General features: G+C 64.1%; 50 protein-coding genes, 1 tRNA gene and 1 pseudogene (1 of these 52 only partly in view). 28 read left to right on the top strand and 24 right to left on the bottom strand.

The features are described 5' to 3' along the window. Positions 1-312: 312 nt before the first annotated feature. Positions 313-558, bottom strand: coding sequence for a SymE family type I addiction module toxin (locus J8I33_RS17340; RefSeq protein ID WP_209938330.1), 246 nt, complete (start codon positions 556-558; stop codon positions 313-315). A 165-nt stretch (positions 559-723) separates the two neighbouring features. Next, the gene (locus J8I33_RS17345) at positions 724-1743 is read right to left on the bottom strand and encodes an IS30 family transposase (protein WP_209938332.1); all 1020 of its coding nucleotides are present in this window, start codon (positions 1741-1743) and stop codon (positions 724-726) included. Between the two features lie 413 nt (positions 1744-2156). Between J8I33_RS17345 and J8I33_RS34510 the strand changes: the two genes are divergently transcribed. From J8I33_RS34510 to J8I33_RS17370, 5 genes are all read left to right on the top strand, one after another. After that, a complete protein-coding gene (locus tag J8I33_RS34510) occupies positions 2157-3056 on the top strand; it encodes a GIY-YIG nuclease family protein (protein ID WP_245172151.1) in 900 nt (299 codons plus the stop codon). A 496-nt stretch (positions 3057-3552) separates the two neighbouring features. Beyond that, positions 3553-4425, top strand: a complete 873-nt coding sequence (locus J8I33_RS17355) for a hypothetical protein (RefSeq protein WP_209938334.1) — start codon at positions 3553-3555, stop codon at positions 4423-4425. A 316-nt stretch (positions 4426-4741) separates the two neighbouring features. Further along, positions 4742-5035 carry a ribbon-helix-helix domain-containing protein gene (locus tag J8I33_RS17360; protein ID WP_245172153.1) on the top strand — a complete coding sequence of 98 codons (294 nt, stop codon included), beginning with the start codon at positions 4742-4744 and terminating at the stop codon, positions 5033-5035. Positions 5036-5042: 7 nt separating this feature from the next. Further along, on the top strand, positions 5043-6797 hold the full coding sequence (locus J8I33_RS17365) for an N-6 DNA methylase (protein WP_209938336.1): 1755 nt from the start codon (positions 5043-5045) through the stop codon (positions 6795-6797). Then, positions 6695-9880 carry an N-6 DNA methylase gene (locus J8I33_RS17370; RefSeq protein WP_209938338.1) on the top strand — a complete coding sequence of 1062 codons (3186 nt, stop codon included), beginning with the start codon at positions 6695-6697 and terminating at the stop codon, positions 9878-9880. The genes J8I33_RS17365 and J8I33_RS17370 overlap by 103 nt, the downstream gene beginning before the upstream one ends. Before the next feature lie 228 nt (positions 9881-10108). Here J8I33_RS17370 and gyrB read toward each other — a convergent pair whose 3' ends face one another. From gyrB to dnaA, 3 genes are all read right to left on the bottom strand, one after another. Then, positions 10109-12583: a DNA topoisomerase (ATP-hydrolyzing) subunit B gene (gene gyrB, locus J8I33_RS17375; RefSeq protein ID WP_175809898.1), complete on the bottom strand. Its 2475-nt coding sequence runs from the start codon at positions 12581-12583 to the stop codon at positions 10109-10111. A 207-nt stretch (positions 12584-12790) separates the two neighbouring features. Further along, positions 12791-13897 carry a DNA polymerase III subunit beta gene (gene dnaN, locus J8I33_RS17380; protein ID WP_006756934.1) on the bottom strand — a complete coding sequence of 369 codons (1107 nt, stop codon included), beginning with the start codon at positions 13895-13897 and terminating at the stop codon, positions 12791-12793. Between the two features lie 170 nt (positions 13898-14067). Then, the gene (gene dnaA, locus J8I33_RS17385) at positions 14068-15645 is read right to left on the bottom strand and encodes a chromosomal replication initiator protein DnaA (protein ID WP_245172165.1); all 1578 of its coding nucleotides are present in this window, start codon (positions 15643-15645) and stop codon (positions 14068-14070) included. A 421-nt stretch (positions 15646-16066) separates the two neighbouring features. Between dnaA and rpmH the strand changes: the two genes are divergently transcribed. The 4 genes from rpmH (at position 16067) to yidC (ending at position 18690) form a co-directional block, all read left to right on the top strand. Then, positions 16067-16201, top strand: coding sequence for a 50S ribosomal protein L34 (gene rpmH / locus J8I33_RS17390; RefSeq protein ID WP_004198824.1), 135 nt, complete (start codon positions 16067-16069; stop codon positions 16199-16201). A 15-nt stretch (positions 16202-16216) separates the two neighbouring features. Then, entirely contained in the window at positions 16217-16678 is a 462-nt protein-coding gene (gene rnpA / locus J8I33_RS17395; protein WP_006489941.1) for a ribonuclease P protein component, read from the top strand. Positions 16679-16753: 75 nt separating this feature from the next. After that, positions 16754-17020, top strand: a complete 267-nt coding sequence (gene yidD, locus J8I33_RS17400) for a membrane protein insertion efficiency factor YidD (RefSeq protein WP_006750110.1) — start codon at positions 16754-16756, stop codon at positions 17018-17020. 8 nt (positions 17021-17028) lie between these two features. Further along, positions 17029-18690: a membrane protein insertase YidC gene (gene yidC, locus J8I33_RS17405; RefSeq protein WP_050018235.1), complete on the top strand. Its 1662-nt coding sequence runs from the start codon at positions 17029-17031 to the stop codon at positions 18688-18690. A gap of 118 nt (positions 18691-18808) precedes the next feature. Here the strand turns inward: yidC and J8I33_RS17410 are convergent, their stop codons facing one another. Then, positions 18809-19243 (bottom strand): transcriptional regulator, encoded by a 435-nt coding sequence (locus tag J8I33_RS17410; protein ID WP_050018236.1) that lies wholly within the window; start codon positions 19241-19243, stop codon positions 18809-18811. Between the two features lie 338 nt (positions 19244-19581). On the opposite strand from J8I33_RS17410, the gene mnmE reads away from it, so the two are divergent. After that, the gene (mnmE, locus tag J8I33_RS17415; protein ID WP_209938342.1) at positions 19582-20976 is read left to right on the top strand and encodes a tRNA uridine-5-carboxymethylaminomethyl(34) synthesis GTPase MnmE; all 1395 of its coding nucleotides are present in this window, start codon (positions 19582-19584) and stop codon (positions 20974-20976) included. Positions 20977-21077: 101 nt separating this feature from the next. Here the strand turns inward: mnmE and J8I33_RS17420 are convergent, their stop codons facing one another. The 6 genes from J8I33_RS17420 to J8I33_RS17440 all read right to left on the bottom strand — a co-directional run bounded on the left by J8I33_RS17420 (position 21078) and on the right by J8I33_RS17440 (position 25466). Then, complete coding sequence (locus tag J8I33_RS17420; protein ID WP_124556200.1) at positions 21078-21452, bottom strand: hypothetical protein; 375 nt, start codon at positions 21450-21452, stop codon at positions 21078-21080. 19 nt (positions 21453-21471) lie between these two features. Next, positions 21472-22689 (bottom strand): DUF6402 family protein, encoded by a 1218-nt coding sequence (locus J8I33_RS17425; RefSeq protein ID WP_209938345.1) that lies wholly within the window; start codon positions 22687-22689, stop codon positions 21472-21474. A 496-nt stretch (positions 22690-23185) separates the two neighbouring features. After that, positions 23186-23311, bottom strand: a complete 126-nt coding sequence (locus J8I33_RS34755) for a hypothetical protein (protein ID WP_280920977.1) — start codon at positions 23309-23311, stop codon at positions 23186-23188. 149 nt (positions 23312-23460) lie between these two features. After that, positions 23461-24819, bottom strand: coding sequence for a sensor domain-containing diguanylate cyclase (locus tag J8I33_RS17430; protein WP_209938348.1), 1359 nt, complete (start codon positions 24817-24819; stop codon positions 23461-23463). A 109-nt stretch (positions 24820-24928) separates the two neighbouring features. After that, the gene (locus J8I33_RS17435; RefSeq protein WP_050011093.1) at positions 24929-25177 is read right to left on the bottom strand and encodes a DUF2795 domain-containing protein; all 249 of its coding nucleotides are present in this window, start codon (positions 25175-25177) and stop codon (positions 24929-24931) included. A gap of 118 nt (positions 25178-25295) precedes the next feature. After that, positions 25296-25466: a hypothetical protein gene (locus J8I33_RS17440; RefSeq protein ID WP_006489933.1), complete on the bottom strand. Its 171-nt coding sequence runs from the start codon at positions 25464-25466 to the stop codon at positions 25296-25298. Positions 25467-25617: 151 nt separating this feature from the next. Here J8I33_RS17440 and speG point away from each other — a divergent pair, with 151 nt between their 5' ends. The 3 genes from speG to J8I33_RS17455 all read left to right on the top strand — a co-directional run bounded on the left by speG (position 25618) and on the right by J8I33_RS17455 (position 27755). After that, positions 25618-26175 carry a spermidine N1-acetyltransferase gene (speG, locus tag J8I33_RS17445; protein WP_050011094.1) on the top strand — a complete coding sequence of 186 codons (558 nt, stop codon included), beginning with the start codon at positions 25618-25620 and terminating at the stop codon, positions 26173-26175. Positions 26176-26663: 488 nt separating this feature from the next. Beyond that, positions 26664-27011, top strand: coding sequence for a hypothetical protein (locus J8I33_RS17450; protein WP_124556203.1), 348 nt, complete (start codon positions 26664-26666; stop codon positions 27009-27011). Positions 27012-27200: 189 nt separating this feature from the next. After that, positions 27201-27755, top strand: coding sequence for a YaeQ family protein (locus tag J8I33_RS17455; protein WP_050011096.1), 555 nt, complete (start codon positions 27201-27203; stop codon positions 27753-27755). A 31-nt stretch (positions 27756-27786) separates the two neighbouring features. Here the strand turns inward: J8I33_RS17455 and J8I33_RS17460 are convergent, their stop codons facing one another. Further along, complete coding sequence (locus J8I33_RS17460) at positions 27787-28200, bottom strand: VOC family protein (RefSeq protein ID WP_209938349.1); 414 nt, start codon at positions 28198-28200, stop codon at positions 27787-27789. 429 nt (positions 28201-28629) lie between these two features. Between J8I33_RS17460 and ada the strand changes: the two genes are divergently transcribed. From ada to gshA, 3 genes are all read left to right on the top strand, one after another. Beyond that, complete coding sequence (ada, locus tag J8I33_RS17465) at positions 28630-29721, top strand: bifunctional DNA-binding transcriptional regulator/O6-methylguanine-DNA methyltransferase Ada (protein WP_209927603.1); 1092 nt, start codon at positions 28630-28632, stop codon at positions 29719-29721. Beyond that, positions 29718-30677: an AlkA N-terminal domain-containing protein gene (locus J8I33_RS17470; RefSeq protein ID WP_209938356.1), complete on the top strand. Its 960-nt coding sequence runs from the start codon at positions 29718-29720 to the stop codon at positions 30675-30677. Before ada ends, J8I33_RS17470 begins: the two co-directional genes overlap by 4 nt. A gap of 464 nt (positions 30678-31141) precedes the next feature. Further along, positions 31142-32755, top strand: a complete 1614-nt coding sequence (gene gshA, locus J8I33_RS17475) for a glutamate--cysteine ligase (RefSeq protein WP_209938360.1) — start codon at positions 31142-31144, stop codon at positions 32753-32755. Between the two features lie 75 nt (positions 32756-32830). Here gshA and J8I33_RS17480 read toward each other — a convergent pair whose 3' ends face one another. Then, positions 32831-33148, bottom strand: coding sequence for a DUF4148 domain-containing protein (locus J8I33_RS17480; protein WP_124556208.1), 318 nt, complete (start codon positions 33146-33148; stop codon positions 32831-32833). A 471-nt stretch (positions 33149-33619) separates the two neighbouring features. Here J8I33_RS17480 and J8I33_RS17485 point away from each other — a divergent pair, with 471 nt between their 5' ends. After that, on the top strand, positions 33620-35260 hold the full coding sequence (locus J8I33_RS17485) for an L-lactate permease (RefSeq protein WP_124556209.1): 1641 nt from the start codon (positions 33620-33622) through the stop codon (positions 35258-35260). A 99-nt stretch (positions 35261-35359) separates the two neighbouring features. Here the strand turns inward: J8I33_RS17485 and J8I33_RS17490 are convergent, their stop codons facing one another. After that, positions 35360-36277, bottom strand: coding sequence for a LysR family transcriptional regulator (locus J8I33_RS17490; protein WP_050011102.1), 918 nt, complete (start codon positions 36275-36277; stop codon positions 35360-35362). 229 nt (positions 36278-36506) lie between these two features. On the opposite strand from J8I33_RS17490, the gene J8I33_RS17495 reads away from it, so the two are divergent. After that, entirely contained in the window at positions 36507-38678 is a 2172-nt protein-coding gene (locus J8I33_RS17495) for a phospholipase C, phosphocholine-specific (protein ID WP_209927596.1), read from the top strand. A 217-nt stretch (positions 38679-38895) separates the two neighbouring features. Continuing rightward, the gene (locus J8I33_RS17500) at positions 38896-39621 is read left to right on the top strand and encodes a phosphonate utilization associated transcriptional regulator (RefSeq protein ID WP_209938362.1); all 726 of its coding nucleotides are present in this window, start codon (positions 38896-38898) and stop codon (positions 39619-39621) included. Positions 39622-39884: 263 nt separating this feature from the next. Here J8I33_RS17500 and J8I33_RS17505 read toward each other — a convergent pair whose 3' ends face one another. After that, complete coding sequence (locus J8I33_RS17505; RefSeq protein WP_209938364.1) at positions 39885-41273, bottom strand: FAD-dependent oxidoreductase; 1389 nt, start codon at positions 41271-41273, stop codon at positions 39885-39887. Positions 41274-41420: 147 nt separating this feature from the next. Next, positions 41421-41603: pseudogene (locus tag J8I33_RS17510) on the bottom strand (2-aminoethylphosphonate--pyruvate aminotransferase); the annotation flags it as partial. A gap of 199 nt (positions 41604-41802) precedes the next feature. Between J8I33_RS17510 and phnA the strand changes: the two are divergent. The 5 genes from phnA (at position 41803) to J8I33_RS17535 (ending at position 46935) form a co-directional block, all read left to right on the top strand. Next, positions 41803-43041: a phosphonoacetate hydrolase gene (gene phnA, locus J8I33_RS17515; protein WP_209938368.1), complete on the top strand. Its 1239-nt coding sequence runs from the start codon at positions 41803-41805 to the stop codon at positions 43039-43041. A gap of 26 nt (positions 43042-43067) precedes the next feature. Next, entirely contained in the window at positions 43068-44522 is a 1455-nt protein-coding gene (gene phnY, locus J8I33_RS17520; RefSeq protein WP_209938382.1) for a phosphonoacetaldehyde dehydrogenase, read from the top strand. Between the two features lie 180 nt (positions 44523-44702). Next, a complete protein-coding gene (locus J8I33_RS17525) occupies positions 44703-45485 on the top strand; it encodes an amino acid ABC transporter substrate-binding protein (protein ID WP_124556217.1) in 783 nt (260 codons plus the stop codon). A 14-nt stretch (positions 45486-45499) separates the two neighbouring features. Further along, positions 45500-46180, top strand: a complete 681-nt coding sequence (locus J8I33_RS17530) for an amino acid ABC transporter permease (RefSeq protein ID WP_050011109.1) — start codon at positions 45500-45502, stop codon at positions 46178-46180. Further along, entirely contained in the window at positions 46177-46935 is a 759-nt protein-coding gene (locus J8I33_RS17535; RefSeq protein ID WP_209938388.1) for an amino acid ABC transporter ATP-binding protein, read from the top strand. Before J8I33_RS17530 ends, J8I33_RS17535 begins: the two co-directional genes overlap by 4 nt. A 30-nt stretch (positions 46936-46965) precedes the next feature. Here J8I33_RS17535 and J8I33_RS17540 read toward each other — a convergent pair whose 3' ends face one another. Continuing rightward, positions 46966-47781, bottom strand: coding sequence for an alpha/beta hydrolase (locus J8I33_RS17540; protein WP_209938390.1), 816 nt, complete (start codon positions 47779-47781; stop codon positions 46966-46968). 81 nt (positions 47782-47862) lie between these two features. Between J8I33_RS17540 and J8I33_RS17545 the strand changes: the two genes are divergently transcribed. Continuing rightward, complete coding sequence (locus J8I33_RS17545; protein WP_050011112.1) at positions 47863-48477, top strand: CGNR zinc finger domain-containing protein; 615 nt, start codon at positions 47863-47865, stop codon at positions 48475-48477. A gap of 36 nt (positions 48478-48513) precedes the next feature. Here J8I33_RS17545 and J8I33_RS17550 read toward each other — a convergent pair whose 3' ends face one another. Both J8I33_RS17550 and J8I33_RS17555 read right to left on the bottom strand, forming a co-directional pair. Continuing rightward, positions 48514-49563 carry a DUF3592 domain-containing protein gene (locus J8I33_RS17550; protein WP_209938392.1) on the bottom strand — a complete coding sequence of 350 codons (1050 nt, stop codon included), beginning with the start codon at positions 49561-49563 and terminating at the stop codon, positions 48514-48516. A 191-nt stretch (positions 49564-49754) separates the two neighbouring features. Beyond that, positions 49755-49830 (bottom strand) — tRNA-Lys (locus J8I33_RS17555). 190 nt (positions 49831-50020) lie between these two features. Between J8I33_RS17555 and J8I33_RS17560 the strand changes: the two genes are divergently transcribed. Together J8I33_RS17560 and J8I33_RS17565 are read left to right on the top strand one after the other, a co-directional pair. Further along, complete coding sequence (locus J8I33_RS17560; RefSeq protein ID WP_050011114.1) at positions 50021-50425, top strand: PaaI family thioesterase; 405 nt, start codon at positions 50021-50023, stop codon at positions 50423-50425. A gap of 8 nt (positions 50426-50433) precedes the next feature. After that, positions 50434-51300 carry a patatin-like phospholipase family protein gene (locus J8I33_RS17565; protein WP_124593536.1) on the top strand — a complete coding sequence of 289 codons (867 nt, stop codon included), beginning with the start codon at positions 50434-50436 and terminating at the stop codon, positions 51298-51300. A 61-nt stretch (positions 51301-51361) separates the two neighbouring features. On the opposite strand, the gene J8I33_RS17570 is transcribed toward J8I33_RS17565, so the two are convergent. Continuing rightward, positions 51362-52375, bottom strand: coding sequence for a D-2-hydroxyacid dehydrogenase family protein (locus J8I33_RS17570; protein ID WP_209938394.1), 1014 nt, complete (start codon positions 52373-52375; stop codon positions 51362-51364). Positions 52376-52801: 426 nt separating this feature from the next. Here J8I33_RS17570 and J8I33_RS17575 point away from each other — a divergent pair, with 426 nt between their 5' ends. Beyond that, positions 52802-53848 carry a LysR family transcriptional regulator gene (locus J8I33_RS17575; RefSeq protein ID WP_050011117.1) on the top strand — a complete coding sequence of 349 codons (1047 nt, stop codon included), beginning with the start codon at positions 52802-52804 and terminating at the stop codon, positions 53846-53848. A 124-nt stretch (positions 53849-53972) separates the two neighbouring features. On the opposite strand, the gene J8I33_RS17580 is transcribed toward J8I33_RS17575, so the two are convergent. The 3 genes from J8I33_RS17580 to dprA form a co-directional block, all read right to left on the bottom strand. After that, a complete protein-coding gene (locus J8I33_RS17580) occupies positions 53973-56570 on the bottom strand; it encodes a DNA topoisomerase III (protein ID WP_050011118.1) in 2598 nt (865 codons plus the stop codon). Positions 56571-56762: 192 nt separating this feature from the next. Beyond that, entirely contained in the window at positions 56763-57143 is a 381-nt protein-coding gene (locus J8I33_RS17585) for a thioredoxin family protein (RefSeq protein WP_050011119.1), read from the bottom strand. Between the two features lie 36 nt (positions 57144-57179). Next, positions 57180-57252, bottom strand: the final stretch of a protein-coding gene (gene dprA, locus J8I33_RS17590; protein WP_185641094.1) for a DNA-processing protein DprA. The gene runs 1244 nt beyond the window's last position; 73 of the gene's 1317 nt are visible here — the last part of the coding sequence; its start codon lies off the right edge, out of view; it ends in the stop codon at positions 57180-57182.

The following is a 57252-nucleotide window of genomic DNA, read 5'->3' on the forward strand; positions in this document are numbered from 1 at the left end:
GACCGTGAAACGACTCTACGCCGATGATAGTGCGGATTCCCGTGTGAAAGTAGGTAATCGTCAGGCTCCCTAAGCCAAGAACCCCCGCTCGAAAGGCGGGGGTTTTTGCATTGGCGCGACAGAAATGTGTGGTGTGCCCGGTGTAGATCCCACCTCGTGCCGAATAGCTACACGGCAGCGGACCGGAGTGACCGGCCCGCTGCAGTTTCAGAACGATCGTCGCTTGTCACAGTTACTAACGGTATCGAGTCTCGGGCACTGAGCTACCTGAGCGATGGTGACTTGCGACGCCCACCATGGGCAATGCGCCGATCACATCGGCGTGATGATGAGCCGCTTGTCCTCGACAGTAATCCGGACGCGTTCTCCTGCCTCGAATCCCGCGTCCTCAAGCCATACTCCCGCCAATTTGATCCACGGGAAGTACGTCGTGTTCAGTTTCCGGTGCGCTCTGATGGCACGGAGAACCCTAGACAAGGAATGATGGCGCGCTGACTCTTGAATAGTGACGAAGCGTTCTGTTACGGGGGTACGTGATTTATGATTGGCCTTAGCCATTTCCGACTCCTGAGGTGAGTTGGTTGTGGTCAGCGGGTCGTATGGGTGGCAGCCCATGCGGCCCGCGCTTTTTTGCGGTGCTGCAGGTTCAGTCTACGCGAAGAAGAACGCTTTATGAGGCTAATACATGGGAATTGATCGAATGGTATAGGGCGGTCTCAAGAGTCAAGTGCAACGGTTAGCCAATCCAGCGGCGGCCAATTCCATAGCCATCGCCTCTTCGGGAGTTTTCCAGTTGAGGGTTTGACGAGGACGGCCGTTCATCAATTTGGCGATATCGTTCAACTGCATCTGTGTCACGCCTGACAGATCCGCGCCCTTGGGCAGGAACTGCCGCAGCAGACCGTTGGTGTTCTCATTGCTGCCCCGTTGCCAGGGGGCGTAAGGATCCGCAAACCAGATGTCCAGATTCAGCCGCTTGGCCAGTTCGACATGACAGGTCATTTCCGATCCGCGATCGTACGTCAGACTCTCACGGAGAAAGGCCGGGAGTTTCTTCATCTGCCGCGTGAAGCCTTCCAGCGCATCTTGGGCCGTACAGCCATCCATGCGGCACAGCACCACGAACCGCGTCTTGCGCTCGACCAGCGTGCCGACGCAGGAGCGATTGAACGCGCCTTTGATCAAATCGCCTTCCCAATGACCGGGCCATTGGCGTGTTTCGATTTGCTCCGGGCGATGGATGATGCGCAGTTCCTCCGGCACGAAGCTCTTGCGGGCAGGCGTCTTGCGCATGTTGCCGCGCACGGGCTTCTCCTGCCGAAGGGCTTCGATCATGGCCTGCTTCAAGCCACCACGAGGATGCGTATAAATCGCCGCGTAGATCGTTTCGTGGCTGACGCGTTGGTCGGGACTGTCTGGATGCATCTCGCGAAGTCTGGCAGCAATTTGCTGCGGCGACCAGCGCCGATAAACCAGATCGTGATGCACCTGCCAGTACAGCGCATTTCCCACTGCCAGCTTCGGTTGCCGCCGACTCCGCGCGCGGCGCGTCCGGTATGCCAGGGCCGCACTCGTGGCGTCATAGCCGCGTGGCGATTCCGCGCGATTGCGGGCCAGTTCCCGCGTGATCGTCGACGCGCTGCGACCCAGCAGTCTTGCAATCGCGCTGAGGCTTGTGTTCCTGCCTTTCTCGATCATGATCGCCGCGCGCTCTTCGGCGCTCAGATGCTTGTATTTCTTCATCGCAACACCCTACCTCATTACAGGTGCTGCACTTGAAACTAGAGTCTAAGTAGGGACGATTAGCCACTTGGAATCTCGCTCTGCTCAGCGAATGCAACTAGCGACGAAACCGTCGGTGATGATCAGAACGAGGGATGCTCGATATCGAGAGCGGATGAAGAAGGCGTCCGCTCAAATGCGGAGAGTAAACGCGAAACGCCGACAGTTTACAAGCGCCGCACTATGTCATTGAAAGTAAACGAGCTTTCTCGCCGCCGCAGACCGGCGGCGACGTTGTGTATAACGACATGGACATAGGGAAGTCCTCACGCTCGGTCCATCGAAATTGACGACTACAATTGCGCGGTAGCGAACTCGATCAGCCAGCAAGCGAACGGGACTTCGCCAGAAAGACTTGAAGAAAGAGGGACCCAATGCAACCGTTCTCCATCACGCTATTCGCAACCACCGGTGATCCGGAGGGAATTCGCCACGTCGATAAATCGAACTGGTCTGGTTATGGGGTTGTCTTCACGAGGGAACTCTTCCATCTACTGAAGCAGGAGCCTGGCATCTCCCAGGCAGGCGTCTACATCCTTGTTGGTAACGCAGCAGAGGAGACTATCTACATCGGTGAGGCAGACCCGGTTGGTGATCGCCTAAAGAATCACGTCGCGAACAAGGAGGGGTGGGTCTGGGGTGTGTATTTTTTCGACCGAAATCACAAGATCGGCAAGACGGAAGTTCAGTTTCTAGAGTCTGAGCTGGTTGCGCTGGCTAAGAAGCATGGCCGCGCGATCTTGCTGAACAAGAACAGTCCGACAACGCCAACGATGGCACCTGCCGCGAGGGCGACCGCACAAGCATTTTTAGCTGACATGCTGTTGATCTTGCCGATGCTTGGAATCAACGCGTTCAATGCGCCGAAGCAGAGTGATACCTCTGGTCAAGTTCAAGCAATTGAGACAGACAGCGAGAAATTCGACACGATCGTCGTGCCTGCTCGAGAAGAGGGGTTTAATCGACGCTACTTGGGTGAGAACTGTTGGTTCGCAGTAAGAATTAATGCGAAGCACATTCCAAAGTTAAAGTACATCGTGGCATATCAAGTTGCTCCCGTGGCGGCGATAACTCACATTGCGGAAATCGAATCAATCGTTCCCTACAACGATACCGGGAAATACATGATTCACTTTAAAGGGGCGGCGCAAGAGATTGGTCCGATCCCACGCCCAGTGGATAGTGAAGTCAACATGCAGTCGCCGCGTTACGCTCTAAGAGAGAAGGTTCTGGCGGCGACGAATTTGGACCAAGTGTGGGCGCCGATCTCATGATCGCTGAAGTGGAGACGAGTACAGGATCAGTTTGCTCGGAGTCTGAACATTTGCAAAGTTCTCTCCTGTTTCTCGATCGCTGGGAACCTGTCCGCGTTTTTGTGGGCGAGGCTAAACAACTCGTTAGCTGCGCGCTTGCGACGTACGCACCCAGCGCAGTAACAAGAAGGCCGCTATCCGAGCGTGAATTCCCATCAGGACTGGCCGCACTTCGTGTTCGCTGCTGTCGCAGATCGCGAAGTTGTTCGAAGTGCGTGACCTTGACAAACACTGCCGCTTGGAGCGGCACACCGCTGTTTAGTGACTCGGCATGCGAGGTGCTGTGTCAATCGGACATGGGCCCTAATTCAATCTTGAAACAAGGGATCTCGTCGGAACACACGTGTGAAGGTCACGGCGCCTTCGTCACTCGGAGTGGCGTCGATAGTTGCAAGTAAATCCGGTGCTCGGCGAATGCACATGCTTATTTCGTGAATTAATAGTACAGGGAGGGGAAATGGGACAGCTTGCACTGACGATGCCGATAGTTTCTATTGGCTCGGCTGAACTTAAAAAATGGGGAGAAAAATGGCTCGAGAACAAAAAAAGAGCGGAAGCAGAAGGGAAAAAGAGGTTCGCGGAAAAGGAGGAAGCGCGGAAGAAGGCGGCGCATGCAGCAGGCCGTAAATTCAAGGAGAAGGAATTTAATCCGTCTTCAATCAGCGGTGCTTTCGCAAAGGATGAATCCATCCAGTTCGGCTCTCTTTTTGATCGAGCATTTGGCGAGGCCCTTGCTAAGTTCCTTGGTAGTGTGCCTGTGGTAGTACCCAACGGCGACTCGTTACTACCGCCACAAGAAGATTGCGTGGAGGTTGGCCTGACACGGATTGTGGGTGGTATTCGCCCCCAAAATTACGATGCAGCCTATCGGCCTGACGGCCCACGAGTGGCGTTCGATAGTAAGTCATTAAATGATAAAAAGAGTATCGGGAAAAACTGGCAAAACATGATAAATGACCTCGCCACGGAGGCGGCGACGATTCATACTCGCTTTCCGTATGCTGTTGTTGCGTTCATGGTCATCCTCCCAAAGCCGGCGCTTGAAGCGAAACAGCAGGCAGACATAGTTCGTACTCTTGAGCGCCTTGGCACTCGTGAACACGTGTTGGATCAGCACCATTTGGCTGAGGCTATCGCATTGATCGTTTGGGAGCCGGAGACAGGCGAAATAGATCAAACCGTTCTCGGCGAAGATTCCGTCATTGGCTTGGAAAATTTTTCGCAGAAAATTGCCCGCTGCTACAAAGAACGTTATAAAGGGCTTCCTCCTCACGGGTATGTTCGTGAAGCGCCCGGTATCGAGCATGAGCAAGATCTCAACCAGGCGTGAAGGATATTAATTGACAAGACGCACTTGTTAATCGTGGCTGGTTTTTCTGCATTGAATCGGCTAGTACTCACTAGAACCCTCCGTCTTTGCAGGAGTTGCACACACTTGCGGTGGCGCTGGGGCTAAGACCGCCCAGTGCCCCTCTGGCTGCATTTGCCCAGCAAGAATGCACATGTTGCCAAGCGTGCTTGAATCTTGCAGGTTAAACACGTCTCAGGGCTCGGTCCGGGGCAGAAAGAAGGGCTGAGCGGACCACCAGACACGACGTCGCAGGCATCGACGCAACTCGGACCCCAGCCCCGACCAACCGCAGAACATGCCGCTGTCTCACTCTGCCCATACCCCGAAAGCCATCTCCCTGCCGCACAGTGGTGTAAAATGGTGCATTATTCCACCACGGGGTCACGACGTGACGGCCGCAAACAAGACGAAAGGAAAGCAAAGAAAAACGGAGGCTCCTCTCCGAGCTTCGGTCAGCTTTCCCCCAGATCTCTACCACCTTCTCGAACAGATTGCTTCGCAGAAGAAGGTCTCACTTGCTTGGGTTGTCCGCGACGCCGTCGAGAAGTACATTGCGGATCAATGGCCGCTCCTCGAAAAATCAACTTGAGCCGACCATGTCATCTGTCAGAAAGACAACACTCTCCAGCCCCCTTAAGCGGACGCAAAGCGGTCGATTCAAAGACCTGGATCAAGACAAGCTTCGGGGCGGCTACTACACTTCCCCTGAAGTCGCCGATTGGCTTTGTACGTGGGCAATCCGGTCTTCTAATGAGCGCGTGCTAGAGCCGAGTTGCGGCGATGGCGCCTTCCTCTGCGCTGCTGCCCGCCGGTACGCCGAACTGGGTGCAAGAAGCGCGACGATCGCCGGCAAGTTGACGGGCGTCGAAATCATTCCGGCTGAAGCCGCGCACGCCAAAGAGGCCTTGCGCGCAAAACTCGGTGAGCATGCCGATCATGTGGTGCAGACATCGGACTTTTTCTCCTGGTGGATGAACAACGGAGAGCCATCCTTCGATGCTGTCATCGGCAATCCGCCGTTCATTCGCTATCAGACTTTCCCGGAACCGCACCGCAGCATGGCCATGGCGCTGATGGCGGAAAACGGCCTCTCGCCGAACCGGCTCACGAATATATGGGTACCGTTTGTGGTGGCGGCCGTCGCTGGCCTCAGGCCCGGCGGCCGACTGGCCATGGTCCTACCGGCCGAATTGTTGCAGGTCACCTATGCCGCGCAGCTGAGGTCCTTTCTCACGGATCGGTTCGATCGCATTGACATCGTCGCTTGCAACGAGCTCTTCTTCAAGAAGGCCGAGCAGGAGGTGGTGCTCTTGCTTGCAGATGGTCGCCTGCCTGCCGCGTCGGAGGCGAACCCTTGCCGCGTCACCATGACTGAGGCGGGTGCGGTCGCAGATATCATTGGTAGGTCGCCGGAGGCTTTGCTCGTCAATGCCCAGCCGAAGACGATTCGCCACGACAGTGAAAAGTGGCTTAAGTACTTCCTGACCGAACGCGAAATTTCGTTCATGCGCGAATTGCGCACGTCTGATGTGACGACCTCGCTCTCCACGCACGCGAGCGTCGATGTGGGTGTTGTGACGGGCAAAAATGAGTTTTTTGTGTTGACGAGTGAACAGGTCGAGGAACTGGGCCTTGCGGAATACACGGCGCCGCTCGTCTCGCGCTCCATGCACCTGAAAGGTGCCCGTGTCGGCAAGAGGGACTGGCAAGCGATGTCAGCTTCGGGGGACCGCGTCCACCTACTTCACCTGAAGCCCATACGGGGCACCAAACCCACGGGCGCCCTTGCGCGATACATCCGTCATGGTGAGGAGCATGAGGTGCACACGGGCTACAAGTGCTCGATTCGTGAGCCTTGGTATGAAGTGCCTTCGGTATGGGTTCCAGACGGCTTTCTTTTTCGCCAGATCTACGACTTCCCTCGTGTCGTGCTGAACCAGGCGGGCGCTACGTCGACCGATACGATCCACCGGATGCGCGCGAAAACGTCCACGCCGGAGCGCGTCATCGCCAACACCTATTCGTGGTTGACGGCTGCGTCTGCCGAGATCGAGGGCCGCAGCTATGGCGGTGGCGTGCTCGAGCTCGAGCCAACTGAGGCGGAGCGCCTGCTCGTTCCGGCCATACTCAACGGCGCATTGCCGCTTGCGGAATGCGACAAGCTTACCCGCGAGGGGCGTCTTGACGACGTGCTCGAAGAGAACGGGCGGCTCGTGCTGATGGGGCATATGGGGCTTTCGAGATCGGATTGCCTGCTGCTGCGCGATATCTGGGGCAAGATGCGCAATCGTCGCATGGCGCGCAGCAAGAGTTCGCGTGCGGCCGCCGCCGCGCAGCGAGCGGCGGAATGATGGCGGAGAGCGTGTTGTTAGCAGAAGCCGATCAACGAGATGCTTCGCGCGCAAAAGTCGCCGCGCTCGTCGAGAAGTTTCGGCGCAACGAAGCGGACCACCACCGAGCGACCTACAACGAGACGCAGGCCCGTACCGATTTCATCACGCCGCTACTCGAAGCCTTTGGCTGGGATGTCCATAATACGGCGGGCCTTCCCGCGAGCTTTCGTGAAGTCGTCGAAGAGGCCACTGTCGAAGTCGGGGATGAGCGGTTGTCGAAGCGCCCCGACTATGAACTCCGACTCGCCCGGCAGCGTAAGCTTTTCGTCGAGGCGAAGAAGCCGAGCGTCGCAATGGATCGCAGTACCGCAGCTGCTTTTCAAACGCGTCGATATGGCTATTCGGCGAGCCTACCGATCGCGATCCTGACGAACTTCCACCAACTCGCGGTTTACGATTGCCGGCCCGTTCCTGCTCCCACGGACGAGGCGCATGTCGCCCGGCTGCTGCTCGTGCACTACGACGAATTCGAGGCGCGTTTTGACGAGCTATGGCCAATCCTTTCGCGGCAAGCCGTCTATTCGGGTGATTTCGACCGGCGCTTCGCCGTCGGCGTGACGCGCCACGGCGCGGAGCAATTCGACGATTTCTTTCTCAGACAAGTCAGATCATGGCGCGAGAGGCTCGCAGCCGACATTCATGTAAATACGCCAGGCTTGAGCCCCGCAGAGCTGACCTACGCAGTGCAGATCTTCCTCTCGCGGATCGTCTTCCTGCGCATTTGCGAGGACCGTGAGATCGAGCGCTACGAAACGCTGAGGAATCTGCCGGCGGCGAACACATTCGACGCGCTGCTGAACGAGTTGCGCCGCGCCGACGCATTCTACGATTCGGGGCTCTTTCGCCTGCTCGACGATTCGCGGCTCGGCATTCGTATTAGCGACGCGATTCTGCACAGTGTCATCACCGAGCTTTACTATCCGCAGAGCCCTTACACGTTCGCTGTGGTCGAGACGGAGGTACTCGGTGAGATCTACGAGCAGTTCCTCGGCGAGGAGATCACGATTGGTGACGGCACTGTCACGATCGTTAGTAAGCCCGAGGTCCGTGAAAGCGGCGGCGTGGTGCCGACTCCGCGCTATATCGTCGATGCGATTGTCGAACGCACGCTATTTCCTTTGTTGTCGGGTAAGAGTCCGGCTGCACTTGCGACGTTCACAGCAGCCGATATCTGCTGCGGATCAGGCATCTTCCTGCTGGCGCTTTACGAGCTCATCCTCGATCACTATCTGGCATGGTATCTGACCAACGATCGTGAAGCGCATATTGGACGTACGATCTACGATGCCGGCGCGGGGCATTGGCGCCTGACATACGCTGAAAAGCGCCGCATTCTGATCGTACATGTCCGGGGTGTTGATATCGACCACAATGCGGTGGAGGTGGCTCGCTTCAGCTTGCTGCTCAAGTTGATTGAGGGCGAAGAGGCGACGAGCCTTCGCGATTACGTCCGGGCGCACCGCACGCCAGCGCTACCTGACCTCGAGGGCGTGATCAAGTCCGGCAACAGTCTTGTTAGTCCCGATGAGTGGGCTCAAGCGCAAGGCCCGATGCCGGCTGCGCTTGTTGCGAAAGTCAATCCGTTCGATTGGCCAGAGGAGTTTGCCGTCGAAATGGCACGCGGCGGCTTCGATGTGATCGTTGGCAACCCGCCATATATCCGCATTCAGAACATGGCGGTCTACTCGCCGGAAGAAGTCGCCTACTATCAGAACGCGGCCTCGCCCTACGCCACCGCGCATCAGGACAACTTCGACAAATACGCGCTTTTCATCGAGCGCTCAGTATCGCTGCTGGGCGCGGGCGGACGGCTCGGAGTGATCACGCCACACAAATTCATGAGCACGCAGGCGGGCCGGGCGTTGCGTCACATGATCGCAGAGCCCCGGTTCCTCGAGCAAGTTGTGCACTTCGGCGTCAAGCAGGTGTTCGGTCGCAAGGCGTCGAACTATACCTGCATACTGATCTTGGATCGCCGCGGCACGACGACGGTTCGCGTAGAGCAAGTCGACCACCTCGAAGCTTGGCGTTACGGCAGACGTGGCTTGATCACCGATATTCCTTCGAGCGCGCTCGGTGATGGCACATGGCAGTTTGCGGATAACGAAACGCGCCAGTTGTTCGAGCGCATCCGAGAAATGCACACATCGCGACTCGGAGCCGTGGCCGAGATATTCGTCGGCGTTCAGACGAGCGCCGATGCGATCTACATATTCCATAGCGTGACCGAGACGCACGATTCCGTCACGCTTCACTGGGACGGGCGCGATTGGCCGATCGAGCGTGGCATCCTGCGCCCGTGCCTACTTGACGTGTCTGTCGATGCTTACGCGAAGCCTCGGTCGAATGCGTGGATGATCTTCCCTTACGTGCTTGTCGCGACTGAGCGCGGCGAGAAGGCCATGCTCATCCAGCCGGACGAGATGGCCGAGCGCTTTCCCGGCTGTTTCGCATATCTAGCTGCCAGGCGCACAGCTCTCGATGCTCGCAGGATCAATGGCGGTGTCGCTGGAGAACGACAGTTTTACCAGTTCGGCCGCTCACAAAGTCTTACCAAATTCAACACGCCGAAGATCATTCTGCCCATCCTTTCCCTAGAACCGCGGTATGCCTACGACGACACGAACATTATCGTCACTGGCGGTGGGAATGGTCCTTACTATATGGTTCGCGCGCTTCCCGATCAAGGCTTGAGTGACTTTTATCTCCTCGCCGTGCTCAACCACCCCCTCAGTGAGGCCATTGTGCGGACTAATACCAGTACTTTCCGCGGTGGCTATTACTCTCACGGCAAGCAATACATTGAGAATCTTCCGATACCGGTACCTACCGACTGCCAACGAGTGGAGATAGAAAACATCGTTGCCGAACTTATTCGAACGAGTAGCACTCTCGCCTCTGCCCGTACCCCGCATGAGCGGATCTTGTATAAACGGCGTGTTCACACGCTTCGAAATCGAATCGAGGTGCGCATTACCGAATTGTTCGGATTATCGCAGGCAGACATGGACATCGTCCGAGCTGTTCCGGTCCCAAGTTGACTAGAGCACCAACGACGTCGGTAACAACGAACGACGACAAGGAGCGCAGCCGACGCGCAGAAAGTGGAGGAAGGTTTGGGCGTAATACCTAGCGGCGAAATTCATCGAGGCAGGCATATACGTCCGGCGATAGTCATAGCGGTACGATTTACTCAATAGAAATGGCCCATAAGTTTCTCAACTTATGGGCCTTGCTTTCTCAGCTTTTGCAGTTACCGGCTGACAGCATCAGACATCAATGTTGCCAGCTCGCAAAGCATTGCTCTCAATAAACGCACGCCGCGGCTCGACGTCATCCCCCATGAGGGTAGTAAAGATCCCGTCCGCAGCAATCGCGTCTTCGATCTGCACACGCAGCAGACGCCGCACTGCCGGATCCATCGTCGTTTCCCACAGCTGCTCGGGGTTCATCTCGCCGAGCCCCTTATAGCGTTGTTTCGAGACGTTGCGTTCAGCATCCGCCAGCAGCCACTTCATCGCGCTCTTGAAGTCCGCCACGGCCATGCTGCGCTCACCGCGCTTGATGACCGCGCCTTCCCCAATAAGCCCCTTGAACGTATTCGCGGTGGTCACGAGCTGCTGATAATCCGCCGTGTGCTGGAATTCCTGGTCGATGACCGAGACCCGCACATTACCGTGATGCGTCCGCTCGACGTGCAGCGCCCGCTGTTCACGAACCGCGTCATACGAAGGCACAACCCGCACTTCGTTCTTCAGCGCCTCGTCATGCAAAGCAGCGTGCAGCGCCTTAGCCGATGCCTCGGTCGACTCTTCATTGGAAAGATCGATCACCACGCCATCCATAACGGCTTCCAGCGCGGCCGGGTCATACAACCGGCTCAACCGGTCGATCACGCTCTGCGACAGCAGATATGACCGCGCCAGCTCCCCAAGCGCATCACCCGAAATCGCCGCCGCATTCTCACCCGGCACCAACTCCGAGCCTTGCAGCGCCAACCGCAGCATATGCGCGTTGAGCTCCACGTCATCCTTCAGATACCGCTCGTCCTTGCCCGCCTTGATCTTGTAAAGCGGCGGCTGCGCGATATACACGTACCCGCGCTCGATCATGTCCGGCATCTGGCGATACAGGAACGTGAGCAGCAGCGTCCGGATGTGCGCACCGTCCACGTCCGCGTCGGTCATGATGATGATGCGGTGATAGCGGAGCTTCTCGAGGTTGTAGTCTTCCTTGCCGATCCCGCACCCAAGCGCGGTCACGAGCGTGACGATCTGTTCCGACGACAGCAGCTTGTCGTAGCGCGCCTTCTCGACGTTCAGCACCTTGCCGCGCAGCGGCAGAATCGCCTGGAACTTGCGATCACGTCCTTGCTTGGCCGACCCACCTGCCGAGTCACCCTCGACGATGTAGATTTCGCACTTCGCCGGGTCTTTCTCCTGGCAGTCCGCGAGCTTGCCGGGCAGGCCAACGCCGTCGAGCACGCCCTTGCGGCGCGTCATTTCGCGTGCCTTCCGCGCAGCATCACGCGCACGAGCAGCCTCAACGATCTTCCCGCAGATGATCTTCGCGTCGATCGGCGTTTCCAGCAGGAACTCTTCCAGCGCCTTCGCGACGACTTCTTCAACCGGCGCACGCACTTCGGACGAAACCAGCTTGTCCTTCGTCTGCGAGCTGAACTTCGGCTCCGGCACCTTCACGGAGAGCACGCACGACAGCCCTTCGCGCATGTCGTCGCCGGTCGTCTCGACCTTCGCCTTCTTCGCGATTTCGTTGTCGGTGATGTACTTGTTGATGACGCGCGTCATCGCGGCCCGCAGGCCGGTCAGGTGCGTGCCGCCGTCGCGCTGCGGAATGTTGTTCGTGAAGCACAGCACGTTCTCGTTGTAGCTGTCGTTCCACTGCATCGCGACTTCGACGCCCACGCCGTCCTTCTCGCCGTTGGCGAAGAACACGGTCGGGTGCAGGTTGGTCTTCGTCTTGTTGATGTACTCGACGAAGCCCTTCACCCCGCCGGCGAATGCGAAATCGTCTTCCTTGCCCGAACGAAGATCGGTGAGGCGAATCCGCACGCCGTTGTTCAGGAACGAAAGCTCGCGCATCCGCTTCGCGAGGATGTCGTAGTGATACTCGACCGTGCCGAAAATGGTCGGATCGGCCATGAAATGCACTTCGGTGCCACGGTTCTCGGTGTCGCCGGTCACGAGCATCGGCGACACTTCCACGCCGTCCACCACTTCGAGCACGCGATCCTGCGCGACGCCGCGGTGGAACTCCATGAAACGCTTCTTGCCGTCGCGGCGCACGGTGAGGCGCAGCCAGCTCGACAGCGCGTTCACGCACGACACGCCCACGCCGTGCAGGCCGCCCGACACCTTGTAGCTGTTCTGGTCGAACTTGCCGCCGGCGTGCAGCTCGGTCATCACGATCTCGGCGGCGCTGCGCTTCGGCTCGTGTTTGTCGTTCATCTTCACGTCGGTCGGAATCCCGCGGCCGTTGTCGGTCACGGAAATCGAGTTGTCGGCGTGAATCGTCACGTGGATGTCGTTGCAGTATCCGGCCAGCGCTTCGTCGATCGAGTTGTCGAGCACCTCGAACACGAGGTGGTGCAGACCGGTGCCGTCCGACGTGTCGCCGATGTACATCCCGGGGCGCTTGCGCACCGCTTCCAGACCTTCGAGGATCTGGATCGACGAGGCGCCGTAGCTGCTGTTATCGGGTTGCGAATTGTGCTGTTCACTCATGGATATCTTCCGGTTCTGCGGGGCCACTCTCGTGGCGGCGCGGTGCGTTTCAGCGAGAGAAAGCGCGGGGCCGCCTAGGCCGGGCCGCTCCAGTTTCCTGGCCCGCCCCAAGCGCCGAAACGGCACCAAAAGGGCGGGTTGTCAGTTCGCCATAAAAACGCCAAAGGGGCTTGCCGCCCCCTGGTGTGTGTCGCGATGTCGAGCGCGTCAGATGCGCATCGGCATCACGACATACTTGAACTCGTCGTTCTCGGGCACGGTGATCAGCGCGCTCGAGCTGGCGTCGCCGAGGCTCACCTGCACGGTGTCGACCTTCAGGTTCGCGAGCACGTCGAGCAGATACGTGACGTTGAAGCCGATGTCGACGGTATCGCCCTGGTAGGCGATTTCGAGTTCTTCCTGCGCCTCTTCCTGATCGGCGTTGGTCGACATGATCTTCAGCTGGCCCGGCGCGATGATGCAGCGCACGCCCTTGAACTTGTCCGAGGTCAGGATCGCCGCGCGCTGCAGCGAACGCTGCAGCTCTTCACGGCCGATCTCGAACGTGTTCTTGTGCGCCTTCGGGATCACGCGCTGGAAGTCGGGGAACTTGCCCTCGACGAGTTTCGACACGAGCTCGACCTGACCGAACGTGAACTTGGCCTGGGTTTGCGCGATGTCGATGGTGACGGTGTCGTCGATGTCTTCGAGCAGGCGCTGCAGCTCGAGAATCGTCTTGCGCGGCACGATGACTTCCTGGCGGCCGAACGTGCCGCCTTCGAGCTTCATCGACGAGAACGCGAGGCGGTGGCCGTCGGTGGCCACGGCCATCAGCTGGTCGCCGTCGACGACGAGCAGCATGCCGTTCAGGTAGTAGCGGATGTCCTGCTGCGCCATCGCGAAGTGCACCATGCCGAGCAACTGGCGGAACGACTTCTGCGGGACGGTCAGCGTGGCGCCGAAATCCTTCGCCTGCGCGACGGTCGGGAACTCGTCGGCCGCCAGCGTCTGCAGTGCGAAACGGCTCTTGCCGGATTGAACGGTGAGGCGCTTGTCGGCGAGCGACAGCGTGACCTGGCCGTCAGGCATCGCGCGCAGGATGTCGAGCAGCTTGCGCGCGGCGACGGTGGTCGCGACCTGGTCGCCGCCGACGCCGAAATCGGCGCGCGTGGTGATCTGCAGCTCCAGGTCGGTCGACAGGAACGAAACGTCCGGGCCGTTCTTGGTGATCAGCAGGTTGGCGAGGATCGGCAACGTATGGCGGCGTTCGACGATGCCGCTGACCGTTTGCAGCGGCCTGAGGAGGGTGTCTCGTTCGGTCTTGACCAGTTGCATAGAGTTCCTTCGTTGAGTAACGGCCTGCAGCGCAGCAGCCTCGCAGCGCCCCGCCGGCCGGGCTCTTGGCCCGCCACCACCGGGGCGGTCAAACCAGTATTGTGCCTCAAAACCGAACCGCCCCCCTTAAATTGGGGCGGAGGCCGAATTATCAAGCGCGGCGCGCGCGCTCAGCCCTTCAGCGTCTGTTCCAGCACGTGCAGCTCGTGGTTGAGCTGCGCGTCCTTGCTGCGCTCGTCGGCGATCTTGCGCACCGCGTGCAGCACGGTGGTGTGATCGCGCCCGCCGAACAGCTCGCCGATTTCCGGCAGGCTCTTCTGCGTGAGTTCCTTCGCCAGGTACATCGCAATCTGCCGCGGCCGCGCGATGTTCGCGGGGCGCTTCTTCGAATACATGTCGGCGACCTTGATGTTGTAGAAGTCGGCGACGGTCTTCTGGATGTTCTCGACCGAAATCTGCCGGTTCTGCACGGTCAGCAGGTCCTTCAGCGCTTCCTTGGTCAGCTCGATCGAGATCTCGCGGCCGTGGAACTTCGAATACGCGAGGATCTTGCGCAGCGCGCCTTCGAGCTCGCGCACGTTCGAGCGCAGGTGCTTCGCGACGAAGAACGCGACGTCTTCCGACAAATTCACGCCTTCGGACTGTGCCTTACGCATCAGGATCGCGACGCGCATTTCCAGCTCGGGCGGCTCGATCGCGACGGTGAGGCCCGAGTCGAAGCGCGAGATCAGGCGATCGTCGATGCCCGAAATCTCCTTCGGATACGTGTCGCTGGTGATGATCACCTGCGCCTTGTTCGCGACCAGCGCTTCGAACGCGTAGAAGAATTCCTCTTGCGTGCGCGACTTGCCGGAGAAGAACTGGATATCGTCGATCAGCAGCAGGTCGAGCGAGTGGTAGTAGCGCTTGAAGTCGTCGAACGCCTTGCGCTGGTACGCCTTCACTACGTCCGACACGTATTGCTCGGCATGGATGTAGCGGATTCGCGCGCCGGCCTTGTCGAGCAGCAGCTGGTTGCCGATCGCGTGGATCAGGTGGGTCTTGCCGAGGCCGACGCCGCCGTACAGGAACAGCGGGTTGTACGAGATGCCCGGGTTGTCCGCGACCTGGATCGCGGCGGCGCGCGCGAGCTGGTTCGCCTTGCCGGTCACGAAGTTGTCGAACGTGAGCACCGGGTTCAGCTTCGACCGTTCGTACATCGAATCGGCTTCGCCGCCGTTCGCGGGTGCGGCGCCGGGGCCCGGGCGCCACGTGCGGCGGCCGGCCGCCGCTTCGTGCGCGGGCAGGCTTGGCAGGTCGATGTCGACGTCGTCGGCGTTCAGGTGATGCGCGGCGGCGGCCGATTGCGTCATCGGCACGTCGGCCGGCGCGCTGGGCGCGGCGGCGGCATTCGCGGTCAGGTTGGCGGCGATCGCGGCAACCGTCGCGGCCGGGCCGCTCGGGGCCAGCGGCGCGCGCGGGGCGGCCGGTGCGGCGCCTGCGGCGGCGCTACGCATGCCTGCCTTGGGATCGAGGACGAACTGGACTTCGATCGGCGTGTTCCAGAATTCACGGGCCAGATCGGAGATGCGGCCCGAAAACTGGCTCTTGACCCAGTCCAGCTTGAAGCGGTTCGGCGCCGCGATGGACAGCGTGTTCGCCGACGCATCGAAGGCCACCGGGGCCAAGGGTTTGATCCACGTCACGTACTGCTGGGGCGTTAGCTCGCGCTCCAGCAGTGCGGAACAGTGTTGCCAGAAATCGTTCATCAAGTAACTGTCGTTTTTTGCGTGCACAGCGCGGCTCGCCGGCGCCCTTGTGGCGGTTGCGCAACAAGGCCCGAAGCGGTCGTGCGAGCGTGCCTCGGACGCCTGCATCACAGTGTTGGAGGGGCAGGCGCGAGCCGAAGCGGCGTGCGGGATTCTTGGAGATAAGGCGAGATTCTAACGCCAAACGCGGCCACAGCGGGACTTATCCACAGGCTGGGTTTGTGGGTCGCGGGGCCGGATCGGAGCGGCCCGGCACAGGCGAGCGACTCGTAAAGTATTGACCGTCAACGGAAAAACGGTTTAAATAGCGGGTTCCGCGAAAACCAATCCTGTATTCCCGGCGATTGCGTTCGCCCGAATGCCTCCGGTTAAGGGCACGCGGTCCCCTGAATTTCGACATTCTCGAACAAGTGAGAACATCATGAAACGTACTTACCAACCGTCCGTGACGCGCCGCAAGCGCACCCATGGCTTCCGTGTCCGCATGAAGACGGCAGGCGGCCGCAAGGTCATCAACGCTCGCCGCGCGAAGGGCCGCAAGCGCCTCGCCATCTAAGGCAGGTTGCGCGCTGTGTCCGCCGTCCGCAGTCCTGCGGAAGGTGCCGTCGAGCCGGGTGCGAATCCGTCGCAGACGAAAGCCGCCTTCCCGAAAGCTGCGCGACTTCTGAAAACGGATGAATTTTCATCCGTTTTTCGTTTGCGCCCCTGGCGGCGCTCCGCGCACTTCGTGATCTACGGCAAGCCGACCGGTCAGCCTGCACGTCTGGGGCTCGTCATCGGCAAGAAGTATGCGCCGCGAGCGGTCACCCGTAACCTCGTGAAGCGGCTAGCGCGCGATCAGTTTCGCCTGCGCCGCGCCGAATTCGCCGGTTACGACCTGCTGCTGCGGCAGCACACGCGCTTCGACAAGAAAGCGCTGCCGAGCGCGGCCTCCGCCCCGCTCGCGGCGATGTGCGCGGCCGAGATCCGCGAACTGCTCGACAGGGCAGTCCGGGAAATCGCGCGCCGTGCGTCGAAGCCCGCGTCCGAGTGACGCATCCGTGCCCGGCGCGGCGTTCGCGCCCGCCCGGCCGGTTTTGACGCGGCGTCGTACGGCGCCGCCCAAGGTATGGAAACGGTATTGATCGCCTTGCTGCGCTTCTACAAGGTTGCCGTGAGCCCGATGCTCGGCAACCGTTGCCGTTTTTATCCTTCCTGTTCGGATTACGCGCGCGAGGCAATCCAGTATCATGGCGCCGCGCGCGGCACGTATCTCGCCGTCAGGCGCGTGTGCCGATGCCATCCGTTTTCCGCGGGCGGCATCGACCTCGTCCCGCCGCCCAACTCCGACACTCGCGCTCGCGGCGAAGCCGACGCGCGGTCCCATCGACTCTGAGACAACGCATGGATATCAAACGCACCGTCCTATGGGTGATCTTCTTCATGTCAGCTGTCATGCTGTACGACAACTGGCAGCGGGACCATGGACGCCCGTCGATGTTCTTCCCGAGCGCCACGCAGACGGCCCCGGCTGCTGCCGGCGGCGCATCGGGCACGGGCGCGACGAAGACCGCAGGTGACGTGCCGGCCGCCGCAGCCGGCGCCGCACCGTCGACGACGGCCCCGGCCGCGCAGGCGCAGCTCGTGAAGTTCTCGACCGACGTGTACGACGGCGAAATCGACACGCGCGGCGGCACGCTCGCGAAGCTGACGCTGAAGAAGCAGGGCGACGGCAAGCAGCCCGACCTGTACATCACGCTGTTCGACCACACGGCCGGCCACACGTATCTCGCACGCACGGGCCTGCTCGGCGGCGATTTCCCGAACCACAACGACGTCTACACGCAGCTGAACCCCGGCTCGACGTCGCTGACGGGCGACCAGAACACGCTGAAGCTGTCGTTCGAATCGCCGGTGAAGGGCGGCGTGAAGGTCGTGAAGACCTACACGTTCACGCGCGGCAGCTATGTGATCGGCGTCGACACCAAGATCGACAACGTCGGCACGGCGCCCGTCACGCCGACGGTCTACATGGAACTGGTGCGCGACAACACGGCCGTCGAAACGCCGATGTTCTCGCATACGTTCCTCGGGCCGGCGGTTTATACGGACGCGAAGCACTTCCAGAAGATCGACTTCAGCGACCTCGACAAGAACAAGGCGAACTTCGAGAAGGCCGCCGACAACGGCTGGGTTGCGATGGTGCAGCACTACTTCGCGTCGGCCTGGATTCCGCAGCAGGGCGCGAAGCGCGACATCTACGCTGAAAAGATCGATCCGACGCTGTATCGCGTCGGCGTGAAGCAGCCGGTCGCCGCGATCGCGCCGGGCCAGTCGGCCGACGTGCAGGCGCGCCTGTTCGCCGGTCCGGAAGAAGAGCGCATGCTCGAAGGCATCGCGCCGGGCCTGGAGCTCGTGAAGGACTACGGTTGGGTGACGATCATCGCGAAGCCGCTGTTCTGGCTGCTCGAGAAGATCCACAGCTACGTCGGCAACTGGGGCTGGGCGATCGTGCTGCTGACGGTGCTGATCAAGGCCGTGTTCTTCCCGCTGTCGGCTGCGAGCTACAAGTCGATGGCGCGCATGAAGGAAATCACGCCGCGCATGCAGGCGCTGCGCGAACGCTTCAAGAGCGATCCGCAGAAGATGAACGCCGCGCTGATGGAGCTGTACAAGACCGAGAAGGTCAATCCGTTCGGCGGCTGCCTGCCGGTCGTGATCCAGATCCCGGTGTTCATCTCGCTGTACTGGGTGCTGCTCGCATCGGTCGAAATGCGCGGCGCGCCGTGGATTCTGTGGATTCACGACCTGTCGCAGCGCGATCCGTTCTTCATCCTGCCGGTGCTGATGGCCGTGTCGATGTTCGTGCAGACGAGCCTGAACCCGACGCCGCCGGACCCGGTCCAGGCGAAGATGATGAAGTTCATGCCGATCGCGTTCTCGGTGATGTTCTTCTTCTTCCCGGCTGGCCTCGTGCTGTACTACGTCGTGAACAACGTGCTGTCGATCGCGCAGCAGTACTACATCACGCGCAAGCTCGGCGGCGTCAAGAAGAAGCCGGCCTGACGCTTGATGCATTCGCGGGCGGCCAGCCGCCTGCGATGCTCGCAAAAAAAGCCGCATGGTTCGCGACCATGCGGCTTTTTGTTTTCCCGGCGGCGGCGGCGCGTGCGGTGGCTGCCGCTCAGGCCTTCTTCGCTTCGAGTTTCGGATCGCCGTAGAACTGCTCGACGAGTTCCTGAACGAGGTAGCGCTGGTGTGGAGACAGCGCCTCGATCTTCGATGCGAGTTCAATCGTCTCGGGCGTTGGCGGATAGCGTTCGTCGCGCGGCAGCGGTTGCGGCGTTGGATGTTCGACCACGCTCGGCGACGGCCCGTAATGCAGCCAGTGCACTTCGACGCGCAACCATTCGGCCAGCGTTTCGAGTTTGTCCGACGTCGGGATCGTGCGGCCCGTCAGCCATTTGTGCGCGGTTTGCGGCGAAACGGGGTGCGTTCCGCGGTGACGCAGATTGAATCGGTTCGCCAGCTCCGTCGCGCCCGTGACCTTCTCCGGGCTGCGCCGCAGGGCGAATTTCAGGCGTTCCGAGAACGCGGCTTTTTCTTCGGATGTCGGCATGGGGGAGATTGTGCAATTTCATCGCCGCGTCTCAGACAACCATATGGGATAAACATATCTCATTCGGACGAATCCCGACCGTGATCAGGATGGTGGAAGAAATTGAGGGACGCAGTGTCGAGCCGCTCCAGCAAACATACTTGTCCGAAATGGCGGGTGGCTCATCACGCTGGACTGATACTTAGCTTATCCCTGACGGGATAAATTCGGGCAAGTCCGAATCGGGCGCCGCGGCCGGTGGCTGATGAGCCCGCACGCTACAATGCCGGCGTTCCTCTGCCCGAACTGTTGCGCGGGCGCACCATTGACTCGCTGATTACCCGATTGCTCTGATTGCCATGCTCGCTACCGATTCCGATCCGATCGTCGCCATTGCCACTGCTGCCGGCCGGGGCGGCATCGGCGTCGTCCGCGTGTCGTTCGGGCGCGGCGGCGAGGCGGCCGCGCTGCCGCTGATCGACGCGTTGTGCGGGCAGAAGCTCGCGTCGCGCCATGCGAGCTACGTGCCGTTCCTCGACGCGCACGGCGCGCCGCTCGACCGCGGGATCGCGCTGTATTTCCCGGCGCCGCATTCGTATACCGGCGAGCACGTGCTCGAACTGCAGGGGCATGGCGGGCCGATCGTGATGCAGTTGCTGCTGCAGCGTTGCCTGGATGCAGGGCGCGACTTCGGGCTGCGGCTCGCGGAGCCGGGCGAATTCACGCGGCGCGCGTTCCTGAACGACAAGCTCGACCTCGCGCAGGCCGAGGCCGTCGCCGACCTGATCGAGGCGAGCACCGAGGCGGCCGCGCGCTCGGCCGGGCGTTCGCTCGACGGCGCGTTCTCGCGGCAGATCCATGCGCTCGTCGAGGACGTGATCACGCTGCGGATGCTGGTCGAGGCGACGCTCGATTTTCCGGAGGAGGAAATCGACTTCCTCGAAGCGGCCGACGCGCGCGGCAAGCTCGCGAGGATTCGCGAACAACTCGCACACGTGCTCGGCGACGCGCGGCAGGGGGCGCTGTTGCGCGAAGGGCTGTCGGTCGTGCTGGCGGGGCAGCCGAACGTCGGCAAGTCGTCGCTGCTGAACGCGCTGGCGGGCGCCGAGCTGGCGATCGTCACGCCGATCGCCGGCACGACGCGCGACAAGGTCGCGCAGACGATCCAGGTCGAAGGGATTCCGCTGCACATCATCGATACGGCCGGCTTGCGCGAGACGGAGGACGAAGTCGAGCGGATCGGCATTGCGCGCACATGGAGCGAGATCGAGCGTGCGGACGTCGTGCTGCATCTGCTCGATTCGCGCACGGGGATGACGCCGGACGACGGGACGATCGCTGCGCGGTTTCCGGCCGGCGTGCCGGTGGTGCGCGTGCTGAACAAGACGGATCTGACCGGCGTGCCGGCGTGCGTCGAGCATCCGGCCGCGGAAGGCGATCTGACCGAGGTGCATCTGTCGGCGAAGCGCGGCGACGGGATCGACATGTTGCGCACGGAGCTGCTGCGGATTGCAGGGTGGCAGGCGGGGGCGGAAGGCGTGTATCTCGCACGCGAGCGGCATCTGATCGCGCTGCGGGCCGCGCAGGAACATCTTGCACAGGCGGCGGATCATGCGGAGCAACGCGCTCAGTCGCTCGATCTGTTTGCCGAGGAGCTGCGGCTCGCGCAGGAGCAGCTCAATGCGATTACCGGGGAGTTTACGTCGGATGATCTGCTGGGGGTGATTTTCAGCAGGTTTTGTATCGGGAAATAGAAACGAAAAGGATTGCAGGCCGGGAATGGCACGGCCATTGCCCGGTTATAGAGCATGTCTGCATCCGCGTGACGACTGCCAACCAGGTTGCCACAGTGGTTTTACAGGCGCGGACGTGCCGCTAGCAGCCGATCGATGAACGCTGGCGGAAGCGGTATATATACAGAATCATCTCCGCCGTCGCCTTTTGAAAAGGCCACGTAGGCGTCGCTATAGCTATTCCAGGAAATTTCGGGAGTAGGTGTGTTAAATGTGTGCTGAGCCAACAGCCTCCCGGTTTGCGCGCGGTACACGCGGCCAACGTACCGAGAATCTCCACCCGGAACCCAGGCTAAAAGGCACAGGTCGGCAATATATATTCCATCTGGAGATGTCGATTTTCTACATTCTACCCCTTGAGGTGTTCTGTCAAATGCAAAAATGCCGATCAGTGCCGCAAAGAGCAGTGAGAAGATAATTTTTGAAGAATTCGTCATGATTTTTTGTTGGGTTTGATCATAGCCGAATTTTTATGAATGGGGAAATTGGAATGTATTTTTTGTCGGAGTAGATGATAAAGTCCCCACCTCTGCCATGCATTTCAGACCATCTTCTAAAATCGATGTTCTCCACAGGATAGTAAACATTCCCTTTGATGAATGGATTGCCCCTGGCGACGGCGTATTTGACATATGGGACATGCTCGGAGTTCAAGAATGCAGCGGCTGCACTGTATGGGACGACGATGACGCCGTCGTTACTCCAGTGCCCTAAATATTGAGATCGCTCGCCGGGTTTGTCGGTAAATGTATAGTTGTCTTTCACATACACCCATAGTCCCGTCACTTCGGCTGTCGTTCGGCGCGAATCCACATCCCATGAGAAGCGCGCACTTCCGAGCGCCGCATATATATTGAAGGAACCGAGCGCCCCAGATAAGTCATCGGGTACGCCATTGTTGCGAAGTTGTGCATCCAGTTGAGTTCCAATTTTTTGCCCGAGCGTGCTGTCTACTCTTGAGTATTGAAATTGAAATCGTTGGTGCATGCTGCGAAGATCGTTCCCGCAAAGATCGTCGGTATAGAGTCGCGTTGCACAGTCTTTATACGGGAGCAGAAGCTTGTGGAGTTGGGTTATGGATTTTTGTGAGCGAATCGCTTCATTGATCAGATAGTCGAATTGCTGCTTCGCCCGGGGGAAACGAAGAACCCAATCCAATTTAACGGTAGACATGTCGTACATGTCGGAGGGGTATGATAGTCCGTCTTGATTGATTTCCGCCTCTTCGTCCGAAGAGGTGCGTGAGTAATTTAATTTCCCGGAAAACCATCGCTCCATCAGTGCGGCAGATGTCGGGAGGTATATCTTGCGCATTGTTGCGGGAATTTCCTGGATATCGAACGCTGGTACGGAATCGTCCCTTTTTAGCTTCACGATGGTGGGTTTGGGAGAATCGGGGGCATTGAGCCATGCTTGAAAGCGTGCCAGCGACTTGCCGACCCTCTCCAAACCATCAACCATTTTGTCAAGCGAGTCGCGCTTTGGCTCGGTGGATGCATGCTTGGGTTCGGCTACTTTCGGTTTTTGTAGTATCGGAAGCGGTGGTGCAGGCTTATCCATGGAAAGCGCGATGTTTGGAACGATTTTGCACCCATCTGCGCCGTCATGAAATTTCCATTTCCAAATGAACTTATTTATTGTGAAGTAGGGAATTTTATCCAGATCTGATGGCATTTCTGCTTTAGCTCCGTTGATGTTGGGCGGTATGCGTAATGCCTGTTACGCTAACGTGCTCATGCCCCGGAAATCAATCGAACTAGTTTGAAATGGTTATCCAGATGGTTGAGTTTCAGACGAAATATTCTTTGAACTTTCCCGGCCATCTAAGCGCGCTGGGCGCATGAGATCGCCGATGGGTAAGTCGATACCCGCAGGAACTGCGCTCTTTAAAATTCTTCTTGGCAAGGCAGTTGGAGCGAGCGTTAGCCCGCATCTAAACCACGAACTCGAGGAGAGGCCTAACGTTTCGTGGAATGGGCGTCTGTGGGTCGCCACGACGCTCGTGCCGCTGATGTCCACCGGGGCGGTGCCGACACGTCGGGTCCTTTCGAACTTCTCGCTGTCAATTTCGCCGCAGCGAGGGCGATATGCTGGACGACGGTCGAGGCATGACTGATCGAAGATCAGCCCACAAAGATGCGCGCCTCGAGCGTCCGGACCGTCACCTCTATCAATCCCAATGCCGATGATGATGGTAATACCCACCCCCACCGGAATACCCGCCACCATCCGGCACGACGATACAGCCGCTCAACAACACGGCGACGCCGGCAATCAGCAAAAGGGCCTTCTTCATCGCGTTCACCTGCTCGGGTTCAATATGAAACCCAGCATAGCGAGCGGCCCCGGCCCGGGCTGTAAGCGATCGTATCCCGGCGCCGCAATCCGTAACGGCGGATTATTCCGGTCACAATGACCGTAACAATTGGCCAAACAGCAGACGTTTCAGGCGACGACGACCCGGTTTCGCCCCGTATCCTTCGCCCGATACAGCGCGGCGTCGGCGGCTTCGATCAACGCGTCGGGGGTCGACAGATCGTCGGCCGACACGGTCGCGCAACCCACGCTGACGCTCACGCGTCCGGCCGGCGAGTCGGGCATCGCGAGGTCGAGCCGCAGCACCGCGTCGCGCACTTCGTCGGCCACCACCCGCGCACCGCGCGCGCCGGTGTTCGGCAGCACGACCGCGAACTCCTCGCCGCCGTAACGCGCGACGATATCGGACGGCCGCCGCACCGCGCCGGTCAGTGCATTCGCGACGGCGATCAGGCACGCATCGCCCTTCACATGACCGAACGCGTCGTTGTATGCCTTGAAGTGGTCGACGTCGACCATCAGCAGCGACAGCGGTTCGCTCTGCCGCCGCGCCTGCAGGAACAGCGTGTGGAAATGATCGTTGAAATGGCTGCGGTTGAACGCGCCCGTGAGCCCGTCGCGCGCGGACGAGCGGATCAGCGTCGCGTGCGCTTCGAACAACTGCTGATACAGCATCGTCACTTCCCACGCGAGCACGCACACGAGCACGCCGGGCGTGAACATGCTGAACACGCGCGCGACATACCAGCCGACCGTGAAGCGGTTCGTGCTCAGCAAGTTCAGCGTCGTATCGGTGAGGCACGCGAGCACCGCGATCGCGAGCCACAGGTCGAGCGTCGTGCGCAGCCGGCCGGTGACCAGTACGGCCACGAGCGCGAGCACATTGAGGATCCACACGACGAGCGCGATGCCGTTGACGGGCAGCACGGCAGCGTCGCGGGGCGGATGGAACGCGGGCGGCAGCGACACGTTCAGCGCGATCGCGCACAGGAGCGCCGCGGCGACGGCCGGGCCGCCGACCAGCGCGATCGTCCAGCGGCGCGTCTCCTTCGCGCCGACCGGGGCGCGCGTCAGCCGCTCGCGGGCGAACAGCGCGGCCATCACGAAGCACGGAAAGCCGGCATGCCAGAAGATCCACATCCATGCGGCGCTTTGCGGGCGCGCGCCGAGCAGGCCGTGCGGCGCGAACACGCCGGGAAAGGTGAGCAGTTGCAGCGCGACGGCGAGCGCGGTGAACGCGTAGGCGCCGCCGAGCGCACCGAGCACGGGCTGGCGCGTGACGGTGAATTGCGCGCCGAGGAAGAACGCCGCGATGCTCGCGGTCGTGAACACGGTGAGCGCGCACATCGGCATGAACGGCTCGACGGGCGGCAGCGCGACGTTCGCGTGCGGCGCGGCGATCCCGAGCGTGAGCAGGATGACGAGCGCCGTCAGCGCGCCGAACCACAGCTGACGTTGCGTCGTGTGCTGGATCAGGATGCCTTCCATGGAGTCCCCCGGACACGCGTGCGAAGCGCCCGATCTTGCGCCGGGCGGCACGCATCCCGATCGCGGCGCGACCGGTGCGGCCCGATCCTATCGCGTTATTGGCATCCGCTCAAATGCCGAGCCCCGGGCCGAAGTTGCCGGCGACGCAGCGCGTGACGGCGTCGACGTCCGCGTAGTCCTGTTCGGGCAGGCCGTCGAGCATCGACAGCACCTCGTTGCTGGCGCCGGCGTCGCGCGCGGCATCGACGATCGCATCCTTGTTCGCCGGATAGCGGACGGCCGCCAGCACATCGGCGATCTGCAGATCGATCGTTTCGTTCGGGATATCGTGCGGGGGAATGGCGGGCTTGTCGTTCACGTCGGTGTCTCGCGGGTGGGGCGGGAATGGGATCGAGCGCAAGAGCTGTACCCGCATCGCATGTTACCCGGTCCAGATGGCCCGGCCGGCGCGGGCGGCGAATCGGCGGTGATCGAAGTCAGTGCCCGCGTCGCACGCGGCGCCACGGATGCTTCCAGTCGATGTGCGGCGCGTTCTCGTCGCGCGGATGCTGGCGACGGTGCTCCTGCCAGAGTTCGTCGGAAAACAGCGCGGCCACGATGACGAGCGGCAGCACGAGGAAAATTCCGAGGATGACTTGCTCGATCACGATAGCCTCCTTGCGGTGGCAGGAACCCTTGCTCCCATTCTAGGCTCTGAACTGCGCCCGCGTTCAAATTCTTACAGTGCGAAACGGGCCCGAACGCGGCCGCGCCGCGCGGGCGTTCCGCACGTGCGCCGGCTTTAAAAAGGACATGACCATGCAACTCCAGAACGATACCAACACGCTCGCGCTGCGGCCGCTGGAGCGCCAGGACCTGCGCTTCGTCCACGAACTGAACAACGACGCGAAGATCATGCGCTACTGGTTCGAGGAGCCGTACGAAACCTTCTCGGAACTGTCGCAACTGTACGACCGCCACGTGCACGACCAGCGCGAACGCCGTTTCGTCGCGGTCGACGCGCAAGACGAACTGGTCGGCCTCGTCGAGCTGATCGAACTCGACTACATCCACCGCCGCGGCGAGTTCCAGATCATCATCGCGCCGCAGTGCCAGGGGCGCGGCTACGCCGGCCAGGCGACGCGCCTCGCGATCGAGTACGCGTTCAAGGTGCTGAACATGCGCAAGCTTTACCTGATCGTCGATACGTCGAATGCCGCGGCGATCCACGTGTACGAAAAATGCGGATTCCAGCACGAGGCCGAATTGAAGGAAGAATTTTTCGGGAATGGCGCGTATCACAACGCTTATCGCATGTGCATTTTCCAGCGCGATTATTTCGAGCGCCAGCAAATCGGGTCGAATAAGGCAGGGTAAACACCACGCGGACGAAAGGCGCTTGCGATGGGGCTTCAAGGCGCCGAATGGATGCGGGGAACTACGGATAAATACGGATGCGCTTATACCTGGCATTTTTCTTGTATAAGGTAAATGCGATTCCGCACTGCGGTAAAGTCGAATCGTTTCGGATGACTTTATGTGCAACGCATCAAAATGATCCGGATAGCGAAATGGATTATCCAAACCGTTCAATCGATGCATTGTAACTTTGCTGAAAGCCTTGCCGGATAACGGTTTCCGCCCGGCGGCCAAGGCCTATCCGCCATTCGGCGACGCTTGCCGCGCGCGCCCGTCGCGCCAAAAGCCGCCTGCGCACGGGGTGCGACAATCCGCCGCTATTGCGGTCGCACAACAAATGTGCTTGCTATCGTTTACCGGTCTTCTAAAGTGAAAAACGTGGGTTCACGATCACCTTTAAACACATAGCTAACCCGGCCTGGTGCCCGCAAGCCTGGAGACAGAACATGACGAAGCGTACCGGTGTCCTTTTTGCCCTTGTCGGCGCATTTTGCGCTGTGTCGATTGCGCAGGCCGGCGGCGATTCGGCCGTCAAGCCGAAGCAGGAAATCCAGCTGACGAAGAATGCATGGGGCTGCCTGTCGAAAGACAATCTGGATTCCGTACTGAATCACGAACGTGACGGCAAATCGCAGGCGAAGCAGCAGTACTTCGACGACTTCCGCTGCCTGTCGGTGCCGGAAGGCCAGCGTTTCCGCGTGGTGGCGGTCGACCAGGGCGACGTGCAATTCGTCAGCGCGGACAACAGCGACCAGCAAGGTCTCTGGACCGATTCGCGCTTCGTCAAGCAGTAACCGTCGATTCGCCGCGCCGTCGCACGACGCGCGAGCGCGCCGGCCCGACGAGCGGGCGGCGCGAACCGAACACGGCCCGGCGCATGCCGGGCCGTTGCGCTGTGAACGGCGCATGACGCACGCCGGACGGCGCGCATTCGGTATCATCACGGCCCGACCGAACCGAATGCCCGCCCGGGCCGCATCCGCATGGCGCTGAAATCCACGATCTACAAAGCCGAACTGCAAATCGCCGACATGGATCGGCATTACTACGCCGATCACGCGCTGACGGTGGCGCGCCATCCGTCGGAAACCGACGACCGGATGATGGTGCGCATCGTCGCGTTCGCGCTGTTCGCGCATGAGCGGCTCGAATTCTGCAAGGGGCTGTCGGACGTCGACGAGCCCGACTTGTGGCAGAAGGACCTGACGGGCGCGATCGACGTGTGGATCGAGGCCGGCCAGCCGGACGAACGGCGCATCTCGAAGGCGGCCGGCCGTGCCGGGCAGGTCACGGTGATCGCGTACGGCGGCAAGACGTCGGATATCTGGTGGCAGGGCGTGCGCAGCAAGGTCGAACGGCTGCGCAACGTGCAGGTGCTGTCGCTCGCCGACGGCGTCGCGGCCGCGCTCGGGCGGCTCGCGGCGCGCACGATGCGCCTGCAGTGCACGGTGCAGGACGGCACCGCGTGGGTCTCGAGCGCCGACCACGATCCGGTCGCGGTCGAATGGACGGTGCTGAAGGCGCGCGAGGGCGCGTAAGGGGCCGTCAGGGCCCGCGCGCCGGCCGCGTTCAGCCGAGCGCGGCCGGCGGCCCCTTGAATTCGACCATGTTCCCTTCGGGATCGAACAGGTAGATCGACGGCCCGTAGCCGCCGGCGCCGTAGCGTTCGGCCGGCGCGCCCGGTCGCGCGCCATGCGCGGCGAAATGGGCGATCAGTGCGTCGGGATCGAACGGCTCGACGCGCAGGCACAGGTGATCGAGGTTGCGCCCGGTGCCGGGCGGGCCGCTGTCGGGACGGTCGATCAGGCCGCCGACCGTCAGCAGGTCGATCAGCGCGTCGCCGGCGCGCAGTTGCACGAGGCCCAGATCGGGCTGCTCCTTCTCCACATGGCAACCGACGGCATCGCAGTAAAAGCGTGTCATTGCCGCCATGTCGGTCACGCGCAGCACGATGTGATCGATTCCGCGTATGGTGGGCTTCATGGGCGGGACTCCTTCGCAGTCGACGAGCATCGAGTGTAGACGCATCGCGCCTGCGCTGCCGGCCGGTACGCGGCACAATCGACGGACGAAAAAAAGCCCGTTCACGCAGTGCGGAACGGGCTTAATCCATATCAGGAGGAGACATGGAGGAGACAGTTCCAACTATACACACGGCGATGGTGCGACGCAATATTCCGATTGCAAAAAAACGTCAGGACGGCGATTTGTCGCATCCGCACTGCAGCAAAACGGTGACGGGACGATGACGAAAACCGCGCCGGAGCGGCCGCCGCGCGGGTTTCGTCGGGTTTATTTCGATCGATACGGCCCCGATTCGCCGACACGAATCACAGAGCAAGATTCAGGGCGCGACGGCATGTGCCGATGGCTAGAGTAGGCACCATCTACACTAGAAAGTGCGAGGTTCAGATGAAAACCGCCTATCCGACCGACGATGCCCGCTGGGCCGCCGTGACCACGCGCGATCCGCATGCGGACGGCGCGTTCTTCTATGGCGTCCGCACGACCGGTGTGTTCTGCCGCCCGACCTGCGCGTCGCGGCAGCCGCGCCGCGAGAACGTGTCCTTTTTCGCCGATCCGGCGGCCGCCCGCGCGGCCGGCTTCCGGCCCTGCAAGCGTTGCCAGCCGGAAGGGCTGCCGCGCGAGCTGGAAATCGTCAATCGTGCGTGCGCGGTGCTCGACGCGCAGGCCGAGCGGCTCACGTTGCAGCAGTTGAGCGACGCCGTGCACGTGAGCCCGTTTCATCTGCAGCGGCTCTTCAAGCGTGTGGTCGGCGTGTCGCCGCGGCAGTACCAGGCCGCGCAGCGCGGCGCCGCGCTGCGGCAGGCGCTGCAAAGCGGGCAGCCGGTCACGCAGGCGGCCGTCGATGCGGGGTTCAACTCGCCGTCGCGGCTCTATGCGTCGGTGCCGCGCGAGCTGGGGATGGCGCCGTCCGCGTTCCGTCGCCAGGGCGCCGGCCTGCGGATCGGCTTTGCGACCGCGTCGACGTCGCTCGGCACGGTGCTCGTCGCCGCCACTGAACAGGGCATCTGCCGGATCGCGTTCGGCGACGATGCGGCGTCGCTCGTCGGCGAACTCAAGGACGCATTCGCGCGGGCCGAACTGGTCGAATCGTCCGCGCGGCTCGCGCCGTTCGTCACGCAGATCCGCGCGTACCTCGACGGCACGCGGCACGCGTTCGACCTGCCGCTCGACATCGCGCCGACCGCGTTCCAGCAGCGCGTGTGGGAAGCGCTGACGCATATCCCGTACGGCGAAACGCGCAGCTATTCCGAGATCGCGGAGGCGCTCGGCTCGCCGCGCGCGGTGCGGGCGGTCGCGTCCGCGTGTGCGTCGAATCCGGTCGCGCTCGCGATTCCGTGCCACCGGGTCGTGCAAAAGGGCGGCGCGCTCGCCGGCTATCGCTGGGGTGTACGCCGCAAGGCGACGCTGCTCGCGGCGGAGGCGCGTCATGTTCACAACGATGAAGCCGAAGCCGAGACGGAGGGCAGTGCGGTTTGAGCATCGACACGATAACGATCGCGTCCCTCGGGAACGGCGGCCTGGTGCCGCCGTCCGCGCAGATGGAACTGCGCTACAAGGCGCCGTACGACTGGGCGCGCGTGCTGCGCTTCTTCAGCGGGCGCGCGATTCCGGGCGTCGAGCAGGTTGCCGACGGCGTGTATCGCCGCATCGTCGATCTGCACGGCGCGGCCGGCCGGCTCACCGTCACGAAACACCCGCGCAAGCATTGCCTGATCGCGACCGTCGAAGGGGCGGTCGCGCGTCGCGTCGACGATGCGTTCGCCGCGCGCGTCGCGACAATGTTCGACCTCGGCGCCGATCCGGCCGCGATCGGCGGCGGCCTCGCGCGCGATCCGTGGTTCGCGCCGCTCGTCGAGGCCGCGCCGGGGCTGCGCGTGCCGGGCGCGTGGTCGGGGTTCGAGCTGGCCGTGCGCGCGATCGTCGGGCAGCAGGTGAGCGTGAAGGCCGCGACGACGATCGTCGGCCGGCTCGTCGAGCGGGCCGGCGAACGCGTGATGCCGGAAGACGACGGCGCGCCCGCGTGGCGTTTCCCGACGCCCGACGCGCTGGCCGCGTGCGATCTCGACAAGATCGGGATGCCCGGCAAGCGCGTGGCCGCGCTGACCGGCGTGGCGCGCGCGGTGGCGGCCGGCGACGTGCCGGTCGATCGCGCGCATGCCGATCTCGCGACGCTGCGCAGCGCGTGGCTCGATCTACCCGGCATCGGCCCGTGGACCGTCGAATACATCGCGATGCGCGCATGGCGCGATCCGGATGCGTGGCCGGCATCCGATCTCGTGCTGATGCAGTCGATCGCCGCGCGCGACCCGGCGCTCGACCGGCTCACCAGCCAGAAACGCCGCACCGAAGGCTGGCGGCCGTGGCGCGCGTATGCGGCGCTGCATCTGTGGAACGAGGTGGCCGACCGGGCGGGCGGCGCGCGCGGCGGATAAGCGCGGCGGCCTGCGGCCGGGTGCGACCGCAGGAAGGCGGGCTGCAACCCATTGCGCGGGCGGTGCCAGCATGCGCCGAGTGCCGGCGTGACGCGGCCCGTCATGGCGATTCCATGCCTTCGGCACCGGCCGGAGGCCGCGCGTGCGACGCCTCCGCATGCGTCGTTTTCCGATCCATTCCGCGACACGGTTGCACCTGCCGCCAACCGTTCGCCGTTCCCATTCCGTCCGACGAATTCCGCTGACCGGCGTGCCGATCGCCCTCGTCCCGACCCGGCGATATGCGCCAGCGCTACCGCGCCCGGCCCGCCCGATCGCCCGTTCAGGCCCGCGCGCCGTGCTCGCGGCCACCTCAAGCGCGGCTTTCGGCGAGATGTTAAAGTGCCCGCTACCAACGAAGCGACCAACAATCCAGCCGGCCGCGCGCGGCGTTCTGCGCGCGGCCGTCACGCACTTGCGTCTCCATGTCGAACACCATGACTCACCGCCAGTCCGAACTGCTGCTGAAACGCCTCGACGCGCTGAGCTCGGGCCCGACGCGGCAGCATCTGCCCGACGGCCTGCGCGGCATCGAAAAGGAAAGCCTGCGCGTGACGCGCGACGGGATGATTGCGTTCACGCCGCATCCGCGTGCGCTCGGTTCGGCGCTCACGCATCCGGCGCTGACGACCGACTATTCCGAAGCGCTGATCGAACTGATCACGCCCGCGGAGCGCGACGCCGCGCTCACGCTCGAGCGCCTCGACGATCTGCATCGCTACGTCTATGCATCGCTCGGCGACGAGATGCTGTGGAACGACTCGATGCCCGGCTTGCTGCCGGCCGACGACGAGATTCCGATCGCCGACTACGGCACGTCGAACATCGGCCGCCTGAAGACGGTGTACCGGCGCGGCCTCGCGTATCGCTACGGCCGCACCATGCAGTGCATCGCCGGCATCCACTACAACTACTCGCTGCACGAGGAAGTGTGGCGGCGCCTGCATGCGGAAGAAGGGTCGACGGCGACGCTCGTCGATTACCAGTCGGAACGCTATCTCGCGCAGATCCGCAACTTCCGCCGCCGCAGCTGGCTGCTGATGTACCTGTTCGGCGCGTCGCCGGTGCTCGACACGAAGTTCCTGCGCGGCAAGCCGCACAAGCTCGACACGTTCGACGCCGATACGCTGTACCGGCCGTACGCGACCAGCCTGCGGATGAGCGATCTCGGCTACTCGAACACGACGGCCCAGGCCGCGCTGCACGTCGACTACAACACGCTGCCCGGTTATCTCGACGCGCTGTCGAAGGCCGTGAGCGAGCCGTATCCGGCGTACGAGGCGATCGGCACGCATCGCGACGGCGAGTGGATCCAGATCAACACGAACGTGCTGCAGATCGAGAACGAGTTCTACTCGACGATCCGGCCGAAGCGCGTGACGTATTCGGGCGAGCGGCCGCTGCATGCGCTCGCGTCGCGCGGCGTGCAGTACATCGAAGTGCGCTGCCTCGACATCGATCCATTCGAGCCGACCGGCATCGCGCTGGAGACCGCGCGCTTCATCGACGCGTTCCTGCTCGCGTGCGCGCTCGACGACAGCGCGCCGCTCGACTGCGACGCGTACAAGGAAGCGAACGCGAACTTCGGCAGCGTGACGCTGGACGGCCGCAAGCCGGGCCTCACGCTGACGCGCGACGGCCAGCCGGTCACGCTGCAGCAGTGGGCCGACGAGTTGATGGCCGATATCGAGATCGTCGGTCGCCGGCTCGACGAAATCCGCGGCGGCGACGAGCATGCGCGCGCGATCGCCGCGCAGCGCGAGAAGCTCGCCGATCCGGAGCGCACGCCATCCGCGCGCGTGCTGCGCACGATGCGCGAGAACGGTCAGTCGTTCCTCGCGTTCGCGCTCGCGCAGAGCGAAGCGCATGCCGCGCATTTTCGCGCGCGCCCGCCGTCGGCCGAGACGCTGCACGCCGAGCAGGCGCTTGCCGCGAAGTCGCTCGCCGAGCAGGCCGAGCTCGAAGCGAAGGAGGCCGGATCGTTCGACGCGTTCGTCGCCGCCTATCGCGCCTATACGCTGAACCGCTTCAGCGTGTGACGGTCGCGCATGCGGCCGGCGCAGGGTGCGCCGCGCCGCTGCCGCGCGATCCATCCGGTTCCGTCAGTGATCCGGTCAGTGATGCGCATACGTGCCGCGATCGACTGCGTGCGGCAGCGCCGGCTTGCCTGATTCCCCGTGCGCCCGGCCGTCGCTGCCGTAACCGGCGGCGTCGCCCTCACCGCGCGCCTGCGCGGCACGCTGCATGACCGCCTGCATGTTCCGCGGAAAGTCGGGACTGCTTGCGAGGCTCGCCCGGTAGCCGGCGGCCTGCAGTTCCACCAGTTCCTGACGGACCTGCGCGCGGGTGAGCGTCGACGCGGCTTGCGCGTGAGCGGCGAACGCCGCGCCGATCAGCACGCACGCGCATGCCGCGTGTTTCATCGTCTTCATCGTGTTGGCTCCGTGAGGTTCCGCCGCCGCGCCATCGGCGGCGCGGGCGGAAACGATGCAGCCAGTCTAGGCTTCGGACGCCAAACGAAACATCCTCGTGGCGGGCAGTCACCTTTTCCGGTCGCGCAACATTGCGCGCACCGGTGAGGCGGCCGCGGCGGGCTGCCTGTCGAACGCGACAGCGGCGCGCCATCTGCCGGCCATCGTGCGGCGGCCGGTTCGCATCGGCTCGCCCGCATCGGGCTTCTCCCCCTTGTACAAGCGCGTTGCGCCTCCTAACCTCTTTTAAGCAACCGATCGGTTGGCCGCGCAACGTCGTTGCGTACGCAAGCGCCCGAGCGCGGTCGTGACCGCAGGACATCGCCTTGTACCGAGCCCGGCGCATCGACATGCGAACCCGGGTCGGCCGCACAAGGCATGGGACCCGAGTAGACGCTGAAGCGCCGACTCGGGTCGACATCTGGAGACACGATGAACCCCACCGACGCCCTCCCGCCCGGCATCGTCTTCGCGCAGCCGCTGACGCCCGTCGCGCACTCGCTGCTCCTGTCGTTCCTCGTCGCCGCGATCCCGATCGCGGTCGCGCTGATCGCGCTCGGCGTGCTGCGCCGCCCCGCGTGGCAGGCGTCGCTCGCCGGGCTCGTCGCGGGCCTCGCGGTCGCGATCGGCGCGTGGGGGATGCCGGCCGGGCTCGCGTTCAACGCGGTCGGCGCCGGCATGGCGCTCGCGGTCGTGCCGGTGATGTGGATCGTCTTCAACGCGCTGCTGCTGTACAACATCGCGGTGAAGTCGGGCCGCTTCGACCAGTTCCGGCAGTGGATGCTCGACAACCTGCCCGACGACCGCCGCCTCGTGCTGCTCGTCGTCGCGTTCTCGTTCGGCTGCCTGCTCGAAGGGATCTCCGGATTCGGCACGCCGGTCGCGATCACGAGCGCGCTGCTGATCGCGCTCGGCTTCCCCGCGCTCGAAGCGCTCACCTATACGCTGCTGTTCAACACGGCGCCGGTCGCGTTCGGCGCGCTCGGCGTGCCGATCACCGTGCTCGGCGCGGTCACGTCGCTGCCGCCCGCGACGCTCGCGCAGATGGTCGGCCGCCAGTTGCCGTTCTTCGCGCTGCTGCTGCCGTTCTATGTGGTCGGCGCGTATGGCGGGCTGCGCTCGATCGCGAAGCTGTGGCCCGCGCTGCTCGTGTCGGGCGGCAGCTTCGCGATCGCGCAGTTCGTCACGTCGAACTTCCTCGGCTACCAGCTCACGGACGTGCTGTCGTCGCTCTCGTCGCTGATCGTGACGATCGGCTTCCTGCAGCTGTGGAAGCCGCAGCCCGATCCGCAATACGCGCTCGCGCGCAGCGTGCCGGCCGCCGCCGGCGCCGCGCGCGCGGGCTTCGGCGGCTGGCTGCCGTGGCTCGTCGTGTCGGTGGTCGTGATCGTGTGGGTGCACGCGAACATCGCGGCGATCGGCGACGTGAAGATCAAGTGGCCGGGCCTGCACAACGCGGTGTACGTGTCGCTGTACCACAAGCCGTATGCGGCGATCTGGGATTTCCAGCCGCTCGGCACGGGCACCGCGATCCTGCTGTCGGCGATCATCACGGCCGCGCTGACGCGCACCGGGCCCGGGGCGTTCATCGAATGCGTGGTGAAGACGTGGCGGCAGACGTGGATCGCGATCGTCACCGTGATGATGATCGTCGGCCTCGCGTACCTGCTGAACTACTCCGGCATCAGCTATACGCTCGGCACCGGCGTCGCGTCGACGGGTGCGTTGTTCCCGCTGGTGTCGGCATCGCTCGGCTGGATCGCGGTGTTCCTGTCCGGCAGCGACACGTCGGGCAACGCGCTGTTCGGCAACCTGCAGGTCGTCGCCGCGCGGCAGCTCGGCCTCGACCCGGTGCTGATGGCCGCGACGAACTCGTCGGGCGGCGTGATGGGCAAGATGATCTCGCCGCAGAATATCGCGACGGGCGTGTCGACGACGGACCTGAAAGGGCAGGAAGGCGTCGTGTTCGCGCGCACCTTCTGGCACAGCGTGATCCTCACGCTGCTGCTCGGCGTGCTGGTGTTCCTGCAGCAGCACGTGCTGACCTGGATGATTCCGGCGCTGCCGAAGTGACGCACGGCGCCACGACAGAAGAAAGGCACGAGGAAAACAACGAGGGAAGGCGCGGGAAGAGCGCTAGGTCATGTGCGGAAGCGGTGAACGCGCGGCGGCTCAGCGTGCGTTCGCCCGCCGCGCCGGTTGTCCGTGGTCGGATGCGCCGGCTGCTTCAGCACGGCCCGGCAGGATGCACGCGAGGAACGCGTCGATCGCGGGGCTCTGGCGGCGCGCCTTCAGGTAGTACACGTATTCGTCGATCGTCGTGTCGACGCCGCGCAGCGCGATCACGCGCAAGTCCGGATGGCGTTCGGCTTCGCCGAGCGGAAAGAGGCTCCCGCCCACGCCATGCAGGATCGCCTCGCGAATCGCTTCGCGGCTGCCGATCTCGGCAACCGACGTGGCCGCGACGCCGGCCGCTGCGAGGATCGTCTCCGTGCAGCGGCGCGTGACCGACCCTTCCTCGCGGATCAGCAGCCGCACGTCGGCGAGCTGCGCCGCGTCGATCGAATCGAACCGCGCGAGCGAATGATGGCGGTGCACGACGAGCACGAGCGGATCGGTCGAGATCACCTTGCGTTCGAGGCCGTCGGCGTCGTTGCGCTGCGACGAGACCGCGAGATCGATGCGGAATTCCTGCAGCGCCTGCAGGATTTCCTCGGAGTTGCCGATCCGGCACGTGAGCGCGATCGACGGGTGCGCGCTCGAGAAGCGGCCGACCGCGTCCATGATGTAGTACGGGCCCGTCGCGCCGATCCTCAGATGGCCTTCGAACAGGCCGCCGATGTTGCGTAGCATGATGTCGGCCTGCGCCTCGAGCGCGATCATCTTCTCGACGAGCGGCAGCAGCTCGATGCCCGTCTCGGTCACCTCGAGCTTGCGGCCGCTGCGGTAGAACAGCTCGACGCCGTACAGTTGCTCGACCTGCCGGATCTGCGCGGCGATCGTCGGCTGGCTCACGCCCAGGTGGCGCGCGGCGCGCGTGATGCTGCCCTGCCGGACGGTCGCGTGGAACGCCTTCAGCTGATCGAACACGACTCGGCTTCTCCCCCCTCTTCATCGCGCGTCAGCGTAGCGTACGCATGTGTCGGCCGGATGAAAGGCGCGCCATGCGAGACTTCGAAAAAAAGCTGGGGATGACGGCAAGAAACCTGCGGGAACCGGTCACGGCCGGGACATGCCGGTGCGGGGTAATAACGACGACGCAGATCGCCGGCCCCGCTCGCCCGGCGCCCCCACTCCCACCGACCACAGGGTGCTCTTCATGTCCTCGAACAATCGACGCGATTTCTTGCGCCTCGCCGCGCAGTCGGCCGGCGCGATGGCCGCCTACGCGGGCTTCCCGCCCGCGATCCGCAATGCGCTGGCGATGCCGGCCGCCTATCGTACCGGCACGATCCGCGACGTCGAGCACGTCGTGATCTTCATGCAGGAAAACCGTTCGTTCGACCATTACTTCGGCGGACTGCGCGGTGTACGCGGCTTCGACGACCCGCGTCCGCACCTGCTGCCGAACGGCGCGCCGGTGTGGCAGCAGCCGCCGGCGTCGGTGTTCACGAAGAACTACCATTCGCGCGGCCTCGATCCGCAGGCGCCGTACGTGCTGCCGTTCTACCTCGATCCGAAGCAGACGACCGAATTCCAGCCGGGTACCAATCACGGCTGGAGCAGTGGCCACCTGTCCTGGAACAACGGCCAGTGGGACCAGTGGGTGAACCAGAAGCAGGACGTGCTGACGATGGGCTACCTGAAGCGCCAGGATCTCACGTACCACTACGCGCTCGCCGACGCGTTCACGATCTGCGATTCGTACTTCTGCTCCGCGCACGCCGACACGGCGCCGAACCGCATCTACCTGTGGACCGGCACGGTCGACTCGCGCAACGTCTACGGCAGCGCGACGAACGGCCCGGGCATCGGCGAGCGCAACGACGTGAACGGCTACACGTGGACGACCTACGCGGAACGCCTCGAGAACGCGAAGATCAGCTGGAAGGTGTACCAGGGCGGCACCGGCATCCCGGGCGACCCGACCGACAACTACACCGACAACTCGCTGATGTTCTTCAAGCGCTTCCAGGTGAAGGAAGGCGCGAGCGGCCCGCTGGTCGACAAGGGCGCGTCGGACCACACGCTTGCCGAGCTGAAGGCCGACGTGCAGGCCAACCGGCTGCCGCAGGTGTCGTGGATCGTGTCGCCGTACAAGTACAGCGAGCATCCGCAGGCATCGCCGACGGACGGCGCGTTCTACATCAACATGGTGCTCGAGGCGCTGACGTCGAACCCCGAAGTGTGGGCGAAGACGGTGTTCATCCTGAACTACGACGAGAACGACGGGCTGTTCGACCACGTTGTGCCGCCGGTGCCGCCGGCCACGAGCGGCGTGGGCGGGCAGGGCATCGTGTCGTCGAACCTGCTGTCGAACCTCGGCGACGAACTGCTCGACCTGAACAAGTACCCGGGCGAAATGAGCCCGCTCGTGCCGGGCGCCGACCCGGGCGGCATCCAGCCGATCGGCCTCGGGCCGCGCGTGCCGTTGATCATCATTTCCCCGTGGACGAAGGGCGGCTGGGTCTGCTCGGAGACGTTCGACCATACGTCGGTGCTGCGTTTCCTCGAGGCGCGGTTCGGCGTGAAGGAGCCGAACATCAGCGCGTGGCGCCGGTCGATCTGCGGCGACCTCACGTCGGCGTTCGACTTCTCCGCGCGCCCCGACACGCGCACGGTCGGCTTCACGGTGCCGCAGCACATCGCCACCGCCGGCCAGGCGTACCAGGTGCCCGCGCAGCAGTCGATGCCGACGCAGGAGCCCGGCACGCGTCCGGCGCGCGCGCTGCCATACGAGCTGTTCGTGCACAGCCGCGTCGGCGCGCATGACGACACCGTGTCGCTCGACTTCGCGAACACCGGCGACGCGGGCGCCGCGTTCTATGTGTACGACCGCCGCAACCCGGCGACGCCGCCGCGCCGCTACGCGGTGTCCGCGCGCGACCGCTTCGTCGATACGTGGAGCACGTCGGCCGCGCGCGGCGACTATCATCTGGCCGCCTACGGCCCGAACGGCTATCTGTGCGAATTCCAGGGCAATACGCGGCTGGCCGCCGACGGCCGCCACGCGAACCCCGAAGCGAAGATCGGCTACGACGTGCGCAATCGTCACGTGTATCTGCAACTGCGCAACAGCGGGCGCGCGACGTGTCGCGTGTCGGTCGACAATGCGTACAGCCATGCACATGCACGCACGTACACGCTGGAGCCGGGCGAGCGCGTCGACGCGCACTTCGAGCTGTCGTCGAGCCACGGCTGGTACGATCTGACGATCACCGCGACGACGCTGCGCGGCGGCGACGACAAGGTCGTGCGCCGCTTCGCGGGCCACGTCGAAACGGGTCGGCCGAGCCACAGCGATCCGGGTCCGGTGAAGCGTACGGCCTGACGGCTGTGCAGGCGGTGGCGCGCGACGCGGGAGGGTTCGCCCGCATCGCGCGACCGCCGCGTGCCGGTTGCATGGCGATTGCGAATGTGAGTCGTACGCCGGACTGGCTTTTGGAAACTGAAAACTGTTGACAATTTGGCGGGGTGAGAGGTATACAAAGACCACTCGCCGACATGGCGCCCTCGTTTTCACCTGCAGCCCCGCTGCCTGCCCGACCATGACTGCCCCGAACGCGCTCAGCGCCATCGAACTCCTGCAAAGCCAGTCGCTCGCGATGATCGTCCAGGACATGCTCGAGCGCGCGATCGTCTCCGGCGAATATGCACCGGGCGAAAAGCTCAACGAGGTCGATATCGCGACCCGGCTGAACGTGTCGCGCGGCCCGGTGCGCGAGGCATTCCGCGCGCTCGAACAGGCCGGCCTGCTGCGCAACGAGAAGAACCGCGGCGTGACCGTGCGCGTCGTGCCGCTGCGCGAGGCCGAGGAGATCTACGAAGTGCGCGCGATGCTCGACGAGTCGGTCGCGCGCGCGCTTTCGAAGCGCATCTCGCCCGATACGCTGAAAGTGCTGAAGGGCATCGTCCAGTCGATGAAGGGCGCCGCGAAGACGCACGACGTCACGCGCTATACCGAGCTGAACGTGCAGTTCCACGACGCGATGGTGGTCGGCGTCGGCAATACGCATCTCACCGATACCTACCGGCGGCTCGTGCGCCAGTTGGGCCTGCTGCGTCAGGCGGCGATCGAGGCCGAGAAGGGTGCGATCGCCGTGTCGGCGGCCGAGCACGACAAGATCGTGCAGGCGCTCGCGGCCGGCGACGAGGACAAGGCCGTCGCGCTCGTGCGCGAGCACGTCGCGCACGGCCTCGCGCGGATGCGCCGCATGCATGAGCAGGGGCTGCCGGTGACGGGCAAGGCGGCGCGGGAGAGGGCGGGCGCGTAGGCTGTCGCGTTACCGGTCACGCACGTTCACGACGAAAGGCCGCGGAGCGGCTGGATCACGACCGTCGCTTCGCTCGACGTTGATGATGTCCGGCCGAATGCGGTGATCGCCGGCGACCGATCATTTGCCGCGCCGTTTATCGAAGAAATCGTCCAGTACCCAGCCGGTTCCGGATTCACAGCGCACTCGGGTGTATGCATGGATCTTTGCAACGCGATCCGCCTACGGGGCAGGTACTTCGATACGTTATCCGAATGATGTAATCACGCCTTATCCGCCTTCCCCGCCGCGCTCGCAAACTTCGCGAGCCACGTATCAACCGCCGACGGCTTCCGGCCGTCGTCCTCCGCGCGCTCCTTGCGACGAATCGCATTGCGCACCACGTGCGCGCCGACATAGCGGATCGGCTCCGGCGGAAAATGGCCGAGCGGGCCGCGCACGATCGGGCTGCGCGTCCACGCGTTGTCGAGGCCGAGCACGAGCGACGACAGAATCTGCCCGCCCATGTAGGTTGGCCCGACGCCGTTGCCCGAATAGCCGAAGCCGTAGAACACGTTCGGCGCATCGTCGAGGTGGCCGAAGAACGGGAAGCCCGTCACCGAGCGATCCGATGGCCCGTTCCAGCTCGCGGTGATCGGCACGCCCGCAAGCGACGGGAAGAATTCGCGCAGGCTGCGCGTGAGCTGCGCCTCGTACGGCGAGCGGCGGTCGAACACGGGCGCGATGCGGCTACGCCACGAGAACGTGTTGCCGCCTTTGCCGAGCATCAGCCGGCCATCGACGGTCGTGCGGTAGTAGTACACGAAGATCCGCGAATCGAGCACCGACACACCGTCCACCAGTCCGGTCTTCTCCAGCAGATCCGGACATTTCTCGGTGATGACCATATCGCTCGACACGACCGCGATCGTCCGTTCGAACTGCGGAAAGCGGCTCGCCATCCACGCGTTGATCGCGAACACGAGCTTGGCCGCGCTCACGCTGCCGGACGGCGTGCGCACGACGGCCGGCTGGCCGGGTGTGAAGTCGAGCATCGGCGTGCGCTCGTGGATCCGGATGCCCATCGCAAGCGCGACGCGGCGTAGCCCGCGCACGAGCTTGCCGGGATGGACGGTCGCGGCGAGCGGCGAGTAGACCCCGTCGAGATTGCGCGCGGAGCCCGAGCGGCGCGCGACTTCGGCGGGCGGCAGCGGCTCGTAGCTGTGGATGCCGCACGCGGCGAGCGCATCGAGCACCGGTGCGAGCGTGCCGACCTGCGCGCGCGACGTCGCGGTGTACAGCGTGCCGTCGCGCCGCAGCTCCGCATCGATGTCGTGCGCGCGGCAGAAATCGGCGATGTGCTGCACGGCCGCTTCCGACGCCTTCACGAGCCGGATCGCCTCGGCTTCGCCGAACAGGCGCCGCAGCGTCAGGAATTTCGCGGACCACGTGAGCAGGCAGCCGCCGTTGCGTCCGCTCGCGCCGGCGCCGCACAGGTCGGCCTCGAGGATCGCGATGTCGAGCGCGGGGTGCTGCTGCTTCGCCTGGATCGCGGTCCAGAGGCCCGTGAAGCCGCCGCCGACGATGCACACGTCGGCCTGCGTCGCACCTTGCAGCGCGGGGACGAGGTCGCCGTCGTTGAACAGCGCTTGTTCGATCCAGAAGGGGCGCATCGGGGTCGTACCAGTGAGGGTGAGGTTGCCGTGCCGCACACGGCGCAAAAACGAAAACCAGTGCAAACGCGAAACCGACACCGCCGCACCGCGATGCACGCCGGAGGGCTGCACGCCGCGCGCCGTCCTGCGGCACGATTCGTCGAGTCAGGCCATCGCTTCCGTGGACATTCGGCGCACGCCCATCGCCTTCAGCGTGTCGGCGATCGCTCCCGGAATACCGGCTTCATCGAAGTGGCCGATGCAGCGAACGCGGAACGCGTCGACCTCGGCGAGCGTGCCCCGAGACCGAATGTAGCCGCGCTTTTTGACCGCCTGATAAAAACCACGCCGCGGCCCGAGGCGGCCGGGGTGGTGGCCACCCTTCATGTTCCTCACCCGTCCGCCGTTTGCTTTCTGGCTTTCTGTTCTCTGCATATTGTTGACAATCTACAAATCATCCATTTTAATGTCAAGCCTGGAAACACTTCCCATCGGCGCGGCGCGGGCGCCGACGGCTCACCCCTTCGATCGGAAAGGACTGAACGTCATGACTGAAACGCCTGTATCCGTGGAAGTGAATGGGCGCCGCTACAACTGGATGAGCCGGCCCGTGGTGGTGGTCTGCGTCGATGGCTGCGCATACGAATATCTGGAGGAAGCGGCCGAGGCCGGCGTCGCGCCGTTCCTGCGCACGCTGCTGAAGCCGGGCACGGCGCTCAAGGGTGAGTGCGTGGTGCCGAGCTTCACGAACCCGAACAACCTGTCGATCGTCACCGGCGTGCCGCCGGCGATCCACGGAATCAGCGGCAACTACTTCTACGATCGCGACACCGGCACCGAGGTGCTGATGAACGATCCGAAATACCTCGTCGCGCCCACCGTGCTCGCGGCCTTCGGCGAACAGGGCGCGCGCGTCGCGGTCGTCACCGCGAAGGACAAGCTGCGCCGCCTGCTCGGCAAGGGGCTGAAGGGCATCTGCTTCTCGTCGGAAAAGGCCGACGAAGCGAGTGTCGCCGAAAACGGCATCGACAACGTGCTGGAGCTGGTCGGCAAGCCGGTGTCCAGCGTGTACAGCGCGGATCTGTCCGAATTCGTGTTCGCGGCCGGCGTGCGCCTGCTCGAGACGCGCCCGATCGACCTGATGTACCTGTCGACCACCGACTACGTGCAGCACAAGTGCGCGCCCGGCACGCCCGGCGCGAACGCGTTCTACGCGATGATGGACACCTACCTGCAACGCCTCGACGCACTTGGCGCGATCGTCGCGATCACCGCCGATCACGGGATGAACGCGAAGCACGACGACACGACCGGCGAGCCGAACGTGATCTATCTGCAGGAGCTGTTCGACGAATGGCTCGGCCCCGATGCGGCGCGCGTGATCCTGCCGATCACCGATCCATACGTCGTGCACCACGGCGCGCTCGGTTCGTTCGCGACCGTCTACGTGCCGGCGACGGCCGACACCGATGCGCTGCGCGCGCGGCTCGCCGCGGTCGACGGCATCGAGGTCGTGCTGGCGGGCGCCGAAGGCTGCGCGCGCTTCGAGCTGCCGCCCGCGCGGATGGGCGACCTGATCGTGATCTCGAAGCAGGACGTCGTGCTCGGCACGCGCCGCATCAAGCACGACCTGTCGGGCCTCGACGTGCCGCTGCGCTCGCACGGCGGGATCTCCGAGCAGATCGTGCCGCTGATCTTCAGCAAGCCGGTTGCGGCCCACGTCACGGGCCGAGCGCGGCTGCGTAACTTCGACGTCATCGACATCGCGCTCAACCATCTGCAGTGACGCAGACGATCCGCCAGGAGACTGTCATGAACGCCATTGCAGCATCGGCCGATGTCCGCGCGCCACATCGTGAAGCGCTGCGAATCGATGGTGAAAAGATCTATCGCGACGCGGTGATCGACGTACGCAACCCGTACGACGGCGCGCGGGTGGGCACCGTGCCGAAGGCGACGCTCGACGACGTACGCCGCGCATTCGCGGTCGCGCGTGCGTACCGGCCGACGCTCACGCGCCACGAGCGCGCGGCGATCCTGCGCCGCGCGGCCGACATCGTGCGTGCGCGCACCGCGGAGATCGCGGCGCTGATTACGGCCGAGGCCGGCTTGTGCATCAAGGATTCGACGTACGAAGCGGGCCGCGTGGCCGACGTGCTGACGTTCGGCGCCGGCGAAGTGCTGAAGGACGACGGGCAGATCTTCTCGTGCGATCTGACGCCGCACGGCAAGAAGCGCCGTGTGTACACGCAGCGCGACCCGCTGCTCGGCGTGATCTCGGCGATCACGCCGTTCAATCATCCGATGAACCAGGTCGCGCACAAGATCGTGCCGTCGGTCGCGACGAACAACCGGATCGTCGTGAAGCCGTCGGAGAAGGTGCCGCTGTCGTGCTACCTGTTCGCGGACCTCCTGTACGAGGCCGGCCTGCCGCCGCAGATGCTGCAGGTGATCACCGGCGACCCGAAGGAGATCGCCGACGAGCTGATTACGAACCCGGCGATCGACATGATCACGTTCACCGGCGGCGTGTCGATCGGCAAGTCGATCGCCGCGCGGATGGGCTACCGGCGCGCGGTGCTCGAACTCGGCGGCAACGATCCGATCATCGTGATGGAAGATGCCGATCTCGACGAGGCGAGCACGCTCGCGGTGTCGGGCTCGTACAGGAATTCGGGGCAGCGCTGCACGGCGATCAAGCGGATGCTCGTGCACGAGGCGGTCGCCGATCGCTTCACGGAGCTGGTCGTCGAGAAGACGCGCGCGTGGTCGTACGGCGATCCGTCCGATCCGTCGGTCGACATGGGCACGGTGATCGACGAAGCGGCCGCGAAGTTCTGCGAGCAGCAGGTGAACGACGCGCTCGTGCGTGGGGCGCGGCTGCTGGTCGGCAACGTGCGCGACGGCGCGCTGTATGCGCCGACCGTCGTCGATCGCGTGACGCCCGACATGCCGTTGGTGAAGCACGAAACCTTCGGGCCGGTGTCGCCGATCATGCGCTTTCGCGACATCGACGAAGCGATCCGGATGTCGAACAGCACCGACTACGCGCTGTCGTCGTCGGTATGCACGAACCGCTTCGACCACATCACGCGCTTCATCACCGAGCTGGAAGTCGGCAGCGTGAACGTGCGCGAGGTGCCCGGCTATCGGCTCGAACTGACGCCGTTCGGTGGCGTGAAGGATTCGGGTCTTGGGTACAAGGAAGGCGTGCAGGAAGCGATGAAGAGCTTCACGAATACGAAGACGTATTCGCTGCCGTGGTAAGCGGCATGTAAGGCGCGCGCGCCGGCGTGGCGGCCGGTGCGGGCGTTATTCGATCGGCTCATATCGTTAGCCGATTTGCGTTTTTGCCGGGCCTCGACGCATCGGTAGAATTCGCGGACCTCTCGAACGGCGCCCGCGCGCCGGCGGGACGATCCTCTCCAATCATTCGGGGTCCGCACCATGAAATTCCTCCGCTCCATCCTGGTCGTCGCGTTGCTGCAGGCCGTCGCGGCCACCAGCGCGCTGGCTGCCGACGACCTGTCGCAGATCAAGTCGGCCGGCGTGTTCCGCGTCGGCACCGAAGGCACCTACGCGCCGTTCACGTACCACGACGAGACCGGCAAGCTGACGGGGTTCGACGTCGACATCGCGACCGCGATCGCGCAGCGCCTCGGCGTGAAACCGCAGTTCGTCGAAGGAAAATGGGACGGGCTGATCGCGGGCCTCGACGTGAACCGCTACGACGCGGTCGTCAACGAAGTGTCGATCACCGACGCGCGCAAGGCGAAATACGATTTCTCGACGCCGTACATCACGTCGCACGCGGTGCTGATCGTGCGCGCGGACAACACGACGATCCGCTCGTTCGACGACCTGAAGGGCAAGAAGTCCGCGAACACGCTGACCAGCAATTTCGGCAAGCTCGCGGCCGCGCACGGCGCCGACGTGGTGCCGGTGCAGGGCTTCAACGAATCGATCGACCTGCTGACGTCGGGCCGCGTCGATGCGACGATCAACGATTCGCTGTCGTACCTCGATTTCCGCAAGCACAAGCCCGACGCGAAACTGAAGATCGCGGCGACCGACAAGACCGGCGCGGGAGACGCATCCGGCGTGCTGCTGCGCAAGGGCAGCCCCGCGCTGGTGGCCGCGATCGACAAGGCGCTCGCGGACATCAAGGCGGACGGCACCTACGCGAAAATCTCGCAGAAGTACTTCGGCCGCGACGTGTCGCAGCCGTGACGCGAGGCTGAACGATGCCGGCCTGGCTGCACCTGATGGTGGAATCGCTGCGTCCCCTGCTGGTTGCAGGGCTCGTGTTTACGGGTCCGCTCACGCTCGCGTCGTTCGCGATCGGCCTGTTGCTCGCGTTCGGCGCGGCGCTCGTGCGGCTGTTCGGGCCGCGTTGGGCGCAGGCGGTCGTGCGGTTCTATATCTGGCTGTTCCGCGGCTCGCCGCTGCTCGTGCAGTTGTTCGTGATCTTCTACGGATTGCCGAACGTCGGCATCGTGCTCGATCCGCTGACGGCCGCCGTGATCGGCTTCTCGCTGAACGTCGGCGCGTACAACGCGGAGGTGATCCGCGGCGTGATCGAGTCGATCCCGAAAGGGCAGTGGGAAGCCGCGTACTCGATGGCGATGACGCGCGCACAGGCGCTGCGCCGCGCGATCCTGCCGCAGGCCGCGCGCGTCGCGCTGCCCGCGCTGTCGAATTCATTCATCTCGCTCGTGAAGGACACGTCGCTCGCGGCCGTGCTGACAGTCCCCGAGATCTTCCAGGCCGCGCAACGCATCGCGGCCGTGACCTACGAGCCGCTGATTCTCTATACCGAAGCCGCGTTGATCTATCTGCTGTTCAGCTCGGTGCTGTCGTCGCTGCAACGCCGGCTGGAGCTTCGCTTCGGCCGCCACGCGCTGTTCCACGCGGAGTTGCGATGATCCGCCTTGAACGCATCGACAAGTCGTTCGGCGCGCATCGCGTGCTGAGCGGCATCGACCTCGCGTTGCAGCCGGGCAGCGTGACCGCATTGATCGGCCCGTCCGGCAGCGGCAAGAGCACGCTGCTGCGCTGCGTAAATCTGCTCGAAGTGCCGGAGGCCGGCGCGCTGGTCGTCGGCGATGCGCGCATCGACTTCGTGCCGGCGCACCGGCCGTCGCGCGACGCGGTGTTCGCGGTGCGCAAGCAGACCGGCATGGTGTTCCAGAACTTCCAGTTGTTTCCGCACCTGAGCGTCGTGCAGAACGTGATGGAGGGGCTCGTGACCGTGCAGCGCCGGCCACGCGAACAGGCGCGCCAGCGGGCGCTCGCGCTGCTCGACAAGGTCGGCATCGCGGACAAGGCCGACGCATGGCCGGCCACGCTGTCGGGCGGACAACAGCAGCGCGTGGCGATCGCGCGGGCACTCGCGCCGTCTCCGCAGGTGCTGTTGTGCGACGAGCCGACGTCGGCGCTCGATCCGGAGCTGTCGGTCGAAGTGGTCGAGGTGCTGCGCCAGCTCGCGCGCGAAGGCACGACGATGCTGATGGCCACGCACGACCTGCGTCTGGCCGCGTCGATCGCGCACGATGCGGTGTTCCTCGCCGACGGCCGCATCGTCGAAGCCGGGCCATCGCGCGACGTGTTCGGCCGGCCGCGCGATCCGCGCACCGCGAAATTCGTCGCGACGCTCGCGCAACGCGGGCCGGTGTTCTGACGCGACACGCGGTACGCGATGCCGTGATGCTCAGCCCGGCGCGTACCCGTCGAGCACGGCGGCGACGATCGCCTCCGGCGCATCCTCCTGCACCAGATGGCCCGCGTGTGGAACCCGGATCAGCTTGCCGTTCGCGATGCGATCGGCCAGCGCCTGCCCTTGCTCGAGCGGGATCCACATGTCGTCCTCGCCCCACACGATCCGCACCGGAAAGTCCGGCGGCGCGTAGCGGTCCTCCGCTTCCTCGATGTAGCGCTGGCGCATCTGCGCGATCTGGCGATAGAACGCGGCCTGGCCGGCCGGCGTGAACCATGGCTCGCGGTAGATCGACAGCACGTCGTCGCGCAACGGCCGCGCGACCGCCTGGCCGATATGGGCCGACAGGAGCGCGTGATGCGCGTACGCGGGCAAGCCGGTGAACGCGGCTCCGTGCTGCGCGACGTGGCGCACGAACGGCGACCCTTGCGGCGCGATCGCGACCGGATTCACGAGCGTGAGGTCCGCATAGGCGATGCCGTCGAGAAAGTGCGCGCGCAGCACGGTAGCGCCGCCGTAGTCGTGCGCGAGCACGCGCGGCCGCGACAGTTTCCACTCATTCAGCAGCGCGCCGAACAGCGCGTTCTGGCGGCCCAACGATACGTCCGCGTCCGGCATGTCGGACCGGCCGTAACCGAGCAGGTCGTAGAAATACACGCGATGGCGCCGCGCGAGCCACGGCGCGATCCGGCGCCATACCTGCGACGAAAACGGCGTGCCGTGCACGAGGACGAGCGGCGGGCCTTCGCCGAGCGTGCCCCATGCAATCCGGTGGCCTTCGAAATTGAAGCGGTTCGGGAGTTCGAGCATCGGCTTCTCCGTGATAACCTGTTTCGGTTATTAAAAGGTTACGCCGGATTCTCCGGATATGAAACCGATAGGTGAAAATAAATGGTTACTCGATCCGACCCGGCGCGACATGAGCACGAATGGCGCGCGGCCGATTTCGTCGGCGGCCATCCGGCGCTCGACTTCCTGAACACGGTGGCCGACACGGGCAAGACGCGCGACGAGGAGAAGCTCGTCGACTGGCCGGCCGTGCGCGCGTGGGCAGCGAAGGCGGGGTTGCTGGCGCCGGACGATCTGGCGCGGCTGCTGCGTCATCCTCGGCAGGACGGCCCCGACGAGCTGGCGGCGCTGCACCGCTTTCGCGACGACGCGTACGTCGCGATCGCGCATCTGACGACCGAAGGCGGCGGCAGCGCGGGCGCGCGTGCGGCGGACCGGCTCGCGGTGACGATCCGCGAGGCGATCGGGCGCAGTGCGTTCGACGCGGTCGGCGGCCGTTTCGCGTGGCGGCTCGACGCGCGTACCGCGTCGCGCTGGATCGATGCGGTCGCGCTCGGTTTCGAGCATCTGATGCGCAGCGACGATTTCGCGCGCGTGCGGCAGTGCGGCCGGTGTACGTGGTTCTTCGTCGATCGCGGCCGCGGCGTCGGCCGGCGCTGGTGCGACATGCGCACGTGCGGGAATCGCGCGAAGGTGGAGGCGTTCAGGGAGCGGTGACGTGCGCGTCGCGACGGTTGCCGCGCCGCGCGTGCGTCATGGAGCGGCTTCGTGTGAACGGTGGTGGTCGGGCCATAACGTCGCGGCGATGAACAGCCCCGCTGCAAGGAACGGCGCACCGATCGCGAACAGGATGGCAGTGAGGCCCCAGCGATCCCAGAAGCGATCGACGAGCGCGCGCTCGGGGGTGACGGGGTCGTACAGTACGTTGACCGCGTCGCCTTCGTGCAGGCCCGGGTGCGACGACGCCGAGCCCTGGGCGAACGTGATCAGCCGACCGCTGTCGGTGGTGAACGCGACGACGGCCGAATACGGCGCCGTGCGCGACCGCGACGACCGCCCGTTTTTCGCGATCTCGACCACATGGCCGGTCGAACGCGCATAGTGGTGGACGATCTGCCACTGATGCAGGCCGGCCGCGCCGGCGCCGGCAAGGAAGCCTGTGCCGATCGCGATCGGAATCAGCACGATCGCGACATCCCAGCGGCGCTGCGTCGGCTTGCGTGCGGCGCGGGGCGGCGCCGGGTCCGATTGGCGGCGGCGACGCTCGCCGGCAATCAGCAGGCCGCCGATCGCGAACGCCGCGACGGCGAGCAGCGCCGGCACGGCCACCGGAAACCAGCGTTGCGTGAAATCGTCGATCAGCGCGAGGCGCTCGGGGTGGTCGGGGTCGAGCAGGACGTCGACGTTTTCGCCGATGTCGTAGGCGGGGACCGTCGACGCGGTATTGCCGGCGACTTCGCGGCGCTGGCCGTCGTTTGCGAGGTATGCGACGATCGGGCGGTACGCGCGCATCGCATCGCTGTCCTGGACGATGCGCACGACCGTGCCCGGCGCGCGGACCAGGTGCCCGGGTTCCCGGCTGGCGGTGATGGCCAGTGCGCCGGCCAGCACGGACAGGACGACCCCGATCATCAGCGCGACCAGCGCGTTCTTACCCGGCATGACGCGATCCGGTTCGTGCGTCGCGCGGATTCGGGTATGCCCGGGTGAGCGGCCCATCGCGACGGACAGGCCGATATTGGCGCAACCATGCCCTCTGAATGGTCGCGCGTCGTTCACATGCTTCCATGTCTGACGTCCCATGCTCTCTCAGTGCCGGCGGGCCAACGACGATGCCTGGCGCCGGTCGTGTGATATTTGTCGGACGATTCTAGCGGAAACGATGCGCGACGGGCGTGCGGTCGCGTACCGCCGCGAAGGGCGCACGCCGCGAGTGCGGCGCGCCAAAACGGAAAAAGGCCGGTCAGCTTTCGCTGACCGGCCTTTGGAATTCCTGGTGGGGCGTGAGTGACTCGAACACTCGACCTACGGATTAAGAGTCCGCTGCTCTACCAACTGAGCTAACGCCCCCAACAGAAGAAAGATTATGCCGGGGTTTTCAGGACATGGCAAGCCCTTTCTGCAGATTGCCTGAAAATATTTCGTCAAGACAACGGCGGCTGTCGGCGCGGTAACGAGCGGTCGCAGTTTGCGCGCTCCCGGTATGATGACGCCACACGCGTTGCGCGGCGGTCGCGCAACGTTTTCTGGACATTCGAAGATGGACGAAAACGCAGTCCGCGAATTGCTGGATCGCCTGCTGGCCCCGTGGGTCCGCTCGCTGGGTCTGGTCCCCGTGTCGATCGGCGACGATAGCGTCACGCTGCGCCTGCCGTTTTCCGGCGAGTTCCGTCATTCGGGCGGCGTGATCTGCGGCCAGGTGTTCACGGCGGCCGCCGACACCGCGATGGTGGTCGCGATCTCGGCCGCGCTGGGCGAATTCCGGCCGATGACGACGGTGTCGCTGAACACGAATTTCATGCGTCCGGTGCGCAAGGGCGACGTGCTCGTCACCGCGCGCGTGCTGCGGATGGGCCGCAACCTCGTGTTCGGCGAAGTCGAACTGTTCGACGAGGACGGCACGATGGCCGTTCACGCGACGTCGACCTACGCGCTCATCAGCTGAGCGGCGCGATGTTCGACCAGATCGTCTTCGCGGGCGGCGGCAATCGTTGCTGGTGGCAAGCCGGCTTCTGGGACGTCGCGCAGCCGGCCCTCGGCCTGCGCCCGCGCGTGATCACCGGCATCTCGGCCGGCGCGGCGACCGCATGCATGCTGTATACGCGCGACGCCGCGTGGGTGATGCGCTATTACGAAGAGGCGCTGCGCCACAACCGGAAGAACGCGTACTGGGGCAACCTGTTCGGGCGCGAGCCCGTGTTTCCGCATTACCGGATCTACCGTCAGGCGCTGCTCGACATCTACGGCGAGCCTTTCGCGAAGCTCGCCGCTGCGCCGGAGATCCGCATCGGCGTGTCGCACGTGCCGCGCTGGCTCGGCGCGCGCAGCGCGGTGGCCGCCGGCCTCGTCGCATACAACATCGAAAAGTACGTGCGCAAGACGCTGCACCCGACGCTCGGGCGCACGCTCGGCTTTCGGCCCGAATTCGTGCGCGCGCAGGCCTGCACGCACGTCGACGAACTCGCCGACCTGATCCTGCAGTCGTCCTGCACGCCGCCGTTCACGCCGGTACTGCGGCGCGGCGGCCGGCCGGTGCTCGACGGCGGGATGGTCGACAACGTGCCGGTCGATGCGCTCGACCCGTCGCCGGGCGACGTGCTGGTGCTCGTCACGCGGCTGTATCCACGTCCGCAGATGTTCACGGTCGCGCATGGCGACCAGCGGCGGCTGTACGTGCAGCCGTCGAGCAAGGTGCCGATTTCGAGCTGGGATTACACGAGCCCGTCGCAGATGCGGCATGCGTACGATCTCGGGCGGCGCGACGGCGAGCACTTTCTCACGCGCGTCGGCGCGATGACGGGCGGCCGCGTGGCCGCCTGACGAACGATCGGGAAGGGAGTAAAGGGCAAAAGGGGCCGCGCGACGCGCGCAGCCCGTGCGATCAGCGCTTGCGGATCGGCGTCAGCGCTTCCGGGTTGGCGACGCTCGACATGTCGCCGTCGTCGAACGCGAGAATGTTGCGGAATGCGGCACTGAAATACAGCTCGTAGCTTTCGCGTTCGACGTAGCCGATGTGCGGCGTGCAGATCACGTTTTCCATCCGCAGCAGGCTGTAACCCTGCAGGATCGGCTCGCTTTCGAACACGTCGATCGCGACCATCCCCGGACGGTTGTGCGACAGCGCGTTGACGAGCGCGTTTTCCTCGAGCAGCTCGGCGCGGCTCGTGTTGACGAGCAGCGACGTCGGCTTCATCCGCATCAGGTCTTCCTGCTTCACGATCCCGCGCGTGTCGTCGTGCAGGCGCAGGTGCAGCGACAGCACGTCGCTCTGTTCGAACAGAGCCTCGCGGCTGTCGGCGGCCGTGTAGCCGTCGGCGCGCGCGGCTTCGAGCGAATGCTCGCGGCCCCAGATCAGCACGTTCATCCCGAACGCCTTGCCGTAGCCGGCGACGAGCCGGCCGATTTTGCCGTAGCCCCAGATGCCGAGCGTCTGGCCGCGCAGCACCTGGCCGAGGCCGAAGTTCGGCGGCATCGCCGACGTCTTCAGGCCCGACTGCTGCCACGCGCCCTGCTTCAGGTTCGCGACGTATTGCGGGATGCGGCGCTGGGCGGCCATCACGAGCGCCCAGGTCAGCTCGGCCGGCGCGACCGGCGAACCGGTGCCTTCGAGCACCGCGACGCCGCGATCGGTACACGCGTCGAGATCGATGTGGCTCGACACGCGGCCGGTCTGGCTGATCATGCGCAGGTTCGGCAGCTTGGCCAATAGCTGGGACGTAATCGGGGTCCGTTCACGAATCAGCACGAGCGCCTCGACTTCGGCCAGACGGCTGGCGAGCTGTCCGAGGCCGCGCACCGTATTGTTGAAGACCTTTACGTCGTGGCCGGCGAGCATGTCGAAGCAGTTCAGCTTGCGGACGGCGTCCTGGTAGTCGTCGAGGATGGCAATTTTCATGGTGAACGGGGTGTCGCGCGTTGAAAGCGGCAAGGGCGGCGGCGCAGCTTGCGCGGCCGTCTCGCCCGGCCGGGGCCGACATGATGCAACGTCGGCCGCCTTGGTGGTGTCTTTTTAACAGGTTGTTACGCTCCGCCGCAATCGGCCCTGCCGCCCCCGGCGCCGCTCCCGGCCCGTGCAAACGGGTGCGCTGTTGTGTCGCATCAAACACGTCCTTTCTGATTCGGCCGTTTACTCGCCGAGGTTCACCCAATTGTTGCTTCAAGCAGAATAATTGGATCAAGTATCCGCAGAAGGCGAGGATTTTTGACTATTTTTATCGTCAACCGGCGCCTTGTTGAGCAACTCTGCATCATTTCCGCTGTCGTAGGAGAATTACGCATTTGCTTCATCTTTTTGAAGTTGTAACAGCGGCAGGAGTCGTTTATGGATCATTTGCAGTCGATGCGCGTGTTCGTCAAGGTTGCAGATCTCGGCAGTTTCGCGCGGGCCGCGAGCGCAATGGATATCTCCAACGCGGTCGCGACGCGCCACGTCGCCGATCTGGAAGGCCGGCTCGGCACGCGTTTGCTTAACCGCACCACGCGCAGCCTCTCCCTGACGGAGTCGGGTCAGGTCTATCTGGAGCGTGCCCGCCAGATCCTCGACGAGCTCGAGGACGTCGAGCAGATGGTCGTCGCACGCAATCACGAGCCGGTCGGCACGCTGCGCATCGTCGCGCCGGTCGTGTTCGGCCTGCACAACCTTGCGCCCGTGCTGCAGTCGTACACGGAGAATTTCCCGAAAGTGGTGCCGGATCTCACGCTGGTCGACCGACAGGTCGATCTGGTCGAGGAAGGCTTCGACGTCGGCATCGTCGTCACGCGCCAGATGCGTAGCGCGAGCATCGTCACCCGGCGTCTGACCACCGGCTGCATGACCGTGTGCGCGACGCCCAGCTATCTGGAGAAGCACGGCGTGCCGATTCATCCGGAGCAGCTCGCCGAGCACCCGGCCCTGAGCCTGCCGACCGAATACTGGGGCGACGAGCGCGTGTTCACGGGGCCGGACGGCGAAGTGCGCGTGCGCCCGACCAACGTGATCGTCGCGAACAACACCGCGATGCTGCGCCAGTTCGCGTTGCTCGGGATGGGCGTCGCGATCCTGCCGAGCTACCTGATCGGCAGCGACATCGCGCGCGGCGCGCTCGTGCGGCTGCTGCCGGATTTCCGGCTGCCGCAGGTCGAGATCAACATCGCGTACCCGAGCCGGCGCCATCTGCCGGCGAAGGTGCGGACGTTCATCGATCACCTCGTCGAGCATTTCAGCCACTCGACCGACGCGACGATGGGCGAACAATGGGCCGCGCAGAGCGCGCCGCCGATCGGTGTCGAGATGCGTGCCGAGCCGCCCCCCGAATCGACCGGTCCGAACCTGCAGCCGCGTGTGGCGCGCTCGCCGCGCACGCGCGTGGCGATGCCGTCGCCGCTGTAACGGGGCGGCGCCCGGTAGCGTTACGGCCGGCGCAAATAAAAAACGCGGATCGATCGATCCGCGTTTTTTCATGGCTGCGTGCCGGCGCCGGGCACGCTCGAAGCGGCGCCCGGCGGCCGGGCCGTCACGAACCCGTCTTGCGCGCCGTCGTCTTGCGGGCGGCGGTCTTGCGTGCCGGCGCCGGTTTCTCTTCGGCGCCTTCGGTCACGGTTTCGGCATCCTTCGTCGCCGATTTGGCCGTCTTCTTCGCGGCGGCCGCCTTCGGTTCCTTCTTCTCGAACTCGAAGCCGATCTTGCCGTCCGGCTGCTTCACGAGGAACGCCTTGAAGTTGCGGCCGGTACGCGACGACTTGAAGCCCGGCAGCAGATCCGTACGGCCGTCGGCCAGCAGCTTGCCCATCTGCTCGCGCGTGATTTCCTGCTGCAGGATCACCTTGCCGGAGCGGAAGTCGCAGGTCTTCGGGTTCGCGACCGAGTGCTCGCACACGTAGCTCATCCCGTGCTCGAACACGCGGCCCTTGCACTTCGGGCACGCGCCGACCGGTTCCTGCGCGGAGAAGTCGGGCGCTTCGCCTTCCTCGCCGCCCTGGTCCTGGCCGAAATCGAACTCGAGCTTGTAGTTCTTCGTCTCGTCGTCGAAGGACAGCTTGAGGATCGCCGAGAACGGGCGGCCCATCTTGCTGCGGAACCCGGACAGCGGCCCGATTTCCTTCTTCTGCAGCAGTTCTTCGACTTCCGGGATCTCGAATTGCCGGCTGCCCGGGATCTTCGAAATCGAGAAGTCGCACTTCGTGCACGCGAAGCGGCGGTAGTTTTCCTTCACCTGACCGCCGCAATTCGGGCACGGCGTCTGAAGGGTCGCGTAGTCGCCGGGAATCGTGTCGGAATCGTATTCCTTCGCGCGCTTGACGATCTGCTGCGTCATGCGGGCGATTTCCTGCATGAACGCGTCGCGGCCGAGATTGCCGCGCTCCATCTGCGACAGCTTGTATTCCCATTCGCCGGTGAGCTCGGGCGCGGTGAGTTCCTTCACGCCGAGGCCGCGCAGCAGCGTCATTAGCTGGAACGCCTTCGCGGTCGGGATCAGTTCGCGGCCTTCGCGCAACAGGTACTTCTCGCCGAGCAGGCCTTCGATGATCGCCGCGCGCGTCGCCGGCGTGCCGAGGCCCTTGGCGGCCATCGCCTCGCGCAGCTCGTCGTCCTCGACCAGCTTGCCCGCGCCTTCCATCGCGGACAGCAGCGTCGCTTCCGAGTAGCGTGCGGGCGGCTTCGTCACGAGTGCGACGGCGGCGATTTCGTCCGTTTTCACCTTCTCGTCCTTCTGCACCGGCACGAGGTTCGCGTCCGCGCCTTCGGCGTCGCGGCCGTACACCTGCAGCCAGCCCGGCTCGACGAGCACCTTGCCCTCGGTCTTGAAGTGATGGCCGGCGACTTCGGTGATCCGCGTCGTCACGCGGAATTCGGCCGCCGGGAAGAACACCGCGAGGAAGCGCTTCACGACCAGGTCGTACAGCTTCTGCTCCGGTTCGGACAGCGACTTCGGCGCCTGCAGCGTCGGGATGATGGCAAAGTGGTCGCTGATCTTCGAGTTGTCGAAGATCCGCTTGTTCGGCTTCACCCAGCCCTTGTCGAGCACCTGCTTCGCATGCGGCAGGTAGTTGTTGCTTTCCTTGAGCATCTCGAGCGTGGACTGGACCGTCGACAGGTAGTCTTCCGGCAGCGCGCGCGCGTCGGTACGCGGGTAGGTCAGCACCTTGTGCTTTTCATACAGCGCCTGCGCGAGGCCGAGCGTGTTCTTCGCGGAGAAGCCGAAGCGCCCGTTCGCCTCGCGCTGCAGGCTCGTCAGGTCGAACAGCAGCGGCGACAGTTGCGTCGACGGCTTCGATTCCTCGGACACCGTGCCGACCTGGTCGCGGCAGGCGGCGACGATCGTTTCGGCGGCCGGCAGGCTCCACAGGCGGGAGTCGCGCTTTTCCGGATCGAATTCGTCGCGCTTGAATTTGGGGTCGTACCACTTGCCTTCGTAGAAGCCGCCCGCGCACGCGAATTCGGCCTTCACTTCCCAGTAGTCGCGCGGGACGAAGCGGCGGATTTTCTCTTCGCGTTCGACGACGATCGACAACGTTGGCGTCTGAACGCGGCCGACGGTGGTCAGAAAGAAGCCGCCGCCCTTGCTGTTGAACGCGGTCATCGCGCGGGTGCCGTTGATCCCGACGAGCCAGTCGGCTTCCGAGCGGCAGCGTGCGGCGTCGGCGAGCGGCTGCATGTCCGAGTCGCTGCGCAGGTTCGCGAAACCGTCGCGGATCGCCTGCGGCGTCATCGATTGCAGCCAGAGCCGCTGGACCGGCTGCTTCGCCTTCGCGTGCTGCGCGATCAGGCGGAAAATCAGCTCGCCTTCGCGCCCCGCGTCACATGCGTTGATCAGGCGGTCGACGTCCTTGCGCTTCATCAGCTTCGTGAGCACCTTCAGGCGCGACTCGCTTTTTGCGATCGGGTTCAGGTCGAAATGCGGGGGGATGACGGGTAGATGCGCGAAGCTCCATTTCCCGCGCTTGACCTCGTACTCCTCCGGGGCGGCGATTTCCAGCAGGTGGCCGACAGCGGACGAAAGGACGAAATCGTCGCTCTCGTAATACTCGTCATGCTTGGTAAAGCCGCCCAAAGCGCGTGCGATGTCGTTCGCGACAGAAGGCTTTTCCGCAATGATCAGTGCTTTGGACATGACAGGTGTGTGTTGGTAGACCGGGTTCGCCGGTGTAGGTCCCTTTTACGACCGCTTTATAGCACACGCCGCAGCGACGGCGGCTCAGCGTGTAAAAAGCGGCTCATCATAGAGGGGGGCCGCAACGGCGGCAAGCGCCGGGCGCGGCGGCGCGCGCAAACCTGCGCCAAACCGCCGCGCCGGCCCGCGAATTCAGGCTTCGACGTTCAGGACGTCGCGCAATTTCGGTGCGTGCGGCGCACCAGGCACCGCGCTCAGGTCGGACAGCATGCGCTCGACGATCGCCGCGTGCGGCAGCACCGTGCCGAAGAAGCGTGCGGTGTGCGCATCCTCGATCAGGATGGTCGGGAAGTTCTCGACGTCGAGATCGTCGAGCCGGTCGGCATGGGTTTCGATGTCGATCCACGCGAAGCAGGCGTCCGGATGCGCGTCGGCGAGCTGGTCGAAGGCGGTCCGGTAGTCGCGGCACGTGCCGCACCAGTCGGCGCACAGGCACGCGACCAGCAACGTGCCGGGATCGGCGAGGCGCTCGGCGATCCGATCTGCGTCGGTGTCGAGATTCAGCGCGGGCATGGCATTCCTTGGGTAGCGTCGGCGGCCGGGCCGCCCCTATGCCGGGGAATGTAGCACGCCCCGCGCGGACGGGGTGGGCGCCGCATCAAGCCGCGCGAAGCGTCCGCCG

The sequence above is a fragment of the Burkholderia sp. AcTa6-5 genome (assembly GCF_017815075.1).
Lineage (GTDB): Bacteria > Pseudomonadota > Gammaproteobacteria > Burkholderiales > Burkholderiaceae > Burkholderia > Burkholderia sola.

What these genes read in the sequence shown, in the direction of transcription:
- J8I33_RS17340 (WP_209938330.1), bottom strand. Translation starts at nt 558, where the DNA reads ATGGCTAAGGCCAATCATAAATCACGTACCCCCGTAACAGAACGCTTC.
- J8I33_RS17345 (WP_209938332.1), bottom strand. Translation starts at nt 1,743, where the DNA reads ATGAAGAAATACAAGCATCTGAGCGCCGAAGAGCGCGCGGCGATCATG.
- J8I33_RS34510 (WP_245172151.1), top strand. Translation starts at nt 2,157, where the DNA reads ATGCAACCGTTCTCCATCACGCTATTCGCAACCACCGGTGATCCGGAG.
- J8I33_RS17355 (WP_209938334.1), top strand. Translation starts at nt 3,553, where the DNA reads ATGGGACAGCTTGCACTGACGATGCCGATAGTTTCTATTGGCTCGGCT.
- J8I33_RS17360 (WP_245172153.1), top strand. Translation starts at nt 4,742, where the DNA reads ATGCCGCTGTCTCACTCTGCCCATACCCCGAAAGCCATCTCCCTGCCG.
- J8I33_RS17365 (WP_209938336.1), top strand. Translation starts at nt 5,043, where the DNA reads ATGTCATCTGTCAGAAAGACAACACTCTCCAGCCCCCTTAAGCGGACG.
- gyrB (WP_175809898.1), bottom strand. Translation starts at nt 12,583, where the DNA reads ATGAGTGAACAGCACAATTCGCAACCCGATAACAGCAGCTACGGCGCC.
- dnaN (WP_006756934.1), bottom strand. Translation starts at nt 13,897, where the DNA reads ATGCAACTGGTCAAGACCGAACGAGACACCCTCCTCAGGCCGCTGCAA.
- dnaA (WP_245172165.1), bottom strand. Translation starts at nt 15,645, where the DNA reads ATGAACGATTTCTGGCAACACTGTTCCGCACTGCTGGAGCGCGAGCTA.
- rpmH (WP_004198824.1), top strand. Translation starts at nt 16,067, where the DNA reads ATGAAACGTACTTACCAACCGTCCGTGACGCGCCGCAAGCGCACCCAT.
- yidD (WP_006750110.1), top strand. Translation starts at nt 16,754, where the DNA reads ATGGAAACGGTATTGATCGCCTTGCTGCGCTTCTACAAGGTTGCCGTG.
- yidC (WP_050018235.1), top strand. Translation starts at nt 17,029, where the DNA reads ATGGATATCAAACGCACCGTCCTATGGGTGATCTTCTTCATGTCAGCT.
- J8I33_RS17410 (WP_050018236.1), bottom strand. Translation starts at nt 19,243, where the DNA reads ATGCCGACATCCGAAGAAAAAGCCGCGTTCTCGGAACGCCTGAAATTC.
- mnmE (WP_209938342.1), top strand. Translation starts at nt 19,582, where the DNA reads ATGCTCGCTACCGATTCCGATCCGATCGTCGCCATTGCCACTGCTGCC.
- J8I33_RS17420 (WP_124556200.1), bottom strand. Translation starts at nt 21,452, where the DNA reads ATGACGAATTCTTCAAAAATTATCTTCTCACTGCTCTTTGCGGCACTG.
- J8I33_RS17425 (WP_209938345.1), bottom strand. Translation starts at nt 22,689, where the DNA reads ATGCCATCAGATCTGGATAAAATTCCCTACTTCACAATAAATAAGTTC.
- J8I33_RS34755 (WP_280920977.1), bottom strand. Translation starts at nt 23,311, where the DNA reads ATGAAGAAGGCCCTTTTGCTGATTGCCGGCGTCGCCGTGTTGTTGAGC.
- J8I33_RS17430 (WP_209938348.1), bottom strand. Translation starts at nt 24,819, where the DNA reads ATGGAAGGCATCCTGATCCAGCACACGACGCAACGTCAGCTGTGGTTC.
- speG (WP_050011094.1), top strand. Translation starts at nt 25,618, where the DNA reads ATGCAACTCCAGAACGATACCAACACGCTCGCGCTGCGGCCGCTGGAG.
- J8I33_RS17450 (WP_124556203.1), top strand. Translation starts at nt 26,664, where the DNA reads ATGACGAAGCGTACCGGTGTCCTTTTTGCCCTTGTCGGCGCATTTTGC.
- J8I33_RS17455 (WP_050011096.1), top strand. Translation starts at nt 27,201, where the DNA reads ATGGCGCTGAAATCCACGATCTACAAAGCCGAACTGCAAATCGCCGAC.
- J8I33_RS17460 (WP_209938349.1), bottom strand. Translation starts at nt 28,200, where the DNA reads ATGAAGCCCACCATACGCGGAATCGATCACATCGTGCTGCGCGTGACC.
- ada (WP_209927603.1), top strand. Translation starts at nt 28,630, where the DNA reads ATGAAAACCGCCTATCCGACCGACGATGCCCGCTGGGCCGCCGTGACC.
- gshA (WP_209938360.1), top strand. Translation starts at nt 31,142, where the DNA reads ATGTCGAACACCATGACTCACCGCCAGTCCGAACTGCTGCTGAAACGC.
- J8I33_RS17480 (WP_124556208.1), bottom strand. Translation starts at nt 33,148, where the DNA reads ATGAAGACGATGAAACACGCGGCATGCGCGTGCGTGCTGATCGGCGCG.
- J8I33_RS17485 (WP_124556209.1), top strand. Translation starts at nt 33,620, where the DNA reads ATGAACCCCACCGACGCCCTCCCGCCCGGCATCGTCTTCGCGCAGCCG.
- J8I33_RS17495 (WP_209927596.1), top strand. Translation starts at nt 36,507, where the DNA reads ATGTCCTCGAACAATCGACGCGATTTCTTGCGCCTCGCCGCGCAGTCG.
- J8I33_RS17500 (WP_209938362.1), top strand. Translation starts at nt 38,896, where the DNA reads ATGACTGCCCCGAACGCGCTCAGCGCCATCGAACTCCTGCAAAGCCAG.
- J8I33_RS17505 (WP_209938364.1), bottom strand. Translation starts at nt 41,273, where the DNA reads ATGCGCCCCTTCTGGATCGAACAAGCGCTGTTCAACGACGGCGACCTC.
- phnA (WP_209938368.1), top strand. Translation starts at nt 41,803, where the DNA reads ATGACTGAAACGCCTGTATCCGTGGAAGTGAATGGGCGCCGCTACAAC.
- phnY (WP_209938382.1), top strand. Translation starts at nt 43,068, where the DNA reads ATGAACGCCATTGCAGCATCGGCCGATGTCCGCGCGCCACATCGTGAA.
- J8I33_RS17525 (WP_124556217.1), top strand. Translation starts at nt 44,703, where the DNA reads ATGAAATTCCTCCGCTCCATCCTGGTCGTCGCGTTGCTGCAGGCCGTC.
- J8I33_RS17530 (WP_050011109.1), top strand. Translation starts at nt 45,500, where the DNA reads ATGCCGGCCTGGCTGCACCTGATGGTGGAATCGCTGCGTCCCCTGCTG.
- J8I33_RS17535 (WP_209938388.1), top strand. Translation starts at nt 46,177, where the DNA reads ATGATCCGCCTTGAACGCATCGACAAGTCGTTCGGCGCGCATCGCGTG.
- J8I33_RS17540 (WP_209938390.1), bottom strand. Translation starts at nt 47,781, where the DNA reads ATGCTCGAACTCCCGAACCGCTTCAATTTCGAAGGCCACCGGATTGCA.
- J8I33_RS17545 (WP_050011112.1), top strand. Translation starts at nt 47,863, where the DNA reads ATGGTTACTCGATCCGACCCGGCGCGACATGAGCACGAATGGCGCGCG.
- J8I33_RS17550 (WP_209938392.1), bottom strand. Translation starts at nt 49,563, where the DNA reads ATGGGACGTCAGACATGGAAGCATGTGAACGACGCGCGACCATTCAGA.
- J8I33_RS17560 (WP_050011114.1), top strand. Translation starts at nt 50,021, where the DNA reads ATGGACGAAAACGCAGTCCGCGAATTGCTGGATCGCCTGCTGGCCCCG.
- J8I33_RS17565 (WP_124593536.1), top strand. Translation starts at nt 50,434, where the DNA reads ATGTTCGACCAGATCGTCTTCGCGGGCGGCGGCAATCGTTGCTGGTGG.
- J8I33_RS17570 (WP_209938394.1), bottom strand. Translation starts at nt 52,375, where the DNA reads ATGAAAATTGCCATCCTCGACGACTACCAGGACGCCGTCCGCAAGCTG.
- J8I33_RS17575 (WP_050011117.1), top strand. Translation starts at nt 52,802, where the DNA reads ATGGATCATTTGCAGTCGATGCGCGTGTTCGTCAAGGTTGCAGATCTC.
- J8I33_RS17580 (WP_050011118.1), bottom strand. Translation starts at nt 56,570, where the DNA reads ATGTCCAAAGCACTGATCATTGCGGAAAAGCCTTCTGTCGCGAACGAC.
- J8I33_RS17585 (WP_050011119.1), bottom strand. Translation starts at nt 57,143, where the DNA reads ATGCCCGCGCTGAATCTCGACACCGACGCAGATCGGATCGCCGAGCGC.